The following is a 57,264-nucleotide window of genomic DNA, read 5'->3' as shown; positions in this document are numbered from 1 at the left end:
CGGTGCGGGACAGTGTTATCACCACCCGGCCATCCAGCGCAGCGCCGCGATCACATTGTCGATCCGTGGAGATTCCCTCGCTTTGTTGCGAGCGCGGGGAGGGGGGTGGTTAGCCGGCGTAAGACATCGCGGTCGGCACCCTCCCAAAGGCATCATCCCGGCTCGGCCTTGCGGCCGGCCGGGATGACAAAGGCATCATCCCGGCTCGGCCTTGCGGCCGGCCGGGATGACATTCCTGGGAAGTGAGGAAAGACCGGGCTGCTTCAGCCCGGCGTATCGCCGGGCAGGATCGGCTTCGGCGCGCGCCGCGGGAAATAGCGGTACACCGTCGCCGGCGAGACGCCGAGCGCGCGGGCGACATCCGACACCGTCATGGTGCTCTCGGCAAGCAGGCGGCGCGCCTTCGCCAGGTCCTTGGCGGAGAGTGCCTGCGGGCGGCCGCGCCGGCGCGCCCCGCCGGGTGCCGCGGTTTCCGCCTCCGGCGGCGGCTCGACCAGCCGGGCGAACTCCCGGCAGGTCATGTTGAAGGCGTCGCCGGTCGGCGTCTGCGGCACGATCATGTCGCCGATGCGCACCGACACGCCGGAACGACGCAGCCGCTCCACCAGCAGCACGATCGATTCAATGTCGCTGCCGAGATGGCGCAGCGCCGGTACAACCAGGACGTCGCCCGGACGCAGGAAATCCAGCGCGGCGCGGAAATTGGCCCGTTCGCCGCGCCGCGCGCCGTCCGAATCGGTGAACACCTTCTCGCAGCCGAGCGCTTCGAGCGCGGCGACATCGCCGGCCGCGGCCTGGGCGCTCTCGCGCTCGCCTGCGCCCGCTTCACCATACGCGTATGCAGGCCCTGAGCCGTCCCGGCCCAGCACCGTGTATCCGATCTGCATATGTTTTACAGCCGAGCCGAGCTTTCCCCGCAGAAAGTCCCTTGCCCGTGGAAGCGGCAGTCGCCCGCCGTTCCCGCCGCCCCTCTTCGTGTGACCCGTGGTAAAAATAACACAACCGCCGCCAATTGCTACGGGAAAAATACGATTTTCTCGCAATTTTCGTATTTGTGCGAATCATGGCTTATTTGTGAGAAAAATACAAGGCGGATTACCGACCGTAAGCGCATATGATTCCTCGTGTAATTCGAAATCCGGGCCGTTTTATGAAATTGACGGTCGTATGACACCTTTTTCTGAGAGCGGCAGCTATTAATTGGGGTTGGCGGTTGCGGGTACCCTCATAGCTTGTGGCGGAATCGGGTGCTGGGTAGTGTCGCCGTGGATCGTGACTGTCCCGATTCCTGCCCGATGTGTGGCGGGATTGTGGATTGGGTCACAGGCGGAGGCGGATCGGCGGGGGCCGGACGCAACGTCAGTTGGTTCAAGCGGGGGCTGACCTTTATGGCTAGGAAGTTTGTGAACAAGAACATCGCGAAGGGCGGGATTACCCGCCAGCGCCACACGCGAAATGCACCCGCATCCACGAAGGTGGATCACCGCAAGGGGGCGCTGTTCGGTTCGGCCTCCGCGCTGGTGCTGGGCGCCGCGCTGCTGACCAGCGGCGGTGTCAGCCCGGCGGCGGCGGCGTGCGCTCCAGGCCCAGTAAATTTCGTTAGTCCGTTTGTCTTCTGCACCGGCAACTCGGGGCCGACCAGCTCGCCGATCTTCAACTTCAATACCGACACGACGATCGTTGCCTACAATGCCAACGTGGGCGATCTGTTAGGCGTGTCGATGCTGACGGGTAATGGTGACGACAATATCTTCGTCATCAATTCGGACCTTAGCGGCGACATCATTACCTCGGGCGGTGATGATCTGATCGTGGTTGGTGCCCTCGGTTTCCTGCCCCAGGAAAACACCAATATCGAGAGCATCTTCGCCGGCGACGGCGATGACACCGTCATCCTGGGTTCGATCGGGCCGGGTGCGGACATCTTCGCGGACGAGATCAATGGCGGCGACGGCGACGACCGGATTTTTGCACTCGCTGGCTTCGGCGGCGAGATTCGGATCTTCGACGGCATCAACGGCGGCCGTGACGACGACACCATTGGCCTCGCGGCCTTTGCTGGCGGCGAGATCCACCTCTTTGACGATATCACCGGCGGCAGTGGCAACGATGATATCGGTGCGATCGCCACGACCGGCGGTCTGATCCGCGGCGAAGATATCTTCGGCGGCACGGGCAACGACGACATCACGCTCATTGCGACCCGCGGCGGCGTCGTCGATTTCGACGAGCTCGGCGGCGGCGATGGCAATGACGACATCACCGCGATCGCCACCCGTGGCGGCCGGGTCGAGATCGACCAGGGCATTTCCGGCGGCGACGGCTATGACGACATCCTGCTGCGCGCCAGCCGCGGCGGCGACATCATCCTTGGCGACGACATCCACGGCGGCCGCCAGAACGACGACATCTACGCCTTCGCTGATCGCGGCGGCCTGATCCGCGGCGAGGATATCTACGGCGACTCCGGCAATGACGACATCGTGCTCGGCGCTACCCGCGGCGGTGTGGTCGACTTTGACGAAGTCTCGGGCGGCACCGGCGATGACAACATCGTTGCGTTCGCCGACCGGCGCGGCCGGGTCGAGATCGACCAGGGCATCAACGGTGGCGACGGCGAGGATTTCATCCTGCTCGGCGCCAGCCGCGGCGGTCGCGTCATCCTCGGCGACGACATCAATGGCGGCAACCAGGACGATTTCATCGGCGCCTTCGCTGACCGCGGCGGTCTGATCCGCGGTGAAGACATCTACGGCGGCAACGGCGACGACGCGATCGTGCTCGGCGCCACCCGTGGCGGCACCGTCGACTTCGACGAACTCGGCGGCGGCGACGGCGACGACGCGATCGTCGCACTCGCTGATCGCGGTGGCCGGGTCGAGATCGACCAGGGCATCTCTGGCGGCAACGGCGAAGATTTCATCCTGCTCGCTGCGAGCCGCGGCGGTCGCATCATTCTCGATGACGATATTCGTGGCGGCGACGACAACGACTTCATCGGCGCCTTCGCCACCACTGGCGGTCTGATCCGCGGCGAGGACATCTATGGCGGCGATGGCGATGACACCATCGTGCTCGGCGCCACCCGCGGCGGCACCGTCGACTTCGACGAAGTGTCCGGCGGCAATGGCCAGGACAACATCTTCGCTTTCGCGGACCGTGGCGGCCGGGTCGAGATCGACCAGGGCATCAATGGCGGCGACGGCTATGACGATATCCTCCTGCGTGCGGACCGCGGCGGCGACATCGTGGTCGGCGACGACATCTCCGGCGGCAACCAGGGCGACAGTATCGGGCTGGTCGCCAGCCGTGGCGGCAACATCAATGTCGACGGCGACGTCGATGGTGACGATGGCCTCGACAACATCGCGCTGATCGCCTTCGACGGCGGCGACATCTATGTCGACGACAGCGTCCAGGGCGGCGACGACAACGACAACATCCTGCTGTTCGCCACCGGCCGTCGCAGCGACATCGAAGTCGACGAGGACGTCGAAGGCGGCAACGGCCAGGACAATATCGCTCTGATCGCGACGCGCGGCGCCGAGATCGACATCAATGACGACGTCGAGGGCAATGACGGCAGCGACCACATCCTGCTGGCAGCGGACCGCGGCGGCGATATCGATGTCGACGGCAATGTCGATGGCGGCAGCGGCAGCGACTACATCACGCTGGCGGCGAGCCGCGGCGGCAACGTCAATGTCGACGATAACGTCCGTGGCGGCAGCGGCATCGACAACATTGCGCTGATCGCGACCCGCGGTGGCGACGTCAATGTCGACGAAAACGTCGAGGGCGGCGACGACAACGACAACATCCTGCTCTTCGCCAGCGGTCGCCGCAGCGACATCGATGTCGGCGAGGACGTCGAAGGTGGTAACGGTCAGGACAATATCGCGCTGATCGCCACGCGCGGCGCTGAAATCCACGTCGATGACGATGTGCAGGGCAATGACGGCTACGACAGCATCCTGCTGGCAGCGGATCGCGGCGGCGAAGTCCACGTCCGCGATGACGTCCAGGGCGGCGATGACGGCGACGACATCACCCTGCTCGCCACCCGCGGCGGTGACGTTCGCGTCGACGGCAATGTCGAAGGCAATTCCGGCATCGACAACCTCGCTCTGATCGCGGATCGCGGCGGCAACATCTATGTCGACGGCGATGTGAGCGGCGGTTCGGGCGGCGACAGCATCTTCCTCTTCGCCAATCGTGGCGGCCTGGTTGATGTCGATGGCGACGTTTCCGGTGGCGATGGCGGCGACTTCATCGGCCTGCTCGCCACCAATGGCGGCGACATCGATATCCGCGGTGATGTCGAGGGTGGTGACGGCGACGACAACATTGTCATCGCTGCCTTCAACACCAACTCCATCACCATCGGTGAGGACATCGAAGGCAACGACGACGACGACTTCCTGCTCATGGTCAACCTCGACAACGTCGGCAACAACACCAACTTCCACTTCAACGGCGAAGTCGATGGCGGACGCGGTTACGACGTGATGGTCGTCGCCGCGGACAGCAACCTCGAGCTCGACGAAGTCGAGCGCTGGCAGCAGCTCTACGTGGTCGGCAATTCGCGCCTCGACCTGACCGGCGATAATTACCGCTTCCTCGCCAATGACGGCTCCGGCCTGGTGTACGTCAGCGGCACCTCGGTGCTGAAGCTCTCCGACCGGTTCGCTGATCTCGAGACCAATACTTTCGTGCTCGACGACGGCGTGGGCCGTAACGGCGCAGTGCTCGATGTCGGTGACCAGTATAACGGGCTTGCAAATCCGGGTGGCGTGCTCGACCTCACCTATACCGGCCAGGCTCGTGTCGAGATCGGCTCCAACAATAATTCGGTGGAGTTCATAAACTACGGCACCGTCAATATGCGCGACACCTATGCCGCGGACCGTCTGACGATCCACGGCACCTACGAGGGCGGTGGCAACCTTGCCATCGACACCGTGCTTGGTGACAGCAACTCCGACACCGACCTGCTGCGTGTGAACGGAGAGATCAAGGACAGCGGCTACGTCACCACCGTCTATGTGGCGAACGCTGCGCCTGGAAACGGCACCTTCACCGGCCTCGGCGACCAGGATGGTATCAAGATCGTCGACTCCAGCGGCTCGAACGTGTCGGCGGAAGATGCCTTCGCACTCGGCATCAACAAGAATACCGGCGCTCGGGAAGTGATCGACGGCGTCTTCGCTTACCGGCTGTTCCAGTCGGAGACCGACGGCGACTGGTACCTGCGCTCCGACCTCGTCGAGGGCACGGGCACCTTTGCCACGGCATCCTCGGCGGCCCAGCGGCACTTCTACGCTGGCATGGACACGCTCTATAAGCGCCTCGGTGAGCTGAAGCAGCAGGACTCGCTGGAAGGCCGCAACGCCGACCTCGCGACCAAGGCTCCGGCCTATATCCCGGCGCCGGCGCCGAAGTGGCAGGCCTGGATCCGCGGTGGCGGCGCCGACCTGTCCTACGAAGTCGACAAGGGCTGGGACTTCGACCAGACCACCTACGGCCTGCAGGGTGGTGCCGACTACACCTTCGACTACAACGCCTCGCGCATCAGCTTCGGCGCCTTCGGCGGCTATGGCTGGTCCAAGGCCGACGTTCACGACACCTTCTTCTACGGCAACGACAAGTCCAACCTTGATATCAACGGCTGGAACGCCGGTATCTACGCCACCTTCCGCCAGGTCGGCGGCCTTCCGGGCACCGGCTGGTATGTCGACCTCGTCGGCAAGGTGGACGTGCTCGACGTCGACATGAACGGCGACGTGGACGGCGACGGCAACGACTTCAAGGCCAGCACCAACGCCACCGCATGGGGTGGTTCGGGTGAAGTCGGCTACGGCTTCGACCTCGGCAATGGCTTCGTCGTCCAGCCGCAGGGCCAGTTGACTTACGTCAATGTCAGCCAGGACGCCTACACCGCCTCGAACGGCGTCGAAGTCAGGCCGGACGATGCGGACTCCCTGGTCGGCCGCCTCGGTCTGCAGTTGCAGACCACGGTCACCGCGGCGAACGGCATGGCGATCACCCCCTGGGCGATCTTCAACGTGCTGTCCGAGTTCGCGGGTGACAACAACACCAACGTCTCCGGCGTCATCCTCGCCAGCGACATCGGCGGCACCTGGTACAATGCGGGTGCGGGCTTCAATGCCGCGATCACCGAGAATGTCGCGGTGTACGGCAGCGGCGAGTACAACTTCGGCGACGTCGAAGGTTGGGCCGGTACCGCGGGCGTCAAGGTCCGCTGGTGAGGAAAAGGCAGGGAGCGCTTCGCGCTCCTTGCCGGAATCTCTTGGAGTGACTATCGATGGGCCGGTCCGCACAGGATCGGCCCAATTTCGTCGCGGCAGGCGCCAAACTGACCGCTGCCCGGCGCCCGACACGAGGCACCATAATGTTCAATATGCATAACGCGCCTGCCGGTCCCCGCGCGAAGCGGACGATCGCCACGCTGGCTTCCGCCACCGTGCTCGCTTTTCTTGTGCCGACTTTGGCCAGCGCCCAGACCGCACCGGTGCAGTCGGCGCCGCTGAAACCGGTCCAGGCCGCCCCGGCCCAGAAGCCGGTGGCGCAGACCGCGCCGAAGCCGGCGGCCGGCCAGGCCGCCGCACCAGCCCAGCCGGGCGCACCGGCGCAGCCTACGGCTCCGGTGCGCACCGAGACCATCGTCTACGACAATTGGGTGGTCACCTGTCGCGACACCGTCGGCAAGTCGAGCAAGCGCAACTGCTCCGCCGTCATGCAGATCTCCAGCAAGAAGACCAAGCAAAGCGTGTTCGTCTGGCAGATCGGCCAGGACAATGACGGCAAGCCGGTCTTCGCGGTACGCACGCCGCTCGGCGTCCGGGTGCAGGAAGGCGTCCAGCTGACGGTCGGCGCCGGCAAGCCGCGCAAGGTCGATTTCGTGCTGTGCGAACAGCGCGGCTGCGACGCCCGCGGGCCGTTCGACGACGCCTTCGCCAAGGAACTGGTCGCCGGCAGCGAGGCGACCGCGGCGTTCGTGCTCGCCGACGGCAAGACGGTGAACCTCAAGCTGCCGCTCACCGGCATCGACAAGGCGCTCCCCGCCCTCCGGCGCTGACCGGCGGGGGAGGGGAACCGCGGCTACCGCGCGTACGGACGTGGATCCCCGGGCCAAGCTCGGGGATGTAGCGTCGGGCTCCTCTCCAGAGCGAACTCATCCTGAAAGCCTGACCGAAAGCACAAAAGCGCCCTCATCCCCGGGCTTGACCCGGGGATCCAGCCGCGCCGCATGTCCCCGGTCGAAGTCTGGATCCCCGGGTCAAGCCCGGGGATGAGGGCGTAAGGGATGGTCCGAGTCGGATCGGGCGGAGTTTTGAGTCAGGCACTGAGGTGCCGCCGTCGACGGCCTCGAAGGATACTGCCGCAGGGCGGCGCACCAAGGCTCGCTTCGATGGCACAGGGCGGCCCGGCACGGGCAGGCCTGGAACGGTTGCCGCCCGTCTACACACGCGAAAACTGCCACCCTGCGTCCAATGCCAGCGCCGGCCATTGCGCCGTGCGCATGGACTGCTACATTTGAATACAAGATGTGGCGAACAGATCCGACCCCCGGGATGAGACGCCGCCTGCGCCGTGGCGCCCCATACCCGGATGTCCATAATGGTCGATGAGACCCATAGGCCGGCCCTCGGAGACGCCGGCCAACGCGTCGTGCGCGATGATGATGCGCGCGACGGCCGGAATCGTGTGCCGTGGTGGCGCCGCAACGGCAAGGGCGGCCATGGCAAGAATGCGCACGAGAAGAATATCCACGGCAATGCGCACGGCCCTTCCATGCACGGCAAGAGCGGCCCGCGCCGCGGCGAGGAGGCCGGCTCGGACCGCGCCGCCGAGGCGCCGTGCTATGCCGCGCTTGATCTCGGCACCAATAATTGCCGCCTGCTGATCGCCAAGCCCACCTCCAGCGGCTTCCGTGTGGTCGATGCCTTCTCGCGTATCGTGCGGCTCGGCGAAGGGCTGGTCGGCTCAGGCCGGCTGAGTGAGGCAGCGATGGCCCGCGCGCTCGATGCGCTTGGGGTCTGCGCCGCCAAGATCGGGGCGCGGCGCATCGCCCATGCCCGCCTCATCGCCACCGAAGCCTGCCGCGCCGCGGCCAATGGCGCCGATTTCATCGAGCGGGTGAAACAGCATACCGGGCTCGAGCTCGAGATCGTCGATCGCGAGACCGAGGCCCGCCTCGCTGCGGTCGGCTGCACCCCGCTGGTCGATCCGCGCTCGGATGGTGCGGTGCTGTTCGACATTGGCGGCGGCTCGACCGAGGTGGTCTGGCTCGACCGGGTCGAGACCGATGATGGCGGCCCGCCCGCCGCGATCATCCGTGCCTGGGTCTCGGTGCCGCTCGGCGTGGTGTCGGTGGCCGAGCGCCACGGCGGCGTGCAGGTCACGGCCGCCGATTTCGAAGCCATGGTCGCCGAGTTCCAGCCGCATCTCGAAGGCTTCGTCGCCGCCGTCGGCCCGCATGATTGCGGCCGGCTGCATCTGCTCGGCACCTCCGGCACCGTCACCACCATTGCCGGCGTGCATCTCGACCTGCCGCGCTACGACCGCGCCCAGGTCGACGGCACCTGGCTCGGCGCCGGGCAGGTCCAGGCGGTGGTCGACCGGCTGCTCGCCATGCCGTTCTCCGAGCGCGTCGCCAATCCCTGCATCGGCGCCGAGCGCGCGGATCTGGTATTGGCCGGCTGTGCCATATTGGAAGCGGTGCGCCGCGCCTTCCCCTGCGACCGGCTGCGCGTTGCCGATCGCGGCCTGCGCGAGGGCATATTGGTGGAATTGATGCGGGCCGATGCGGTATGGCGTGGCTTTGCCGAAGCGGCACGATGAGCGAGCGTATCGATGAGTGAGCGGATTCCCGGCAAGGCGGCACCGCGAGCAGCGGGCGGCGAGGCGCGCCCGCTGAAGGTGCGGCTGAAGAAGGCGCGCTCGCTCTCGCCGTCGTCGCAGAAATGGCTGCAACGCCAGCTCAATGATCCCTATGTCGCCCGCGCCCGCCGCGAGGGCTGGCGCTCGCGCGCCGCCTACAAGCTGATCGAGATCGACGACAAGGTGAAGCTGCTGAAGCCCGGCGGCCGGGTGATCGATCTCGGCGCCGCCCCCGGCGGCTGGAGCCAGGTCGCGGCCAAGCGCGTGAAGGCCGAGGAGGGCCATGGCCGCGTCGTCGCCATCGACCTCCTGGAGATGGAGCCGATGGCCGGCGTGACCATGGCGCAGCTCGATTTCCTTACTGACGAGGCGCCGGCGCGGCTCGTGGAGATGCTGGGCGGCGCGGCCGATGTCGTGCTGTCCGACATGGCGGCGAACACCACCGGCCACCGCGCCACCGACCATCTGCGCATCGTCGGGCTGGTCGAGGTCGCCGTCGCGTTCGCGCGCGAAGTGCTGGCGCCGGGCGGCGCCTTCGTCGCCAAGGTGTTCCAGGGCGGCACCGAGGGTGGGCTGCTCGCCGACCTGAAGCGCGACTTCGCCACCGTCCGCCACATCAAGCCGCAGGCCAGCCGGGCGGATTCGGCCGAGCTCTATGTGGTGGCGACGGGATTCAGGGGGCGGGCGGGCTGAGGAGCCCGTTCCTCTGCTTCAACATCCTTCGAGGCTCGCTGCGCGAGCACCTCAGGATGAGGTGGTTGTTAAAAGCGACCTCATCCTGAGGTGCGCGGCGAAGCCGGGCCTCGAAGGATGCTCAAGCCGAGCAACCTCACCTCACGCCGTGCTGCCCATCTCGCCGGGCGCGTCCCCTGCCGGCACCACCTTGGAAGGCCGCCGCGCCATTTCGGCGCCGGCATTTTCCGGCAGCCGGATGAAGAAGAATATCGAGCACACCGCGATCAGGCCGACCATGGTGAAGGCGACGCTGAAATCGCCGAGCTGGATGGTGCCATCGCCGCGCCAGGCGCGCATGCCGTCGAGGATCAGCGCCGCCACCGCGACGCCCATCGAGATCGACACCTGCTGGGCGACGCTGGCGAAGCTGGTGGCCCGGCTCAGTGCCTCGCTGGAGACGTCGGCATAGGTCAGCGCATTGGTGCTGGTGAATTGCAGCGAGCGGAAGAAGCCGCCGAACAGCAGGCAGCCGATCAGGACGAGATGCGGCATGTCGGGCCGGAACAGCGCACCCACCGCAATGAAGGCGGCGGCGATCACGCAATTCACGATCAGCACCCGCCGGAAGCCGAAGGTACGAATGATCGGCTGCGCGGTGAACTTCATCGTCATCGCTCCCGCCGCCGAGGCGAAGGTGATGAGGCCGGAAGCGAACGGCGTCATGCCGAAGCCGATCTGCAACAGCAGCGGCAGCAGGAAGGGCAGGGCGCCGATGCCGATGCGGAACAGCGAGGCGCCGACCACGCCGACATAGAAGGTCTCGATCTTCAGCAGCCCGAGGTCGAGGATCGGCCGGGTGGTGTGCCGGGCGTGGCGCACATAGAAGAACATGGCGATGATGCCGACGACGATGACGGCGAGCGCGATATAGGGCGAGACCGCCTGCTGGCCGAGCAGCGCGAAGCCGAACACGATGCCGGCGAGCCCGACGCCGGACAGCACCATGCCGCTGAGGTCGAACGGCGCCACATCCTCCTCGCGAATATCGGGGATGAAGCGGGTGGCGAGCAGGACACCGACTATGCCGATCGGGATGTTGAGGAAGAATATCCACCGCCAATCGAAATAGGTGGTGATGAAGCCGCCGAGCGGCGGGCCCATCACCGGGCCGAGCAGTGCCGGAACGGTGAGCCAGGCGAGCGCCGAGACGATCTCGCTCTTCGGCACGGTGCGCAGGATCACCAGCCGGCCGACCGGTACCATCATCGCCCCGCCCATGCCCTGCAGGATGCGGTACATCACGAAGTCCGGCAGCGAATGGGCGAGCCCGCACATCAGCGAGCCGATGGTGAACACCACGATGGCGGCGCGGAACACGGTGCGGGCGCCGAAACGGTCGGCGAACCAGCCGCTGGCCGGGATGAACACGGCGAGGCTGAGCAGATACGAGGTCAGTGCCAGCTTGAGCGAGATCGGGTCTTCGTGGAGATCTATGGCGATGGCCGGCAGCGAGGTCGCGATCACCGTCGAATCGAGCTGTTCCATAAACAGGGCGCAGGCAACGATGAGCGGGACGAGGCGTTCGGATCGCACGGCGAATATTCCGGCTGCTGGGAAATCGCTATTTATAACTCCATCGCCCTATAGCGCGCGTCGGGCGCCCGGGGGAACCGGCCAAACTCAAATATCCGTCATCGTGGCCGCTGCACGCATGGCTCGCGCCAAGGCGTTGCGAAACCCGCAATGCTCCCTACATCATGATGCGTCGATGGGAGGACGACCCGAGATGATCTACATCCTTGCCGCGCTCTTGCCGCCGCTGGCGCTGTTGCTGAACGGGCAGCCGTTCTCGGCCATCGGCAGCGTGGTGCTGATCGTGCTCTGCCTGATCTTCGGCTGGATTTTCCCGGTGCTGTTCTTCGTACCGTCGATCCACGGCATCGTCGCCGTGCACATGAAGCGGGAGAAGCGCCGGCACCAGGAGATCGTCGACGCCATCGAGAAGCACGGCGCCCCGCCGCCCGGCTGGCGGCCGTAAGGTCTCTCTGTTGGTCAGATGGGGCGCGGCGACACGCCGAGCTTGTCTGCCATCCTGATCAGGTCTGCGAACGTATCGGCGCGCATCTTGCGCATCACCTGACCACGGTGGACCTTGACCGTGACCTCGCTCAGGCTGAGCGCCGCGGCGACCTGCTTGTTGAGACGGCCACTCACGACGAGCGCCATGACTTCCCTCTCGCGCGCGGAGAGCGTAGCGAAACGCGACTTGAGCTCCGCCATGGCGGCATCCTCGTGGCGCCGGGTCCGATCCCGCTCGATGGCGGTCCGGATGGCGTCGAGGAGGTCCTGCTCGCGGAAAGGCTTCAGGAGGAACTCCACGGCTCCGGCCTTGATGGCACCGACCGACATCGGGACGTCGCCGTGCCCGGTGAGGAAAACGATGGGGATCGGGTCGTTGACCCTCGCGAGTTCCCCCTGGAAATCGAGACCGCTCGGCCCCGGCATCCTCACGTCGAGTACAAGACAGGCCGGACCGTCAGACCGATGATGCAGGGCGAAGTCCCGCGGCGAGGCGAAGCAATGGACGTCGTAGCCGACAGAGCGGAACAAGCTGTCCAGACCGTGCCGGACCGAGGGGTCGTCATCGATGACGTAGATGATCGGCCTCCCGTCCTGCACGCCGCTATTCCTTCGCTTCGGCGCGCACCGGCAATGTGAAGCCGAACACCATGCCGCGCGGGAGGTTGGGGGCGGCATAAACGGCTCCGCCATGCGCCTCGACGATGGAGCGGCTGATCGCGAGCCCCATGCCCATCCCGGTCGGCTTCGTCGTGTAGAAGGCGGCGAAGACCCGATCAAGGGCCTCGGGAGCGAGGCCCACCCCGGAGTCGCGTACGCTTACCGTGACCTTCTTGCCATCCGTGGCGGCGCTGACCAGCAACTCCCGCGGCCCGGCTTCGAGCCCGCTCATGGCTTCGACAGCGTTGACGACGAAGTTGAGGATCACCTGTTGCAGTTGAACCCGATCGCCGAAAATGGCGGGCAGTTCGTGCGCGAGCTCGGTGCGCAGCAGCACATGGTTCCGGCGGACTTCGCTACGGGTAAGCGCGAGAACTTCCTGGATCGCGTCGATCAGGTCGACCCTGTCTCTCAATGGCGGGGCCTTGGTGGCGAGACGGCGCACGCGACCGATCACGTCGCCGGCACGACCGGCGTCCTTGATGATCTGGTCGAGCGCTTGCCGCGCTTCATCCTGATCAGGCGGCGATGCGGCAAGCCACCGGATCGCGGCATTGCCGTTGGCAACAATGGCGGCAAGCGGCTGGCTCACCTCATGGGCGATCGAGGCCGTCAACTCGCCCATGGTCGTGACCCGCGACATGTGGGCGAGGTCGGCCTGGGCCTGTCTCACCCTTGCCTCGGCGGATTGGGTTTTGACAGCGAGGTAGGTTGTCGCCCCGATGGCAACGAGACTCAGGGCGCAGTTCACCAAGCCCGACTCCGGCGCTCCGCGAGGGGTCAGGAAATAGCTCAGGATCGTGAGAAGGCTGCATCCGGCGCCCACGAGCATGACGGCGCGAGGCCTGCCGAACCTCACCGAGATCAGAACCACCGCGACATACAGGACGCCGACGGCGATCTCCAGATCGGTGAGGGTGTCCGCTATGAAGATCGCCCCCGCAAGCGCGATGATGCCGGTCCACAGGAGAGGCATCTCGATCGGGAGCTCGACAAACTCGCGCCTCATTGCGCATCCTCCGCAGGTGCTTCGGTCTCACAGCCGTAATCTGTCATCGCTCCATATGCTACCGACTCCGATTGGCCGATTTTGCGCCTCTCGCATGTGCCGATCGAGGTTCCGGTTCCCGACCGGCCTTGTTCCAGTCTGGGTTCCGCGGCCGGAAAGTGACACCTCCTTGTTGTATACCCTGTTCAAGAAGAGCCGTGCCACGTAGCGGTTTTGCCGGAACACACGGCACCACCGGGGAAATGACGCTGCCATGATGACCGCGGCCTGGATGTACACGCTCATTCCGGCTGCGGCCGCCATCATTGGTGCGACGGTCGCGGTGAACACGCGACCCGGCCCCAACATCGTCAGCGCCATCCAGCATTTCGCGGCGGGTGTGGTGTTCGCGGCGGCAGCCGGTGAAATCCTGCCCGACGTGATGCATCGGGGCTCGCCCGTGGCAACGGTCATCGGCGGCGCGATCGGTGTCGCCGTGATGCTGCTGGTCAGCCAGCTCGAAACCCGGGCCAAGGGGCCGGTGGGGCTGATGACGGCGGTCGGCATCGATATCCTGATCGATGGCCTGGTGCTTGGAATCGGCTTTGCCGCGAGTCCAAGGGTCGGGCTGCTGTTGACCATCGCCCTGACCCTCGAAATCCTGTTCCTCGGGCTCACGGTTGCCAACGAACTCGGCGAAAGCGTCCGTTCCCGGCTCAAGATCGTCGGGATCACCGCCGCGCTGGTCCTGCTGCTGCCGATCGGCGCTCTCCTCGCGGCGCCTGTGGGCGCGCTGCCCGACCCGGTGGTGACCGGCTTCTTCGCCTTCGGGCTGATCGCGCTGCTCTATCTCGTGACCGAGGAACTCCTGGTCGAAGCGCACGAGACACCCGACCGTCCATGGGTGACGGCGATGTTCTTTGCAGGCTTCCTGCTGCTGCTGGTCTGCGAGGAGATCATCGGCTGACCGGTCGGTGATGAAAGTCGTGACGCAGGCCGCCCGATGGGTATGGGACGGCCTTTGGTCGGGGATGATCACGCGCGATCGTCTCAACTCGGGTTTTCGAGCGTGAACAGGTCCGCCTGCTCGTCATAGGCGAAATATTCGGCGTAGCGGGCCCAGCTGGTGACGGCCTTCAGCGTATCCGCGGCATAGTCGGCCGACATGTGATCCTCCAGCTCATCGCGAAAGCGCCGCGCCGGAGCCTGGTGGCTCGGCCGTTCGTCGAGCACCCGGCGGATATGGCCGGCGAGCGGCACATAGGTCGCAAGATGCTGGGCGAACAGGTGCTTGCGTTCATCCACCTCACTGTCGGCGAAGCGCAGCCCGGGCGCCGTCAGCTTGATGTCGCCGCCCTCGATATCGGCGAAGCGCAGGAGCTGGAGCGTCTCCGCCACCGGGAAGAGATCGTCGATATCGAGGCGGAGCTCCGCAGCCAGAGGCGGCAGGTCGGCCCGCCCGCGATAGGGCTCGGCTGCGACCGTCTCGATCAGGCCGGCCATCAGGTTGGTCGAGACATGCGGTAGCTCCATGGCGATCCCGGTGCCGGGAAAGAGCCCGTCCCGCGTCGGCACCCCGTTTTTCACCGTCATCCGGGCGTAGATGTCCTCCACCAGATTGCGGAAAACAGGGTCGAGCCGGTTGCGCGGCTGCGGCATGTCCACGCGGATCTCGGCGATGACCCGGCCCGGATTCGACCCGAAAATCAGGATGCGGTCGCACATCAGCACCGCTTCCTCGATATTGTGCGTCACCATCAGGATGGATTCGATCGGCATCCGGCCCTCGCACCACAGGTCGAGAAGGTCGGTGCGCAGGGTCTCCGCCGTGAGCACGTCGAGCGCGGAGAACGGCTCGTCCATCAGCAGCACCTTCGGGTGCACGACGAGGGCGCGCGCCAGCCCGACACGCTGGCGCATGCCGCCGGAGAGCTCCTTCGGATAGGCGCTCTCGAACCCGTCGAGACCGATCAGGTCGATGGCGGCGAGCGCGCGCTTGCGCCGCTCCGCGGGCATCACGCCCTGCGCTTCCAGCCCGAGTTCGACATTCTCCAGGACCGTCAGCCAGGGAAACAGGGCGAAGCTCTGGAACACGACGGCGACGCCCGAGGTGGGGCCGGTGACAGGTTTGCCCTGGAAGGTGATGGAGCCCCCGCTCGGGCGGATCAGGCCTGCAATGGCGCGAAGCAGGGTCGATTTGCCCGAGCCGGACCTGCCGAGCAGGCCGACGATCTCGGCCGGGCGCAGTTCCAGATCGACCTTCTCGAGAACAACCAGCGACCCCGAGGAGCCCTTGTCATAGGTCTGGCAGACCTGCTTCGCGGATATAATCGTCGCGCTGCTGGCGACCGCGGGCTGCCCGGTGATGACGATGGTATCCATGTTCGGTCCTCCAGCGGGAATGGTCAGTCGAGACGCAGGCGGCGTTCCGCGAAGACGTAGAGCGGACGCCAGAGGGTGCGGTTGAAGAGGGTGACGAAGAGCGACATCACCGCGATGCCGAGGACGACCCGCGGGAAATCGCCCGCGTCCGTCGCCTTGGCGATGTAGGAGCCAAGGCCGAAGGCCTCCAACCTGGTGTTACCCCAGCTCGCCACCTCGGCGACGATGCTGGCGTTCCAGGAGCCGCCGGAGGCCGTAAGAGCGCCGGTGACGTAATAGGGAAAGATCCCCGGCAGCATGACGCGCCGCCACCAGGTCCAGGAGCGCAGTTGGTAGACCGAGGACACCTCGCGCAGATCCGTCGGAAATGCGCTTGCCCCGGCGATGACGTTGAACAGGATGTACCACTGGGTGCCGAGCACCATCAGCGGCGACAGCCAGATATTCGGATTTGCCCCGGTCGCGACGATCGCGATGACGGCGAACGGGAAGAGCACATTGGCCGGGAACGCCGCGAGGAACTGGGCCAAGGGCTGGACACGCTCGGCGACAGCGGGTCGCAAGCCGATCCAGACGCCGATCGGCACCCAGATCAGGCTCGCCACGGCGATCAGCACGATCACGCGCACCAGCGTGACGAGGCCGCTGCTCAGGGCCTCCCATGCATCGCCCCACGACAGGGTCTGGCTCGCATAGGACGCGGCAGCCCAGACCCCCCATGCGCCGAGGGCGGTGATCAGGCCGAGCCAGGCATAGTCGAAAACCCTGGTCGTCGCGGTCCGATCGCGTCGCCTGATCGGCAGGACGTGCCGTGTGGTCGACAACCGGACAAGCAGCAGGCGGTCCCACACCGAGGTGATGGGCGCGGTCAGGCGCTTGAGGAGGCGCGTGCGCCGGATCAGCGCATAGACCCAGGAGCGGGGCTTTTCCTGGCCTGCCGTCTGCTCGAAGCGGAACTTGTCGGCCCAGGCGACGACCGGCCGGAACAGGAGCTGGTCGTAGAGGGCGATGACAATGGCCATGGCCAGCACCGCCCAGGCCACTGCGGCAAAATCCTGCTTGCTGATGGCAACCGCCAGCCAGGAGCCGAGGCCGGGGAGCTGGACCGTGGTATCGCCAACGGTGATCGCCTCGGAGGCGACGACGAAGAACCAGCCGCCGGACATCGACATCATCGTGTTCCAGACCAGTCCGGGGGCGGCGAAGGGAGCCTCGAGCCGCCAGAAGCGCTGCCAGGCCGAGAGGCCGAACCCGCGGCTGACCTCGTCCAGATCGCGCGGCACGGTCCGCAGCGACTGGTAGAAGGAAAAGGCCATGTTCCAGGCCTGGCTGGTGAAGATCGCGAAGATCGAGGCGCACTCGGCGCCGAGCTGGCTTCCCGGGAACAAGCCCATGAAGAAGGTCACGGTGAATGTGAGGAATCCGAGCACCGGGACGGATTGGAGGATGTCCAGCGCGGGGATGATGACCATCTCGGCGCGGCGGCTCTTCGCCGCCAGGGTCGCGACGACGAAGGTGAAGATCAACGACGCGATGATCGCCGCGAACATCCGCAGCGTCGTGCGTAGCGCGTATTCGGGCAGAAGTGCGGGATCGAGCGAGACCGGCGCGCTCGCCAGCCCGGCGAGCGGGGACCGCATGCCGGCGACCCCGTGAACCGCGAGAACGGCCAAGGCTACAATCAGCGCGAATGCGACGAGGTCGTAGCCGTTGGGAAGGATGCGGGCACGCACCAGCGCGGCGACGGCGCTGTGTTCCCGGCGGTCGTTGGCAAGAAACACCATGCTGGACCTCAGGGGGAAACGAGGGACAGGAACGGGGCACGCCCGAGCGAAACCGCTGCCGCGGCCGAATTATTCGGCCGGGTCGTCCACGGAATGACCGTCGAAGGAGCGAGGGATTGCGGAAGGGTCCTACGCGACCAGGCAATGACGGGCGCCACGACTGACGCCCTCGTCGGCATTGCTGCCGGGCTCGTAGGTCCAGCGGGATTCCAGCCGCCCATTCACAGGATTGGACCGCCAGATGGCGATGAGGACCGGGCGCGGCATTGCCCGCACCCGGACACTCTCCGGCGCCTGGATAGTGAGGGCGATGGCCCGCGCGGATACGGATGCCGCGACCCTGCCGCGGAAGGGAATGACGTTGTTCATGACTCACCTCCTCGACCCAAAGCGGGCCCGGGAGGCGAGCCGGACAGGCGAGAGCATGTTTCGCAAAAGTCGGAAGACTTTTGCGATCAGAACATGCTCCAGCTCATTGACCCTGGAGCACTATCTTGCCGCTCGGATGAAATCATCCGAGCGGCAAGATAGTGCTCCAGGCCCGACCGATGCTCGCCCGGCGGGTTCCGCCAGGAGCAGTCCAGGTTGACTGGGTGCCTGTCCGGCGGCGGCTTGACGCCACGGCCGGACAGCTACTCGGGTAGCTGTCCATTTGCCTTGTTCAGTCGGTTGCTCTGAATTGGCCAACGCGGCGCTGGCGCTGCCAAGCCATGGCCTTATCTGTCAGTGGTCGCTCTGGGGCGTCAATTGGACCATCAGATGCAGCATTTATACGATGGTGTCCCGACGATCGGGCTCGCCACCCGGCATCTGACCCGGTCGCTCGCGTGCCCCGTGCCCTCGCACCCCGGGAGCGGCGGATCGCGCGTCCATCCGAGCAGCTTCTTCGCTCGGGACCGCTGCGCAACGCATTGCTCACATGCGCAATATGGGTCGCTGAAGCCTAGGAATGCGCTGCAGCGCGTGGTATGAGCCCTCGCCAACTCGACCGAGCGTGGCAATCATTCCATAGCTGCCGCGCTCCGCTCATATCCACACATCGGGCGAGGCGGAATGTGCCGCCGCCCCTCAGAAGGGAGTTGGCGATGCCGGTATCCGACGGGCTCGCGCGTGAGGCGCTTACCTTCGACGACGTGCTGCTGAAGCCCGGCCTGTCCGACGTCATGCCCGGACAGGCGGATGTGCGTTCGCGCGTCACCCGCTCCATTTCCCTCAACATTCCGATCCTGTCCTCGGCCATGGATACGGTGACCGAATCGCGGCTCGCCATCGCCATGGCGCAGGCCGGCGGGCTCGGCGTGATCCACCGCAATCTCGAGCCTGAAACCCAGGCCGAGCATGTCCGGCAGGTGAAGAAATTCGAGTCCGGCATGGTGGTGAACCCGGTCACCATCTATCCGGACCAGACGCTGGCCGACGCGCTGGCGTTGATGAAGGGGCACTCCATCTCCGGCATTCCGGTCGTGGAGCGCGGGCCGAACGGGCGCGGCGGCCGGCTCGTCGGCATCCTCACCAATCGCGACGTCCGCTTCGCCACCAATCCCGGCCAGCCGGTGGCCGAGCTGATGACCAAGGACCGCCTCATCACCGTGCATGACGGTGTCGACCAGGCCGAGGCCAAGCGCCTGCTGCATCAATACCGCATCGAGAAGCTGCTGGTGGTGGACGAGGATTACCGCTGCGTCGGCCTCATCACCGTGAAGGACATCGAGAAGGCGGTCGCCAATCCTTACGCCGCCAAGGACGAGCAGGGCCGCCTGCGCGTCGGCGCCGCCACCACGGTCGGCGAGGATGGCTTCCGCCGCACCGAGCTGCTGGTGGAAGCCGGCGTCGACCTCGTGGTGGTCGATACCGCCCATGGCCATTCCCGCAAGGTGCTGGACCAGGTGAGCCGCATCAAGCAGCTCTCCAACAAGGTGCAGATCCTCGCCGGCAACATCGCCACCGGGGAGGGCGCCCGCGCCCTCATCGATGCCGGCGCAGACGCCATCAAGGTCGGCATCGGCCCGGGCTCGATCTGCACCACCCGCATCGTCGCCGGTGTCGGCGTGCCGCAGCTCACCGCCATCCTCGATGCCGTCGAGGTGGCGCACCGCAGCGATACCCCGGTGGTCGCCGATGGCGGCATCAAGTTCTCCGGCGATCTCGCCAAGGCGCTGGCGGCAGGCGCGGAATGCGCCATGATCGGCTCGCTGCTCGCCGGCACCGACGAGAGCCCTGGCGAGGTCTATCTCTATCAGGGCCGCTCCTATAAGTCGTACCGCGGCATGGGCTCGGTCGGCGCCATGGCGCGCGGTTCGGCGGACCGCTACTTCCAGGCCGAGGTGAAGGACACGCTGAAGCTGGTGCCGGAAGGCATTGAGGGGCAGGTGCCGTACAAGGGCCCGGTCTCCGGCGTGCTTCACCAGTTGGTCGGCGGCCTGCGCGCCGCCATGGGCTATGTCGGCGCCGCCAATATGGAGGAGATGCGGGAGAAGGCGCAGTTCGTGCGCATCTCCGGCGCCAGCTTGCGCGAAAGCCACGTCCACGACGTCACCATCACCCGCGAGAGCCCGAATTATCCCTCGCGGGCGTGAGGGCGCTCGCGCATGAGCCTCGTTCACAACGAGCGGACCAAGCTTTTCGCCAATGCGTTGGACCGGGCGTCGACGGCGTGTTTTGCCGTCGGCGTCTGTGGTCCTGCCCATCATGGTGATGGTGGGGGCTACTTTGCCCTGCGCCGCCTGCACGAGCGCTCATTCCCGCCGGGCCATCCCGGCGAGTGAGGCGACGCGTCAGGCTGCGGCTTTTGCCGTCCCGCCGGCCTTTCGCGCCTTCTCGGCCATCGCCTCGAACTCGGCGCGCAACTCCTCCAGCGCATCGTCGTCCAGCTCTTCCAGATCCAGCAATATCTCCCGCGGCCCCTCCAGCTTGGAGATCAGCTCGTCGAGCTTGATCTGCAGCGCGGCGGTGTCGCGGTTCTGGCTGTTCTGGATCACGAATACCATCAGGAAGGTGATGATGGTGGTCGAGGTGTTGATGACCAGCTGCCAGGTGTCGTTGAAGCCGAAGATCGGCCCGCTCAGCCCCCACACCACGATGATGCCGAGCGCCACGATGAAGGTGATCGGCTTGCCGGAATAGGCCGCGACTTTCTGCGAGAAGCGCGTGAACGCCGAGCGCCGTTGCTTGCCCGACTGGCGCGCCCCGCTCTGCTTCGCGGTGGTAACCGCCTGTTTCGCCATGGTCCCTCCGGCGTGCTGCCAGATAACGGCGAAGACGCCCATGCCGTTCCATGGCACCGATGCGGAAGGCTGTTCGAAAAGGCAGGAACACTTGACGTAACGCCGCGTTTGCTCCGGCGACGCGCACTCCGCGCGTCAAGAATTACGGGTGAGGCACGGTCATGAAAGACTTGAACGATCTTTTCGTCCATCTGCTGAAGGACGTCTATTACGCTGAGAAGCAGATCCTCAAGGCGCTGCCGAAAATGGCGAAGGCGGCGCAGACGCCGGAGCTGAAGAAGGCGTTCGAGACCCATCGCGAGGAGACCGAAGGCCAGGTGGAACGCCTGCAGCAGGTGTTCGAGATGATGAACAAGCCGGCCCGCGGCGTGAAATGCGACGCGATCGAAGGGCTGGTCGACGAGGCCAAGGAGGTGATGGAGGAGGCCGAGGCGCCCGAGGTGATGGATGCCGGCCTGCTCGCCTCCGCCCAGGCGGTCGAGCATTATGAGATGGCCCGCTACGGCACGCTGATCGCCTGGGCCGGCCAGCTGAAGATGCCGGAGGCCGCCAAGCTGTTCGAGGCCAATCTCGCGCAGGAGAAGAACGCCGACAAGGTATTGACCGAGCTCGCGCTGCGTTCGGTGAACCGCAAGGCGGCGTAAGTGATCTGCGTGAACATCCTTCGAGGCCGACCTGCGGTCGGCGCCTCAGGATGAGGTCGCACTAAATGACGAACCTCATCCTGAGGTGCGAGCAAAGCTCGCCCCGAAGGATGCTGAAGCAGAACGCCCTCGCTCCCGGAATCACATAGCCTCACAAGGCCCCGCGGCACATCCCACGGGGCCTTCGTCGTGCCGGCACCTCGCCCCAGCTTCCCAGGAGAAAAGACCCGATGTCCATTCCCGCCGTGCTGCTCCCGGTGTTCGTGCAGGTGGCGCTCACCTTTGCCCTGCTGATCTGGCTCGGCCCCGTGCGCTACCGCGCGGTGCGCAACGGCACGGTAGGCGAGGGGGCGAGGCTCGACGACCGCGCCTGGCCGCCCGAGGCACGCCAGGCCGGCAACGCCTTCCGCAACCAGTTCGAACTGCCGGTGCTGTTCTATGCCATCGTCGCCTTCGCCCTCATCACCCGCAAGGCGGACCTGCTGTTCGTGATACTGTCCTGGGTGTTCGTGCTCTCGCGCATCGTGCACGCCTTCGTCTACGTCACCTCGAACGAGATCCGCCTGCGCTTCCCGGCCTATCTGGTGGGCGTGATTGTACTTCTGGCGATGTGGGTGCTATTCGCCCTCGCTATCATCTTTGCCCCCATCATCCCGTGATCGCGTACCCGCCATGACGCCTGCCGCGCGGCTTGCCGCTGCCATTGAAGTCTTCGCCGCCGTTGACACCGCGCGCCGGCCGGCCGCCGACGTGCTGAAGGACTGGGGCCGCGACCACCGCTTCGCCGGTTCCGGCGATCGCGCAGCCATTGCCGGCCTGGTGCATGACGCGCTGCGCCGGCGTGCCTCGGCGGGCTTTGTGCTGGGCGGGGAGGATGCCCGCGCCGTGTTGCTCGGCACGCTTCGGCTCGCCCGCGGGCAGGACGCCGAGACGATTGCCGGCCTGTGCGACGGCAGCCGTTTCGCCCCGGCGCCGCTCACCGATGACGAGCGCGCCCGGCTGGAAGCTGCCAGCCTCGAAGGCGCACCCGCTCATATTGCCGGCGACTATCCGGAATGGCTGGACGCCCATCTCGCCGCGGTGTTCGGCGACGAGAGCGCGGCCGAGGGCGCCGCGCTCGCCGAGCGCGCCCCGCTCGATCTGCGCGTCAACACGCTCAAAGCCCTGCCGGAGAAGGCCGCGGCCGCGCTGGCGCATCTGGAGCCGAAGCCGGGCGAATGGTCGCCGCTGGCGCTGCGCGTGGTGCTCAGTGCCGACGGCAAGGCGCCGCCGCTCACCTCCGAGCCGGCTTATCTCAAGGGCCAGGTGGAAATCCAGGACGAGGGCTCCCAGCTCGCCAGCATCCTCGCCGCCCCGCCGCGCGGCGGGCAGGTGCTGGATCTGTGCGCCGGCGGCGGCGGCAAGACGCTGGCGCTGGCGGCCTTGATGGACAATGCCGGCCAGCTCTACGCCTATGATGACGACATGCGCCGCCTCGCGCCGATCCATGACCGGGTGAAGCGTGCCGGCGCCCACAATGTCCAGGTGCGCACCCCGCGCGGCAAGGCCGACGTGCTGGAGGACCTGGAAGGCCGCATGGACCTGGTGCTGATCGACGCGCCCTGCACCGGCACCGGCACCTGGCGTCGTAACCCGGACGCCAAATGGCGCATGCGCCCCGGCGCGCTGGCCGAGCGCATGCGCGACCAGACCACCGTGCTGGATGCCGCCGTGCGTCATGTAAAGCCGGGCGGGCGGCTCGCCTACATCACCTGCTCGCTGCTCGACGAGGAGAACGGCACCCAGATTCGCCGGCTGCTCGCCGCCAACCCGGATTTCCGCGTCATCCCGCCGGCCGAGGCTGTACTGGCGCTGGGCGCCCGTGGCCCGGCTCTCGCACAGGCGGCGCTGGTGAGCGATGAGGGCCTGCTGCTGACACCGCGGCGCACCGGCACGGATGGATTCTTCGTCGCCATGCTGCAACGAGCCTAAGTCAGTCTCGACGTCACCCCGACACCGCCCTAGATTCCGTGTCGGGTCGTTGAACCCGCATGCGGAGAGAGTGCCATGGGCCTGATTCGGCTGATCATTATCCTCATCATCATCGTCGGCGGCTATTGGGCCTACTATGTCTTCATGGCGAACGACCCCTATGACAATATCGGCGTTGCCATCAATTCGCATTTGCCCAAGCAGGCCCGTGCCTATGGCTGCGCCGAGCTGTTCAAGCGCCATTCCAGCGTGACCGCGGCCCCCGACGGCTGCGACGGCCTGTGGGGCGACAAGATCTGAGCATCGTTCTCCCTCTCCATTCGCCGTCATCCCGGCCGAAGCCCGAAGGGCGCAGAGCCGGGATCGCGTGAAATCCCGTACAACACCTTCCTGCGATCCCGGATATGGCCTCACGGCCATTCCGGGATGACGCCAATGGGGGCTTCCCGTGGATTTCCCGACCATCCGTAGGGACAAGCCCTGAGCCGCATGCAAGGCTGCTTGGCCATGAAGGCGCTGGACGCACGGCCCGGCGCTCATTAGAAGCCTGTCATGACAGCACTCGACGCACCCGCACAGCACGACACCATTCTCATCATCGACTTCGGTTCGCAGGTGACGCAGCTCATCGCGCGACGGGTCCGTGAGACCGGGGTCTATTGCGAGATCCACCCCTTCCAGCACGCGGCCGAGGCCTTCGAGCGGCTGAAACCCAAGGGCGTGATCTTCTCCGGCGGCCCGGCCTCGGTGATGGATGAGAACAGCCCGCGCGCGCCGCAGGCGGTGTTCGACAGCGGCGTGCCGATCCTCGCCATCTGCTATGGCCAGCAGACCGCCGCGCTTCAGCTCGGCGGTGTGGTGGAAGGCGGCCATGCCGCCGAGTTCGGCCGCGCCGATGTCGAAATCCGCGAGCCGAGCCCGCTTTATGCCGGCTTCTGGGAAGTGGGCCAGCGCTATCCGGTGTGGATGAGCCATGGCGACCGCGTCACCGTGCTGCCCGAGGGCTTCGTCGTCGCCGGCACCTCCGAGAACGCCCCCTTCGCCATTGCGGTGAACGAGGAGCGGCGCATCTACACCACCATGTTCCACCCCGAAGTGGTGCACACGCCGGACGGCGGCAAGCTGCTGGCTAACTTCGTGCACAATATCGTCGGGCTGAAGAGCGACTGGACCATGGCTGCCTTCCGCGAGGAGGCCATCCGCCGCATCCGCGAGCAAGTGGGCTCGGAGCGGGTGATCTGCGGCCTGTCCGGCGGCGTCGATTCCTCGGTCGCCGCGGTGCTGATCCATGAGGCGATCGGAGACCAGCTCACCTGCGTCTTCGTCGACCACGGCCTGTTGCGTCTCGGCGAGGCGCAGAAGGTGGTCACGCTGTTCCGCGATTCCTACAACATCCCGCTGGTGCATGTGGACGCCGGCGACATGTTCCTGAACGCGCTCGACGGCGTCACCGACCCGGAAGTGAAGCGCAAGACCATCGGCAAGCTGTTCATCGACGTGTTCGAGGAAGAGGCGCGCAAGATCGGCGGCGCCGCGTTCCTCGCCCAGGGCACGCTCTATCCCGACGTGATCGAGAGCGTGAGCTTCACCGGCGGTCCCTCTGTGACGATCAAGAGCCACCACAATGTCGGCGGCCTGCCGGCGCGCATGAACATGAAGCTGGTGGAGCCGCTGCGCGAACTTTTCAAGGACGAGGTGCGCGCGCTCGGCCGCGAACTCGGCCTGCCGGAGATCTTCGTCGGCCGCCACCCGTTCCCCGGCCCCGGCCTCGCCATCCGCTGCCCCGGCGAGATCACCCCGGAGAAGCTGGATATTCTGCGCCTCGCCGACGAGATCTATCTCGAAGAGATTCGCCGCCACGGCCTCTACGACGCCATCTGGCAGGCCTTCGCAGTGATCTTGCCGGTCAAGACAGTGGGCGTGATGGGCGACTACCGCACCTACGACTACGTCGTCGGCCTGCGTGCCGTCACCTCGGTCGACGGCATGACGGCGGACTTCTACCCCTTCGAGATGCCGTTCCTGGCCCGCGTGTCGACGCGGATCGTCAACGAGGTGAAGGGGGTGAACCGGGTCGTGTACGACGTGACGTCGAAGCCGCCGGGGACGATCGAGTGGGAGTGACGATACAAGCGGCGGCAATAGCGTAGTTTCGGCGGCGGTTTTCGCCGTAGCTTGTTGCCGCTTTCGTCCGTATTTGACTCCCGTCGGGCTGGCGCTCTCCATTCCTGCCTTCGCAGTCCGATTTGCGCGCATTTCAAGATGATGTAAGGCCGCTTCGAGGGGTGGGAGCACTCTAGCGTAGAAGGGCGCACACAAAAGCGGGTCTGCTTCGCGCCGCTTCACGTCATTGCCCTGGTAGCGGCCGCATCCCGAATGCGGACATTCGAGAGACAGCACGTCTTCATGGGTGGGCCGCATCCATCCGACAGTATTCGCCGGTGTCCAGGATTGTCACGAACCTTGCACGGGTTGCAGGCAGAGATACGTTGCGAACGGTCCATCTGCCCAGCGATACGATTGCCGGATTTTCGATCCCGACAAAGGAAGTGCCTTAGTGAAGGGAACGGACTTCGCCGAGTTCAGGAACGGATGGCGGCTGGTTCTGGCCGGCCTGCTTGGAACGACTTTGGGCATGCCCGCCATCCCGTTCTATACGATCGGCGTCTTTGCGCCGATCTTCGCGAAAGAATTCGGCTGGTCGTTCGCGACGATTTTTGGCGGTCTGTCGTTGTTGGCCGGTTCAGTTCTGATCGTCGGGCCATTTTTCGCGACATTGATCGACAGATTCGGCGCGCGCCTGGTGGCATCGGTCTCCCTGCCGTGCCTCGGCCTGAGCTACATGACGCTCGCGGCATCGAACGGTTCGGTCGGACAATATTATCTCTCTTGGCTGGCTATCGCGATCTTTGGGTTGGGAGCGACCCCAGTCGTCTTCACGCGAGTGATCAACAGCGCGTTCGAGGAGCGCCGCGGTCTTGCCCTTGGCATCGTGTTGTCCGGCGCGGGCCTGTTCGCCTTCGTCGTAAAACCACTGGCCCAGTTGTTGATCGAGACGGGCGGATGGCGCGTGGCGATACTCGTGGTGGGCGCAATGCCGGTGCTCATCGCGTGCCCGATGGTTCTCTGGGGCTTCGCTGGGCTGCGAAGCAGGAATGTCGGCGCGGGGCCGGCGGCGAGAAAAGCGTCGGAAGGCATGACCGCTCGCGAAGCTTTCCGCTCTCGCTCTTTCTGGCTCCTGGCCATCGTCTTCATCCCGATGTCGCTCGCCGTCGCGGCGCCGCTGCCCAACATCGAGAACATACTTCGCTCATTGCGCCTGTCGCCGACCGAAGTCGTCCAGCTCGCCTCGCTCGTCGGAATAGCTGCCGTGGCCGGCCGGCTGCTTGGTGGCGTTCTGGTCGATCGCTTCTGGGCGCCTGCGGTGGGCACGGTCATATTGACGTTGGGCGCGGGCGCCTGCCTCATCCTTTCGCTGGACCATGTGAGCTTCTCCATGGCCTGCATTGCCATTCTGCTGCTCGGCCTGACGTCCGGCATAGAATTCGACCTGATGGCCTATCTGGTCGCTCGCTATCTCGGAATGCGGAGCTATGCCACGACCTACGCCACCCTGTACGGCATCTTCGTGGTGGGCGCTTTCGTAGGGCCTAGCCTGTTCGGTTACGCGTTCGACAGCACGGGCACCTATTCGGCAATCCTCGAAGCCTGTGCACTGCTGCTCATCGGTGGCGCGGCAACGGTTCTTTTCCTGGGGCCTTATCCGATCCGGAAAACCGAGGCCTCCGCGTAACGTCGCCGGGCCGATGCCTGCCGCTACGACCCGCTTCGGCTTTTACCTCTTTTAACCAGCCGTCCTGCAGCCGCCGCGATATCGTCTCCGCAGTTCCCGGATGGCCGGCTTCGGTCCGCCACCACCGCGAAACATCAGGAGGCTTCCATGGGCAAGGGCAAAGTGGTGGTGCTGGGGTCGAACGCCACCCGGATCGAAATTCAGGGAGGCGGCACCGGTCCGACGGGACAATATCTCAACGAGACTGTAGTGCCGATGATGGCGCTTGTCGGAGCGGGTTATGAAGTTCTGCTCGCCACCCCTTCGGGCGCCAAGCCCTATATCGACCCGGCGTCCGATGCGGTCCAGCATTTCGGCGGCGACGAGGCGGCGTATCGGCGTGGCAAGGATTTCTTCGCCAACGATCCATCGACGAACCAGGGCCGCACCTTGCGATCGGTGATCGAGGAGGGGCTGGACAACTATGCAGGCGTGTTCGCCCCGGGAGGGCAAGGGCCTGTCGTCGACCTGATGCAGGATCCCGACGCGGGCGAGATACTTCGGCATTTCCATGCGGCCGGAAAGCCCACCGCGCTGCTCTGCCACGGCCCGATCATCTCGATCTCCGCCTTGCCTCGGGCGAAGGAATTTCGCGCGGCGCTGATTCAGGGCGACCGCGCCAAGGCAGCCGAACTTGCGAAGGGATGGCAGTACGCCGGCTACCGGATGACAGTCTATTCGGGCAGCGAGGAGAAGCCCATCGAGGACAACATCCTGCACGGCAAGCTCTATTTTCATATGCCCGAAACTCTGGACCTCGCAGGCGCCAAAACCACGGTGGGCCCGGATTTCGAACCCCATGTGATCGAGGACCGCGAGCTGATCACCGGGCAGAACCCCCGCTCGGACCACCCGATCGCCGCCGCCCTGATCGCGGCGCTGGATCGGAAGCGCTCTGGAGTTTGAAACGATGAAACGCTCAATCTGGGTATTGGTCGCCGCCATGATCGCTATTTCTCCAGTCGCCTCCGTTGCCGCCGACAAGCCCGTCTCAATCGTCCTGGTGCATGGCGCGTTCGTCGACGGCTCCGGCTGGCAGGCCGTGTTCGACACCCTGACCAACGACGGGTATGAGGTGCTGGTCGTCCAGAACCCGACCATCAGCCTCAGTGGCGACGTTGCGGCCACAGAGCGTGTTATCGCCGCGGCGAAACATCCGGTGATCCTCGTCGGCCATTCCTATGGCGGCATGGTTATTACCGAGGCGGGCAATAACCCCAAGGTGCAGAGCCTGGTCTATATCGCAGCCTTTGCGCCGGACTCCGGGGAGTCGGTGGCATCGCTTGCGGAACAGCCGGTTCCGGCTGGAGAATCGGCCGCACCGCTGTTGCCACCCAGTGACGGCTACCTGCTCGTCGACCCGGCGAAATTCCCGAAAGCATTTGCAGCCGATGTCGACACCTCGATTACAGGCTTCATGGCCGTGGCCCAGGTTCCGTGGGGTCTGGAGGCGGTGCAGACTCCGATCAACAAGGTCGCGTGGAAGGGCAGGCCCACGCATTTCATGGTCACCACGAAAGACATGATGATCCCTCCGACGTCCCAGCGGGGATTCGCCAAGCGGGCCGGTGCTGTAACCGTCGAGATCGACAGCAGCCATGCCGTGATGCTCTCGCATCCCAAAGAGGTCGCAGCCTTCATCGAGACTGCCGATAAATAGCGGAGTCTGATCATGCCGCACGTCAAGACCATAGCCACTTTGCTCGCCAAGCCGGGCAAGGCCGGAGAACTTGAGGCATTACTCTTCGGCATGGCGCCCCACTGCAGGACGGAGCCCGGCAATCTGCGGTGGGATGTCTGGCGGGATCAGGCGAAAGCCGACCGCTATATTCTCGATGAACTCTATGTCGACAATGCCTCGGTGGCGGCGCACCGCGAGACGCCGCACTACAAGAACTACCTGTCGAAAATACCCGACCTCGCCGAGCGGAGCGCCTTCGTCCTCGATCCGGCTCTGGTTGCGAACAAGAACGGCTAGAGCATTTCCCGATCAGATGGAATCATCTGATCGAAAGGGAATTGCTCCAGTCTATTGAATCTAGAGCCCTTATCGTTCGGATGTTCCATCCGAACGATAAGGGCTCTAGTTCAGGATGCGCCGGTGCGCAGGGCGGTGTCCCGCCGCCCGAGAGATTTGAGCAGTCGACGCGCCTTCGCCACGTTCACGCAAGGTAGTACGTCATCAAATTCCGCGCAGACGGGTGACAGCAGTTCGGCTGCCGCCACATGCCGGTCGGTTTCCACCCACAGTTCCGCCAGGGCCGTCGAGGCACGGAGCCGGAAGAAAAGTGCACCGCTTTCCCTGGCTGTCTCGGCGGCGAGCAGAAGCGTTTCAGAGGCGCCGGACAGGTCACCGTCCAGTCGCTGCAGAAGCGCGCGCACGCGCAGCAGTTCCGGCCTGGACCAATGCTCGTCCTGCCGGTCGGCACGGTCGAAGGCGGCGCTCAGGCTGTCGCGGGCGAGCGCGATGCGCCCGTGACGCAACGCGGCTTCCGCGAGGATGGTGAGATAGACTGGCACCCGAACGAGAAAGTTGCTGGCGACGAGTTGCTCGATCGCCAGGCGCATCGTGTCGACGCCTTCGGCGTCGCCGTCCATGCTTCCCACGGCGCCGTCATAGAAACGACAGACCGGCCGCCAGATCGCGATTTCGCGCAAGGCAAGATTGTGGGCGAGCGTCGCAACATGTCGGCGTGCAATCTCCGTCTCACCTGACCAGAAAGCGAGAGGAAGAGCCGCCTGAGCAAGGGCGTTGCAAAGCGAGACCATATGGTCGCGCGCAAGACTGTGGTCGAGCGCGTCCTGGAGCGCCGCCGTCGCTGCGCCGCGGTCTCCGGCTACCCAGGCCGTCATCGCCAGCGCCACCCGGATCGATACGAACCGGTCCATCTGGAAGCGGGCGACGCCCGAGCGCTTGGCGGTGGTCGCATGTTCTCGCACGAGCCGCTTCAGCTCATCGTGCGCTCGCCGGACCTCGCCGCAGTAGAAGACGGCCGTCAGCCTGACGCGCTCTCCCTCCGCGACCGCCGGTCGCTCGCTTTCCTGGCCGGCAAGTTGGGCGAACTGCCTGAGCGTGGCGATCGCCTGTCGGTGCCGCCCGGTGAAGCTTTGCAATATGCCAAGGCCCCACAAGGTGCGGAGCTGGTAATCGACATTGCCGATCTCGTGCGCCAGGCGGTTGCCCTCCATCCACGCCGCGTCGGCTTCCGGACCGAGATGGTCGGAGAAATTGAGACCCGAGGCATAGGACGCTATGAGCTTCATCCTGACGGCGGGGTCGCAGCGCGACAGGGCTTCGGCGGATTGCAGCGCCCGTTCGACACGTCGCCGGCTCTCGGCGACGGTCGACAGTTCGTCCCAGAGCGGTATAGCGGCGCCGGTGAGACGCACGCCGACCTCGGGGTTCGCGCCATCGCCGAAGGTCCAGTCGATTGCGTTGCGAAGATCGTTCGTTCGCGGCTCGTAGGAGGCGGTCCATTCGTTCCTCGGCCGCCACTGCCACTCCGACTCGGCGTGCTCGAACAGCCGGAGAAGATAGCGCGCGTGGCTGGATCGGGCGTCGGCGGCCTCTCCAGTCGCCGCCAGCCGTTCGGCCGCGAAGCTGCGGGTACTGTCGAGCAGCCGATAGCGCGGCCCGGCGGCATCGTGCGCGGTCGACAGGAGCGATTTCGCCGCCAGGCTTTCCGTGCACACCGCGATCTCCTCGATGCCTCGGCCGAGGTGCTCGGCCACGCCGATGACATCGGAGAGAGAGAAGCCCGCCGAGAAAACCGACAGGAGACGCAGAAGTCGGGCCTCATTCCTGGAAAGGAGCTGGTAGCTCCAGTCGAGCGTCGCGAGCAGGGTCTGGTGCCGCGGCGGAGTTCCATCGGAACCGGCGACAAGCGGCTCGAAACTGTGTTCGAGAAGACCGAGCAAGACCGACGGTCTTGAAACCGGCAGCCGCGATGCGGCGAGTTCGATTGCAAGCGGGATTCCGTCGAGGCGTCGGCATATGGCTGCAACGACGGGCGTGTCCGCGTCGTCGAGCCGGTAGCCGTACGCCTCGCTTGCCCGCCTCACAAAGAGCTGGACGGCCGGGAAGGTCAGGGCGTCAGTCGGGTTTTCGCCGCCGTGCTCATCCGGATACGGGAGCGGGGACAAGCGATAGACGCTCTCCGACCGCGATCGAAGCGGCTCCCGGCTCGTGGCGATGATGTGAAGACCCGGAAGCGCCAGCGTCAGATGTTCCGCGATCGCCGAAGCGGTGCTGAGGACATGCTCGCAATTGTCGAGCACGAGCAGCATTTCGTCATTGCGCAGTGCTTCGACGATACCGGCAAGCATGTTCGTCCATTTGCCGCCGATGCCGAGCGATGCCGCTATCGTCGCGTCCACGAGTTGAGGGTCGCCGATGACGGCGAGATCCACGAAACAAACGCTGTCCCGATGCCGGTTGAGAAGGCGTGTCGCCGCGGCGATGGCGACAGTCGTTTTGCCGACTCCCGCCGGGCCGACAACCGTCAGGAATCGGCACTCCGGAAGCCTGGCGACAAGGTCTGCGATGACGTCATCGCGACCAATGACTTCCCCGAGGCGGGGCAGTTCCCGGACAGGGGCCTTGGCCGCTTCGGAATGGAGTTGCGGCTGATCGTCTCCGTAGATGCGCAGCGGGGCGACGAAGCGGTAGCCGCGCCCGGTCACGGTGGCAATGCACGACAGGCCTGAAGCCGTTCGCGGAAGAGCACGGCGCAACGCGGCGATATTGACCTTCAGATTGCTCTCGTGGACGAAGGTGTCCGGCCAGACGAAACGCATCAGCTCATCCTTGCCGACGACTTCCCCCGCATGGCTGACCAGTAAGTTAAGCAGATCGAGAGCTCGGCTTCCTACGCGCAACGGCTTGTCGCCAAGCATCAACAATTGCCGGTCTGGAATGAACCGATAATCACCGAAGCAATATGTCTTGCCGCCTGGTCTGTCGGATCGTTGCATGTCTCTCGAATGACTCTGTCGTGAACGGCTGTTGTCGAACTGTGCCGAACCGAATCTGGCGGAACGCACCCAAGTCTCAGTGTGGTGAACTTTGGGGTGTTGGCGAATTTAAGCTCCTTTTACCCTGGCGCTACCCGCACGTGAGTTTAGCTCAGCAAGACGACACGTCCCAGACGACGATGGGAGGAGAGAACGTGAAAGCGGCACGCCTGCACGAATACGGGAAGGCTCCGGTCCCGAAGGACGTCCCGGTTCCCGACATCCTGGGCCGATGAGACCGGTCAAGGTCGAAGCATGCGGCATGTACCGATCCGATGTCCAACTCGTGGACGGCCGGCCTCAAGAACTTCGGCGGTTTTCCTGCCTATGGCGAGCTCGGCCGAGGCGAGCAATGCGCCAGTTTTGAATTTACATCTTTTAACCGAAGCTCCCGGCGCCCTGATGCTAACTGTTCTCCTGGGCAATACGGAACGGCGAATGCGGTTGTCCCGGATGAAAGTCGTCTGCTGCGCTAGTAATCGTTCGGTTGAGACCCGGTTGTCGATAGCTATTGGCGGCTGCCTCTCGTTGCGGTCGTGTCGGCCGGCGGACTGAACTCGGGTCGAGAGAAAGGGGATGCATGCCTCGCACGCTCGATACACTGACGCTGGCGGATGCAAAGCAGATGCTCTCGGCCGGCGAGGCCAAGGCAGCGAGCCTCGGCATTCCCTACAATATTGCGGTGGTTGATGCCGGTGGCGCCCTCATCGCCTTCGCACGCCAGGACGGCGCGCTTGCGGGAAGCATCGATCTCGCGATCGGCAAGGCGAAGACGGCGCGCATGTTCGACAAGACGACGGATTATCTCGCCGAGTTGGCTCAGCCCGGGGCGCCGCTGTTCGGGATAGAGCGGAGCAATGGCGGCAATGTCGTGATCTTTGGCGGCGGCCTGCCGGTGAAGGTTGGCGGCCAGATCGTCGGCGCGGTGGGTGCCAGCGCGGGTTCGGTCGAACAGGACATTGCGGTGGCCGGGGCGGCAGCCGCGGCCATCAGCCAGAGCACGGCCTCGTCGTAGGCCATGCTCGCGGCAACGAACAGCAACGTCTACTGAGGGAAGGCGTCGGTATGATCGAACTAACCGTCAATGGGATAAAACACCAAGTAAACGTCGTCACAGAGATGCCTTTGCTCTGGGTTTTACGCGATGAACTGGGTATCACGAGCCCCAAATATGGCTGCGGAATAGCTCAGTGCGGCGCCTGTACGGTGCAGATTGACGGAGCCGCCGTCCGCTCGTGCCAGGCGCGTATGGCTGATGTCGCAGGAAAGGCGATAGTCACCATCGAAGCGGTCGGCAACGGAAAGCTGCATCCTGTGCAGGAAGCCTGGATCGAGCATCAGGTACCGCAATGCGGCTACTGTCAGACCGGCCAGATCATTCAGGCGATTTCACTGCTCAAGGCGATTCCCAAGCCGACCGACGAAGACATCAACGAGGTCATGTCGGGAAATCTCTGCCGATGCGGCACCTATGAGCGCATTCGCGTTGCGATCCACGCGGCCGCCGAGAAGATGGGGGGGAAATGACATGGGCGAAATGCCAGGTCTTTCGCGCCGTACCTTCGTTTTCGGCTCCGTCTCGGTCGCTGGTGGCGTCGCCTTCGGTCAGTATGGTCAGGCGCAACAGGCACCGTCTTCCGCTGCCGCGACGAATCCGCTGATGGCGGATCTCGGTCCGAATTCGGTTACATTCAATCCGTGGGTCGAGATCAGTCCGGAAAAAATCACGCTGATTGCCCAGCATGCCGACAAAGGCCAAGGCGTCGGCTCCATCCAGCCTCTCATGATCGCCGAGGAGTTGGACGTCGAGCCGGGCCAATTCGAGATTCGCTTCGCCGGACCTAGTCCCGCCTATTTCAACACCGGCTTTGCCCACGAACTCGCGCCCTTCATGGCGCCGGACCAAAGCCCCGAAGCGGAGAAGGCTCGCGCGGCGGCGCTGGAATGGCTGAGGAAGGCTGGCCTGCAGATGACCGGTGGCTCCAGTACGATTCCCGACACTTACGAGAAGCTGCGCATGGCCGGCGCGATCGCGCGGGAAACGCTGAAGGCGGCCGCAGCCAGGCGCAGCGGAGTCGCGGCGGCCGACTTACGCACTGAGGCCGGAAACGTGATCCTGCCGAACGGGACAAAAATTCCCTATGTCGCGCTTTCGGCCGATGCGGCGAAGATCACGCCGGTCGTGGTCGCCAAGCTCCGCGAGCCATCACAATGGCGATTTATCGGCAAGCCGATGGAGCGGCTCGACATCCGTCCGAAAGTCACCGGCGAAATGAAGTTCGGTATCGATCGGAAGATGGACGGCATGGTGTACGCGGCCGTCAAGCTGAACCCCAACAAGGGTCAGCCGATCAAGTCCTACGACGCAAGCAAAGCTCAGTCGATGCCAGGGGTCCAGAAGATCCTCAAGGTATCGAATGGCATCGCGGTGATCGCGACGAACAGCTGGTACGCGATGCAGGCGGCCGAGCTTGTCGACTGCGTATGGGAGCCGAGCAGATATCCGGCCGAGCAGGCCGACCATTGGAAAACCGTGGCCTCATCCTTCACTCCACAGTTCCTCGCCAAGGAATGGCGCAACGACGGGAATATCGACGCTGGATTGAAAGACGGGACGCTGATCGAGGCGGAATATCGCGCACCCTATGTGGGCCATCAGCCGCTGGAGCCGCTCAACGGCATAGGCATCGTTACCGACAAGGGAATGGAAATCTGGGTTGGCCACCAAACGCCGCAATCCGTGCAGTACATCGCGGCCACGGCGATCGGCATGAAGCCGGAACAAGTGACCTTTCATAACGAATGGATGGGCGGCAGCTTCGGGCATCGGCTCGAATTCGAGAATATCAGAGTGCTTGCCGAGATCGCGAACCAGCTGCGCGGGACGCCGGTGAAGCTCATCTTCTCGCGGGAGGAGGACTTCCTGCAGGACATTCCCCGGCAGATCGCGATGGGCCGCTGCAGGGGAAGCGTCAAGGATGGAAGGATCGTCGCGGCTGATTTGCAGGTGGCCGCAACAGCGCCGTTCAAGGAGCTCTTGGCAAGGATGGGCTCACCCTCGAAAGACCCCGATGGCCAGCTGGGGGTCGGAATCTGGAACGTTTACTACGACATCCCGAATTACCGGGCGACAAGCTTCGAAGTGCAAGGACTGTCACCCTCCACGACCTGGCGGTCCGTAGGGGCATCCGCCAATGGATTCTTCACCGAGGGTTTCATCGACGAATTGATTCACGCCGCGGGGCTCGACCCGCTCACGGCGCGCATCGCGATGTGCAGGATTCCGATCTACCGGAAGCTGCTGGAAACCGTTGGCGAGATGGCGGACTGGAAGGGCCCGCTTGGAAGCGGAAAGGGCCGCGGCGTTGCGTTTGTCGAGTCGTTCGGAACGGCCGTCGCCGAGATCGTCGAAGTGACTATGACCGACGCGGGCATCAAGATCGACAAGGTCTGGGTGGCAGCCGATGTCGGCAAGGTGGTGGATCCTGTCAACTTCCAGAATCTCGTCCAGGGCGGCGTCGTCTGGGGTCTTGGCCACGCCATGAACTGCGAACTCACCTATGCCAAGGGGGCGGTACAGCAGACGAACTACAACCACCACGAATCCATGCGCATGTATCAATGCCCGGTGATCGAGGTGCGCGGTCTTGAGAACGACTACACGGTCAGGGGCATCGGGGAGCCACCCGTGCCACCTGCGGCGCCAGCGCTGGCCAATGCCATCTTCGCCGCGACGGGCAAACGCATCCGAGAAATGCCTTTCAACAAATTCGTCGATTTCGTGTGAGGGCGGGCCATGAGAAGGATATCTTTGATTGCGCTCGCATTTGCCAGTTCATCAATCTTCGCCTTTACGGGCTTTGTTTTGGCCAAGGAAGAGTCGAAAGATGCGTTGCCAATGGGCAGCGTCAGCCGGGGCGAGGGGCTGCAGGCCTGGAAGAGAATTGAGGCAGTGGTGACGCATCCGCGTTGCGCCAATTGCCATGTCGATGCGAAGGCTGTGCCGATCTGGACGCCGGCCGGCGAAAGCAAATCCCGAGTACACGGCATGAACATCCATGGCGGAAAAAGCCGCATTGGAGCGGAAACGGTTCCGTGCTCGACGTGCCATGTCACTTCATCATTGCCAAATCCCCCCGCACCGGCGCCCTTGCATGCCGGCATCGACTGGCAGCTTGCACCCGTAGAATTCATCTGGTTTGGCAAGAGTGGCGCCGAGATCTGTGCCCAACTTAAGGATTCCAAGCGGAATGGCGGTCGCGACGCTGTCGGCCTCGTTGAGCATTTGCGGCACGATGCATCGCTAAACGGATTCATCCCCAGGGGATGGGAGCCCGGCGCCGGCCGCACGACTCCACCGGGAACCTTCGAGGATCATGTCAAGGACATGGCTCTATGGGGAGCTGCCGGGCAGCCCTGTCCGGACTGAGAGCGCACACACGGTGGCGGTGACGCTTTGGGCGTCCCTTCCTCCGTGGGGCGCCAGCTAGTCACTCGTGGCGATAACCTGCTCGACCGATCTAGCGGTTTGGCATGGATCAGCCGGAAACCTCCAACGACCGCTTACCGGCAAGTCTGATCCAGGGATGAATGGCAAGATATCCCAAGTCTATCTTCCATAGTTGGAGGGCGTCTGATGCAGCCGGGATTCTGCGTGTTCGCGTCGGTGTCGAAGTGAGGACGGGGTGCTGACCATACTTCGCAGGCTCCGCGATGTGACGGCGATGTCGCCTAGGCAATAGCAGTCGATAGTTCGCGCAGGCCTCGAACCAAAGCGTCTACGAGAACTCTTATCTTGGCCGGCAGAGCCTTGGTGCGTGGCCAAAGGACGTTGATCGGCACCTCGCCGCCGGACATCCCATCCAGCACCGTCAGCAGCGTTCCATCGCGGATGTCGTCTTGAACCATCCATAATGGAAGCTGCGCAAGGCCGTGTCCTGCTCTCACCGCGCTCTGCACCGTCTCGAAATCCTGGATTTCATGTTTGACGGAAACAGCATGCCGCGCGATCGAGCCATCCGGTTGTTTCACCAACCAGGCAACGCGATGTCCTTGCCGTCGCCCTACGATGCAATCGTGAACTGCAAGATCGGCCAAGGACCGAGGAGTGCCCCGCTTTGCGATATAGCCAGGGGCTCCAACGATCACCACGTGCTGGACTCCAATCTGGCGGGCGATCAGCTCAGCCGAGTCATCAAGATTGCCAATTCTCACCGCGAGGTCGATGTTTTCGCCAAGAAGGTCGACCCGCCGGTCTGTGAAACTCACATTGAGATGTAGTGCCGGATAGCGTTCAGCCGCTTCGAGCAGCACTGGCATGACATGCAGCCGGCCGAAAGCTGTGGGCAGATCGATCCGCACTTCGCCACCTGGCGTGTCCCGGGCCAGTAAGAGTGCGCTCTCGCCGCGATCGAGTTCGGCAAGCGCGGCGACGCAATGCTCGAGCCAGGCCTCGCCAGCAGGCGTCAAGATCAGCCGACGTGTCGTCCGATGGAGCAACTTGGAGCCCAATCGGGCCTCAAGCCGCGAAACCGCCCGCCCGACTGCGGACTTGGTCACGCCAAGCTCCGCAGCCACCGCCGTGAAACTCCCCAATCGCGCCACCGCGACGAATTCCGCGATGCCATCGAAACGTGTGTCCATCTACTCGTTATAGCTCCAGGCGCAACAGTGAGTCGATTCGAGGTCAGCTAATAAGCAACCGCAAGATGGATTAGCTCGGTTGGAGCATCAATTCTCCAATGGAGCTGTCTTATGTCCTCCCTGTTCGACCCGTATGATCTGGGACCTGTCCACCTCAAGAACCGCATTGTCATGGCGCCGATGGAGCGATCGCGTGCGCGAAACTCCGACTGGGCACCGGAGGCCGACACGGCGCGCTATTTCTCGCAGCGCGCGGGCGCCGGGCTCATCGTTACCGGCAGCATCGCCATAAGCCCGTGGGCGCGCACCTGGGCGTTCGAGCCTGGCCTCTATACGCCGACCCAGATCGCAGCGTGGCGCCATGTGGCCAACGAGGTTCATGACCATGGCGGGGTGATCTTCGGCCAAATCCGGCATGGCGGTCGCGCAAGCCATTTCTCGCATCAACCGAACGGTCAGCCGACCGTCAGTTCCACCGACACGGGAGCGACCAAAGCAATCGCCATGGCCTTCGACGAGGACGGAAAACCGGCCTTCCTGGTACAGAGCAAGCCACGCGCCTTGCGGGCCGAGGAAGTGTCGCAGATCGTCGGCGAGTTCGCTCAGGCCGCGCGCAATGCTCGTGAGGCTGGGCTGGACGGTGTCGAGATCCATGCCGCCAACGGCTATCTCCATGATCAATTCATCAACGGAGCACTCAACACGCGTGACGACCGCTACGGTGGCTCGATTGAAAATCGTATTCGCTTCACGATGGAGACGGTCGACGCGGTGATAAACGCAATTGGCGGCGAGCGCACAGGTATCCGACTGTCGCCCTTCGGCCGATACAATGAGATGCCGGCATTCGAAGACGAGGGCGAGACCTATCTGACGCTCGCGGCCGAACTCTCGAAGCGTCATATTGCCTATGTGCACTTCAGCGACCAGACCCGATGGGCTGACGACGTCTCCATTCCTGAGAATTTCCTCCGGGCGTTTCGCAGCGCCTTTCAGGGACCTTTGATCCTCACGGGCGGCTACCTGAAGGAAAATGGGCAGGCCGCAATTGATGCGGGCGAGGCAGATCTCATCGGGATCGGGAAGCCCTTTCTGGCAAACCCCGACATAGTCGAGCGGCTACGCAATGACTGGCCGCTCAACGCATGGGATTCCAAGACTTTTTATACTGAGGGCCCTGCAGGGTACACCGACTATCCCTTGTATGTGGATGAACCCGCTCGGCGCGCGAGTCTCTGAAGCAACTGGCCTGACAGGAGCCGCTTTGGAAATGATCAGCTGTCGGTTCAGCCTCGAAGCCCGTCAGCTGAACCTGCGGATGACCGCGAAGAGCCGATCGCAGGATCGGGCGAGATTGCGCGTCGGCGCGGTCGCAACACCGAGCAGAAGCCCGGACTCGGCGCTGTCCGGCGACATATACCAGCCCGAAAGCGGTGCCGGCGACATGCCGAACGCATAGAGTTCGCGTGCCACCGCCAAGTCCGGCGTTCCCCTTGGCAATCGCAACAGGACCGCCAGGCCGGGGGTGGCAAGGCGATCGGCGGCACCGGATGCCCGAAGGCACTCAAGCAACGCCTGCCGCTTGGCGGCATAGGCGCGCTTGGTACGGCGGAGGTGGCGCATATAGTGGCCCTCGCTCATGAACTCGGCGGTCGCGAGTTGCACCGCGGGACCCGGTGCCGGCGCGAGACACGCCGCCATGTCGGCGAACCGGGAGGCGAGCCCGACCGGCGCGACCAGAAAGCCGAGCCGAATGGTCGGGCTGATCGTCTTGCTGAACGAGCCGATGTGAATGACCCGTCCGTTTCGGTCGAGCGAGGCGAGCGCAGGCGCAGCCCTGCCTGACAGCTGCAACTCGCTCAGATAGTCGTCCTCGATCACCCAAACCTGGTGTGCGGCCGCCCACTCAAGCAGGCGAAGGCGCCGTTCAAGCGACAAGGTGGAACCGAGAGGCGCCTGCTGGCCAGGGGTCACGAGGACGAGCCTGGCGTCAGGATGGTGGTGCAAGCCGTGATCGATATCGATACCGTCGGCATCAACCGGGATCGGGGCGAGGGACAGGCGGGCGAGCTCAAGCCCTTTCCTGGTCCAGGGGAAGCTGGGGTTTTCGATCCAGGCGGTTTGCCCGCCCAAGCCCAGAACGCTGAGCGCCAGCCCGAGCCCCGCGCCGAAGCCCCCCGTGATGATGACCTGCGACGGCAAGCAGGTGATGCCTCGAGCGATCGCGAGATAGCCTGCGATTTCCCGCCTCAGTTCAAGCTCGCCGCGCGGATCGGGATAGAGAGGTGGAACGCTTGCCTCGGCACGAACCGCGTGCGCCCGAATGCGCGCAAACAGCGTCGCCGGAAAGGTCTCAGTTGCCGGTATGCCCATCTGGAAGAGCGCAGGCCCCTGCGTCATCTCCCGATAGATCTCCATGAACGAGCCGGCATCCGGCGGCTGCTCGCTGCTGACGAGAGTCCGGGGACGCTGGGCGACGCGCGTGCCGGCGGCTCGCGAGGCCTCGATCAACTGGGCGGCGGCCAGCTTTTCGTATGCGGTCCGCACCGTACCGCGCGCGACACCGAGTTGGGCGGCGAGATCCTGCCATGACGGCAACCGGGCGCCGGCCTCCAGCACTCCGCCCTCGATGGCTGCGGCCAGGCCCCTGCGGATCTGCTCCGCCAGAGGTAGCTTTGCGGTGCGGTCGACTTTCAGCTGCAGCGTCTCGTTCATGGCCCCGTGGTACATGATTTCTTCGCGTTCTTGGTCCTTCATTCTAGCCCAAGAGGAGGCATCTTTGGGCCTGGAGAAGGAGAAAGCCCATGAGCATCCGCACCCTGATCGTTGCTGCCAGCACCGCCTTTGCCGTGACGATCGCCGGTTCCGCCCTGGCGCATGGCGGCAAGGCCGAAACGGTCACGCCCAAATTCGAACAGGCGATTCCGAATATTCCCGGCAAGTCGCTCGTCTCTCTGGAAGTCGAGTATGCACCCGGCGCGGCCTCCGTGCCGCACATGCATGCGAAGTCCGCCTTCATCTACGCCTATGTCATCTCCGGCGAGATCGAATCGAAGGTGAATGACGGCGAGACCCGCATCTACAAGGCCGGCGAAAGCTGGTCCGAACCGCCGAACTCAACCCATTCGATCAGCCGCAACGCAAGCAAGACCAGGCCGGCGAAGTTGCTCGCGGTCTTCGTCGTCGATTCCGACGACAAGGCGCTCACCACCCCTGTGAAGTAAGACCGTACGGACAAGAATGATGACCATGAGGCTCGACTACAACCAGATCGCTCCCAATGGCGCCAAGGCGCTCGGCGGCGTCTATGGCTACGTCATGCAGAGCGGACTGCCCGCCGAACTGGTGGACCTCGTCTATCTGCGGATCTCGCAGATCAACAATTGTGCCTATTGTCTCGACATGCACACCCGCGACCTCATCAAGAGGGGGGTGAGGCTCGAGAAGATTGCGCTGGTGCAGGCCTGGCAGGAAGCCGGCAGCCTCTTCAGCGAGACCGAGCGCGCAGCGCTTGCCTGGGCCGAGAGTGTGACGCGTGTCGCCGAGACCGGAGTGCCGGACAGCGCTTACAAGGCGGCGCGCGACGTTTTCGACGAGAAGCAACTCGTCGACCTCACATTCGCAATCGTGGCGATGAACGGTTACAATCGGTTGGCCATCGGCTTCCGGAACACGCCGCAGGCCGTCGTCGAAAACCAGGCCGGTGCTGTGCCGGCCTTGAGCGACATGTGATGGTCTACTGGCCACGGCCGCCCTTTACAGCCTGATCCGCAAAACGACGTGGGCTGCCGGCGGAGGGCAGGGGCTGCCTGGCGCAATTTTGCCGAACCGACCGCGGCGCTTCCTGATCACTACCTGAACCGGGTGGCGGTCAGGTCTCGCGAGTCCCGGACAGCGGTAAATGACCATGGGGAATATCATGGTGCTCAAGGACATACTGGAAGTGCGTATTCCGGACAGCGCGCTCGCGCGCGAAGTGACGGAGTTCATCCGCGATACCGAGAGTGATTTGCTCTTCAACCACTCGGTCCGGGTGTATTGCTGGGGAGCCTTGACCGGAGTCCGGAAGGGTATGACCTTCGACCCCGAGCTGCTTTACACGGCCTCCATGTTCGCCGTCGCCGCCGTGTCACGGAACATCGCGTGCCGCTCATCCCCCGAGAACCCTCGGGCGCGGCTATCGCAGCATTGAACGCACCTACGTCCACATTAGTTGAATTCGCAGCTGCGAAGCCTTATCCGTGGGCGCCATGGAAACCCAAGCCTATGCCGTAAAACCCCTGATGTCGGGGCCCAGCCACCACCGCGCGCATTCCGGTGAGGCGGCGCCCTTCCTGCCGATGAGCCGCGCCGAGATGACGGCGCTCGGCTGGGACGCCTGCGACATCGTGCTGGTGACGGGCGATGCCTATGTCGATCATCCGAGTTTCGGCATGGCGATCATCGGCCGGCTGCTCGAAGCCCAGGGCTTCAGGGTCGGCATCATCGCGCAGCCCGACTGGCAGTCGGCAGAGCCGTTCAAGGCGCTGGGCAAGCCGAAACTGTTCTTCGGCGTCACCGGCGGCAACATGGACTCGATGGTCAACCGCTACACGGCGGATCGCCGGCTGCGCCACGACGACGCCTACACGCCCGGCGGGGAGGGCGGCCGGCGGCCGGATCGCTGCACCATCGTCTACGCCCAGCGCTGCCGCGAGGCTTTCAAGGACGTGCCGGTCGTGCTCGGGGGCATCGAGGCCTCGCTGCGCCGCATCGCGCATTACGACTACTGGTCCGAGAAGGTGCGCCGTTCCATACTGGCCGACGCCAAGGCGGACCTGCTGGTCTATGGCAATGCCGAGCGGGCCGTCGTCGAGGTGGCGAACCGGCTGGCCGAGGGCGAGGCGCCGTCCGATCTCGAATCCATCCGGGGCGTCGCGCTGTTCCGCCGCGTGCCGGAGCACTATACGGAACTGCGCGCCGACGATCTCGATTCCGCCGATGAGGGCGCGACCCGCCAGCCCGGCGACACCGTGATCCGGCTGCCGGCCTATGACGAGGTCGAGCTGGACCGCGAGGCCTATGCCAGAGCCTCGCGCGTGCTGCACCGGGAGGCCAACCCCGGCAATGCGCGCCCGCTCGTCCAGCGCCATGGCGACCGCGACCTTTGGCTGAACCCGCCGCCGATCCCGCTGACATCGGACGAGATGGACGCCGTCTACGATCTGCCCTACGCCCGCGCGCCGCATCCCTCCTATGGCGATGCGAAGATCCCGGCGTGGGACATGATCAAGTTCTCGGTGACGATCATGCGCGGCTGCTTCGGCGGCTGCACCTTCTGCTCGATCACCGAGCACGAGGGCCGCATCATCCAGAACCGCTCGGAGGGCTCGATCCTGCGCGAGATCGAGCGGATCCGCGACCGGACGCCGGGGTTCACCGGCGTGATCTCGGACATTGGCGGGCCGACCGCCAACATGTACCGGATGGCGTGCAAGGATCCGAAGATCGAGAAGGCGTGCCGGCTGCCCTCCTGCGTGTTCCCCGACATCTGCCCGAACCTGAACACCTCGCATGACGAGCTGATCCGGCTCTATCGCAAGGTGCGCGAGGTGAAGGGCGTCAAGAAGGTGATGGTCGCCTCCGGCGTGCGCTACGATCTCGCCGTGACCAGCCCCGAATATGTCAAGGAACTGGTGACGCATCATGTCGGCGGCTATCTGAAGGTCGCACCCGAGCACACCGAGCGCGGCCCGCTCGACAAGATGATGAAGCCGGGAATCGGCTCCTACGACCGTTTCAGGGAGATGTTCGAGGCCGCCGCGAAGGAGGCCGGCAAGAAGTATTTCCTGATCCCGTATTTCATCGCCGCGCATCCGGGCACGACCGACGAGGACATGGTGAACCTCGCGCTTTGGCTCAAGAAGAACCGCTACCGCGCCGATCAGGTGCAGACCTTCCTGCCGGCGCCGATGGCGACTGCCACGGCGATGTACCACAGCGGCGTCAATCCGCTGCGCGGCGTGCGGCGCGGGGCGAGCGAGAAGGTCGAGGCGGTCAAGGGGCTGCGGCAGCGCCGGCTGCACAAGGCGTTCCTGCGCTACCACGATCCCGACAACTGGCCTTTGCTGCGCGAGGCGCTGAAACTGATGGGCCGCGCCGACCTGATCGGCTCGCGCCCGGAGCAGCTCGTGCCGGCCCACCAGCCGCCGGGCACCGGCAAGGCCGCCGGCACGCCGCGGCCCGTGAGCCGCACGAAGGCCGCACAGCGCTTCACCACCAAGGGCGTTCCGTTCCCGCGGAAAAAGTGAACGGTCCGCGGGCGGATCGTCTCGCTACTCGTCCGACGACGGCGTGGGGTCGCGCTGCATGACGGCGGCAAAGAAGCCATCGGTGTCGTGGCGCGCGGGCGTCAGCGACAGGAAGTCCGGATGGGCTGAATCGGTCAGCTGTGGTGCCGCCTCGCGCAGTGGCACCACACGAAAGCCGGGGCTGGCCGCGAGGAAGGCGGCGACCTGCTCCTCGTTTTCCTCGGCCAGCAGGGAACACGTGGCGTAGACCAGCCGGCCACCGGGCTTCACCAGCCGCGCGGCACTGGCGAGTATGCTCGCCTGAAGCGGCAGCAGATTATCAAGCCCCGGTCCCAACGGGCGCCAGCGTGCATCGGGATTGCGCCGCCAGGTGCCGGTGCCGCTGCACGGCGCATCGACCAGCACGCGATCGAAAGAGGCCCGGTGACGCTTTACCCAGCGATCGGTTTCGCCGGCCAGGGGCCGGGTCTCGATATTGTGCAGTCCCGCCCGCCGGAAACGCTCGGCGGCGCGCTTCAGGCGCCTGTCCAGGACGTCGCAGGCGACGACGTGGCCCTTGTTTGCCATCTGCGCGGCGATCGCCAGCGTCTTGCCGCCGGCACCGGCGCAGAAATCGACCACGCGTTCGCCCGGTCGCGCATCGACCAGCATGGCGACGAGCTGCGAGCCCTCGTCCTGGATCTCGACCTCGCCGTTTCTCAGCATCGGCAGGCTGGCGAGCGAAGGCCGCTCGTTCACGCGAATGCCGAAAGGCGCCATGCGCGACGGCTCGGCCGGAAGGCCGATATCCCGGAGCGCGCGCAGCGCATCCTCGCGCGTGGATTTCAGCGGATTGACCCGCAGATCGAGCGGAGCGGCCGTCAGCAGAGCCGCCATCTCGCCTTGGAACGAGCCATCGAACCGGCGCCGCAAGGCGGCGAGCGCCCATGATGGACATTCGCCACGCACCTCGTCCGGCATGGCGGGATGGTCGATCGGGCTGCCCTGCAATTTCACCAGCAAGTTGCGCTCATGGTCCGTCAGGACGGCAGGCGCCAATTCCCCACCATTGAACAGGCTCTGGACCTGATCGCGCGTCTTGCCCTCGCCGATGGCGAGCCAGGCCAGCAGCCGGTTGCGCAGAGTGGCTTCGCGGCCGTGCTTCGCCAGCCACCAGCCCAGCCGTGCGTGATGTCGCAGCAGGGCGTAGAGCAATTCGGAAATCTGGCCACGATCCGTGTCGCCGATAGAGCGGCGAGCGCGAAACCATGCGGAGACGACAGCATCGGCGGGACGCGCGACGCTGTCGACTTCATGCAGCAGGTCGAGGGTGGCTTGCAGACGGGCGGGGTGCTTCACGGAGGACAGACAATCAGGCTGGAAAGGCGCGGCACCATAGGCGAACGCGACGGCGTTGACCATCGATCGCCGGTGTTAGCGGCTGATCCTGCTCGTCTCCGCAAACCGAACCATCGTGCCGGCGGTATGGTGTTATGACCACTGCGCGGCAGTCTTGCCCCGCCTTGCCAGATAGATGATCTGGGCCGTCAGGCCGATCACGAGAATAGCCAGGAGCCCCGCCTGAGCGCCGAGCAGCAGCGGCGATTTGAGGTCGGTGACCAAGGGGTGGCCGTCCGGAACGCGGCGCAGGGTCTCGCTGACGGTCGGCACCATCAAGAGAAACGCACTGAGGCTGAGGCAGATGGTTTCAATGTATCTGGCGACGCGCGTGGAACCCAGAATGCGTTCGACCCCGTAACCTGCCAGCAGGACCAGAATGGTCACGGTGCCGATGACGTAGCTGACCGGCTGATGTGCCACGAGGAAGACCGTCGCGGCGCCGATAAGCATGGAGACGAAATAGACCACGCCCGGTGTGGATCGAGGAACGATCCGGCCATGGCGGGCAAACATGTAAAGGGCCACGGGAATGGCCGGCAGGCTACCGAGTGTGTGGATCCAGCCAAGCGGAGAAATTCCGAACATGGGAAAATGCCTTTCTCATCTGAAGGGAAGGGGTGTTCGAGCAAGCAGTTTGCCGCCGGCAAAACTCCAGGCACGGTAAGTTCTATCTACTAGTCGGAAGGGAATCGGATCGTGCGTCCACCTTCCTCGATAACTCCGATTCAAGCGGTGATGCGCTCCAGCAAGGGGCGGGTTATTGCGCCAAAAGTCGTGGCGTCGCCGTAGGCGCGCGCCGAAAGCATCGCGCCATGGACGGTGGCCATCAATGTTTCAGCTTCGGCCCTGGCGGTCCCGGTCAGCGCGAGGCGGCCTTGCGCGGCGCCTCGCTCCAGGACCGAGGTGAGCCAGTCCGAAAGTCGTCGAAAATGCGCCCGCACTTCAAGAACGACGGCTTCGGGAAGCACCGGGATCTCGGCAGCGAGCAAGGCGCAGACGCAGAACGGGTGGGTCGCGTCCGTGATGCACTTCTCCCAATAGCCGACATAAGCGCGAAGTTGCTCAAGCGGATCAGGGACATGCCGTTCCAGTTCGGCGATCCCGGCTTCACCCTCTTCGCGGTATTTTGCGACCAGGGTACGGACCAGATCCGATTTGCTGGGGAAATGGTGGTGAATGCTCGCCTTGCGGATGCCGACCACACTGGAAATATCGGCGTAGCTGAAACTGTCATAGCCGCCCCTGATGATGAGGGAGCGCGTGCAGCGCAGAATGTCATCAGCCCTGGTCGGTGAGTTTGTCATGTTTCTACCTACCAACTAGTAGGAAGAATGTCAAATCGAAGAGGAGCGGGCTTGCCGTTACCCTGCATGTCATGAGTGTCGAGACGCCCGCTGCAAGTGCTGTGCGCACGCTGAAATGGGCGCAGACGGTGCTTTCGGTCACCAAGGAACGGTGCGGCCAAGGTAGTCGAGATACTGGAGCCCGGGAGCGCCTTGCACGGAGAGGAGCACCTTTACCAAATTCGGAATGCTCTCCTCGATGCTCAGCCGGCTCTCCGGCACACATTCATCGGTGTTGCGCGCGCGGGACATCCGCTCCTGGCAGGCCGAAAAATCACGCCCCAAGGCTACGCGGCTTGTGGCCATGTGGTGGCTTCGCGCAGAGGCGTGAGCACGGGGCCGGTCGATGATGCCCTGGAGACACTCGGGCTGAAGCGCGCCGTGGTCGCGGTCGTGCCAGGATTCCCGGATGCAGTACGAATTGCGCGATGTTCGGACCTGATCGCGCTTGTGACGCACACATTCCTCAGCAGCCTTGCCGGAGCGGACGCCGGCGAGGCAGCCGAAAGCGTGAAGGGCTTCACGCTCCCGGTTCCGACGCCCGAGATCACCGTGTCGGCAACGTGGCATCCCCGCATGGATGCTGATCCGGTCCATCGCTGGTTGCGCAACACCGTGATAGCGGTCTGCAAGAATGACAGCCGCTTGCGCGCGAAGTCCGCATTGCAATAGCGGACACTGATCTCCTAGAGCCCTTTCCGTTCGGATGGAAACATCCGAACGACAGATGAGTGCTCTAGATTCAAAAGACTGGAGCAATTCCTCTTCGATCAGATGATTCCATCTGATCGGGAAATGCTCTAGCGACGCGGTGCCGTTCGAGGCTTCGGCGTTCGATTGGGGCCTTGGCAAACAATCATGGCTGCCAGTGCCTTGCGATCGGTCTTGCCCAGAGCGTTACGCGGAATTGAGGGCACCACGTGCAGGCGCTCCGGCACCTTGTAGTCCGCCAGCTCTGCCCTGAGCCGGTCGAGCACGTCATTCAGGATCTGCCGCGGCGCGTCCTCCCGCAACTGGACAAAGCCGGTCACGCGTTGCCCGAGCACGTCGTCGGGTATCCCGACGACGGCCGCATCCGCGACAGCGGGATGGGCGAGCAGGACACGCTCGACCTCCACGGGAGAAATGTTTGATCCGCCGGAGACGATGAGGTCCTTCTTGCGGGACACGAACCACAGATCACCCTTGTCGTCCTGACGCATGAGATCGCCCGTGTGGTACCAGCCGCGCTCCGGCATATCTTCGATCAGGCCGGGGCCGGCCCAGTAACCGGTGCTGACATTGGGCCCACGAACAACCAGCTCGCCGACCTCGCCCGGCGGCACCGACGTGCCGGCGTGATCGACAAGGCGCACCTGCGTGACCGGCGAAATGCGGCTGACCGGTCCAGGCTCCAGGCCGTAGGCGAGGGAGCCCGGTGCCTCGGTCGCGCCCCAGACGGAGCGAAGCGGGACGCCGGACACCAGCGTGAACTCTTGCTGAAGTCGCGATGGACAGACATCTCCAGCGGACAGGCAGAATTGCAGCGTTTCGACGTTCCGTGGCCGAGCCCGCTGACATTCCAGCAGGGCGGCGAACATGTATGGCAGGCCGAGCAGCCAGTTGCATCGGTGAAGCTCGATCGCATCGAGAACACGATCTGCATCGAAGCGTTCAAGCAGAACCATGGGTGCGCCAAACCGGATGCACGCCAGGAAAGTAAACAGCCCACTCGCATGTACCATGGGACAGAAGAGAGCCGCCGTTTGACCCTCTTCAAGTCCCAGGTGCTTCCAGAGATCGGCCGCCGCGGCCAGCGTTGCATCCGTGTGGACGACGAATTTTGGCGCGCCTGTTGTTCCGGCCGTTGCAAGCAGCACGGCCGGCGAACGGGCATCCGATATAGATGGCGCGTCGGGAGCGGCATCCCTCAGCAAGCTGGTCCATGGCTGCAGGTGAGTGTCGCGGCCGGTGCTGCCGACCATGAAGCGGCAATCTTGCCGGAGGATTGAGGAATCGATCGGCTCCATCTGGCTGTAGAGATCGGCGTCACCGATATAGAGCGCCGGCTGTAGTCGCTGCAGAAGCGGCGCCAGCTCCGCCGTTTTCAATCTGATGTTCACAGGGACGGCGATAGCCCCGGTGCGGAAGCAGGCATAGAGCGCAACAGCCAGCTCGGGCCGGTTCGGCATATGCAGGGCGATGCGATCGCCCTTTTGAATGCCGCGCGCGACCAGCCCACCCGCAAGGCGCGCGGCCTGCGTCGCCAATTGTCGGTAGCTCCATTTGTGATTGCCTGCGATGAAAGCCACCCCATCGGGGTCGCTGTCGGCGCGATGTTGCAATACTCCCAGGGGTGTCATTGAGACCTCCGCCGCGGTTGCGATCGTCCTTGCAGACGGTCCGTGTGCGCATGCCGCCAGCGCCGCCCTGGTCGCCTTCGCCAGGTCGGCGGCGAGGCAGCGGAAATGATCAGCTGCCCGCCAGTTGCGAGGTCGTCACGTAGTGGCCGTCCTGATAGACGAGAGGGGCCGTGTCCTCTGCCAACCGCACGTGCTCGATGCAGCCGATGAAGATGCCGTGGGTTCCGAAGTGCACCACTGACGCCGTCTTGCAGAACAGATTGGCCTGGGCATCGACGAGATAAGGCAAGCGGCGCGCGAGCCGCCAATTGCCCCGCTCGAACCGTTCAATGCCTTTGAGGTCGCCGGCGAAGCCCTGCGAGACCTGCACGTGAGAGGACTTCAACAGATTGATGCAGAAAGTCCCCGAGGCGGACAGCCGTGCGTGGAACGCCGTGGCGGTGTTGACGCAGACCAGCACGGCCGGTGGCTGCGTGCAGACTGACGTGACGGCCGTCGCCGTCATGCCATGCCAGCTGTCCTCGTCGGCACAGGTCACGACGCAGACCGTGGCGGCCAGGCGCCGCATGGCTTGCCGAAAGCAGGACGACGGATCCGGGATTTGCAAAGCAGTCATTTGCTCACCCCTTCATGCCGTTCTGCGAAGGTTCTCGGCCTGTTGTGGCACGAGAACGAAGTCGTAGCGGACCTCGAAATAGGGCTTGTGCAGCCCACGGGACGCCAGATCCTTCGGATTGTCGCAGCGGATCAGTTGCGCGACGAGGTCGTCACGCACGGCGCTCGCGACGTCGCTATTGAGGTATTCACCGCCGTCGAAATAGAGCTGGGAGGTCAAGTCGCCATATTGCGGATGCCTGACCTTCACATGCAGGTGCGCCGGGCGAAAGAAAAGCCGGCCGAGTATATCGAGCACCACTCCGGTCGGACCGTTCTTCGGGATTTCATAAGGCGGCGGAACGATCGTGCGCACCTCGAAGGTGCCGTCGGCCGCGGTATGGAAGCGGCCGCGCAGATTCCATGCGGGCAGGCCGGGATGGATGTTCGAGTAGAGGCCCTCGGCGTCCGCCTGCCACATGTCCAGTTCGGCGCCAGCCAGCGGCCGGCCATCGGTCGAGGTGACACGGCCACGAAAAAACAATACGTCTCCGACTTCCTCGGAACGCTGCGGCAGGACATAGGGCCGTTCCAGCCTGGGAGCGTCCGGCAGATAGAACGGACCTTCGATGGCTTCGATGCTGCCTTGCGTGCCGATATTGCCGATATCCGTCGCTTCCGCTTCGAAGAAGACATCGTAAAGCAGCGATTCCTCGCCGGCCTTGACGGTGCTTATGAGGATGTCGGTCGCGCGGCGATATTCATCGTGGGTGATCTTATGCTTGCGCATGAATTGCAGGAGGGTTTGCTCAAGATCCTCGAGGATGAGCCTTGTGCGTTCGACGGTCATTGTCGTTCTCTCCGCTCGATAAACGGCTCATCTGCCGCGTTGAGGCTGTGGGTTGAACTTCCCGATCATGTTGACGTCGTCGGGATTGACGAGATCGGGAACAGTCCAGCCATCGAGGTCGTACTCGGCGAGACATTGGTCCGCGAACTGGCGATAGGCTTCGGTGAGGCCCATGGCGTCCTGCGCGGCAAGGATCTCGGTGCGGATGGACTCGTGATTGCCGCCATAGTTGCGCTCATAGAGCTCGTGGCGACCGCCGAATTCGGAGCCGATGGCATCCCAAATCAGTTTCATTACTTTGACCCGATTGACCGCGTCGTAGCCGTTGGAGCCTCGAAGATACTTGTCGAGGTAGGGGCGGACGTTGGGGTTCTTGAAGTCCGCGGCGTGGGAGTTCAAGTAGATGAGCGCGCTGCCGAGATCCTGCTCGATGATCTCCTTGACCCGCGGATACCCGACCGTCATGAACCATCGATAGGCAAGACCAGCGTTCGTATTGGGAAGGACCGTATCGCCGACCCACGGGTCCGGATTGTGGGCCATCGAATCCGTCAGCGCCCACATCATGTTGCGCCAGGCGAACACTTCCCCCAGCCGGCTCTGGACACCCCGGAATTCCTTGGTACCGGTGATGTCCACGGCCTTGAGAAGTAATCCGGCGAGAAAATCGAGCTTTACCGCAAGCCGCGTGCAGCCCTGGAAGGTGAGACGCGGCAGGAAGCCTGATCGCGGGAAGAAGGTGCTGGCCTTCTCGATATCGCCATAGACGAACACGTTCTCCCAGGGGACCAGGACACGGTCGAGGATGAAGATGGTGTCGTTTTCATCCAGCCGGCTCGACAGAGGATAGTCGAACGGGCTGCCCATGACGGCGGACGTCATCGCATAGGACGGGCGGCAGATGAGCTTCATCCCTGGCGCGCCCGTCGGGATCGTGCAGATAAGTGCGTATTCCCGCTTCTTGAGCATGATCCCGTAATGGGCGATGAAGTTCATATGAGTAATCGCCGAGCCGGTAGCGATAACCTTCGCTCCGCTGATGATCAGGCCGTTGTCCCGTTCTTCCTCGACATGGACATAGACGTCGGCGACCTCATCCGGAGGGCGATTGCGGTCAACGGGCGGATGGATGATCGCGTGATTCCAGTACAGGACCTTTTCCTGCGACACGCGATACCAGCGACGGGCATTGTCCTGAAAGGGCGCGTAGAAATCGGCATTGGCGCCGAGCGTTCCCAGGAAGGACGCCTTGTAGTCGGGGCTGCGCCCCATCCAGCCATAGGTAAGCCGGGCCCAGGCGGCGATTGCGTTGCGGTCGCCGACCAGGTCCTTTGCCGAGCGGGCGGCCCGGAAGAAGCGCATCGTATAGCCGCCATTGCCGGTATCGGTTGGACAGGTCAGGACGTCACGGGTCCTGGGGTCGTGCAATGCATCGTAAAGCCGCGCCGTCATCCGTACCGAGTTGCGGAAGGCGGGGTGCGTGGTCACATCCGCAACACGATCGCCGTAGAGATAGACTTCCCGTCCGTCGCGGATACTCTCGATATACTCATCCCCGGTCAGGGGGCGCGCCGTTGTGGAGAGCGGATCCGCAGCTGTCTTTGTCATTTCGCTCAAAGTCGCTATCGGTGTCATTGATGTCTCCGCTTGATCCGTGAACGCATCTCGATCGATGCCACTCATGAATCTAGGTTTGCGAATGTCGAGTGTCGTGAGACGATCGCGCCCCATCAATCGTACTGGCGCGCATTGCGCGTCGCGCTGCTTGGTTTAACTGCTGCGGAACTTGACTCGCGATGCCAGATTCTCGCCATGACCGCCTGGGGGGCGTGGCCATGCTCAGGCGGTGCCCTGAGGACCTAACTCATAATTCAGCGGTGGCAGGTTAAGCGGGCCATTTCCCACGTCATGGCCGGCCTTGTGCAGGCCATCTCGATTCCCGATGCGCCATGATGAATCGAGATCCCTGGCACAAGGCCAGGGATGACGGTCCATTCCGGGATATCGGTCAGGCTCTGGACGCGCGTTTCATGTACCGTGCTCGCAAGGGCGATCTGCACGCAGTGATAAGAACTGTAGAGAATCTACTTTAGGGCGTACTTTGTCGTTGGGGTTAAATAGGAAAATCAAGATAAATTCTAGTTCTTACGTGACGTCATCTTCGGCGTCGCCCGCGCCATCAACGCCTCGCCGAGTTCGATCTGCTGCTGGCGCGGGATGGAAAAGCAGACGCTGAAGCCATCCTCCGTCCGCAGTGTGAGAAGAGCTTGCGCCTTGTCGGACGATTGCTCGACGGCCCACGACGCGAGTGGGTATGTATAGCGCAGGCTCTGGTCCGCGAAGCGCGCCTGCAACGCCTTGTCGATCAGCCCGGGCAGCGTCATTGCCAGCGCGCCGACCTGATCCAGAGAAAGTCGGATGGTCACCGGGTCGCCGCCCGCGTCGACGAAACCAAGCAAGATCGCGTCCCCCTGCTGGACGACCTGGCAGGTGGTGAGCTCTTCTATGACGATTTCCATCAAGCAACTCCGGAAACTTCGGCCTCTGCGGTGGAGCGGAGCAGCGATCGCGAGCGTGGGGCCGATACGTGTGTGACGAACCTAGGTGCGCCGGCACGGCGTGTCGCGGGGCGATCGCGCCCCGTCACTTGTACTGGCGCGCACACGCTGCGCCCGGCGCGGCGCGCCGGGGCCACCAACTACGGTACGAAGCCGCCACATGCAGGAATCCCGGGCAAGTACGGAACCGCGATGGTGCGTAGAGCTTGATGATGTCGGCATCAACAAGCGGCATGGGTTGGAAGTGTAGCTGCCGCTGGGGCAGGCCGATGCGCAGTTCGACGCAAGACCTAGCGAACACGAGAGCGGTATTCCATCTAGATGATCTCGTCGATCGCGAGAGGACAGATCAGGCGTCTTTCCTCACGATCGTCCAGATCTTGCCGTCGAAGTGCCTGCCGCCTAGCACGTATTGGAGGCAATGATGCATCCGGGTGACGAACTTCCTGGCGAGCCGCAACTGGACTACGAGGCATGGAGAGATCGGCTGCTCTCGATGTGCGGGCGGTACAACCCGGAAGGCTTCGAACCAGACGTCTTTGCCGGCTGGGTACGTCCCCTCGACGTATGCGGCTTCGCAGCCCTGGATATCGGCTCCAATGCGCACCGGGTAGAGCGGACGCGCCGTGACATTCGCCTTGATGGCGTCGACGATTATTTCGCGGTCTTTCAGGTCGCCGGGCATTCCGCGATGAGCCACAATGATCAGGCCGTGCGGCTGTCGGCAGGGGACGTCGTGCTCGTCGATGCGACCCGGCCGGTAACCTATCTCGCCGACGATGAACGCGCGCTGTGGAACTGCGTGACGCTCAATCTGCCGCGCCAGTCACTCGCCTCACACCTTGGATTTGACCCTCAGGGCGGAATTTGCCGGCGTCGTGGAACGTCGGCCGGACGCCTGCTGTTCGAGCTTGTGCGGGACGCGGAGCAAGCTGAAGGAGGGGCAGCCTCGCCGGCCGATTCCTATATGCGCCTTGCGGTTTACGATCTGGTGGGTGCGCTGTTCGCGCCTTCCGATCCGTGGCCGGTGTCGCTCCATTCCGACAAGCTCTTCATCCGTGTCCGCGGCATCATAAAGGATCATTTTGCCGATCCGGACTTCGGCCCGTGCCAGGCGGCGTCCGAAGCCGGGATCTCGCTACGCTATTTGCAGAAGCTGTTCACGGTGCGCGGCTTGAGCTGCAGTCACTGCATCCATGCGCTCCGGCTGGATCACGCCGCATGTCTTCTGCGGCGGCGGGCGCTGACGAATACACGCCAGCCCCTCAGCGAGATTGCCTATGCGTGCGGCTTTCGCGACTACACCTATTTCTCGCGGGCATTTCGCCACCGGTTCGGCTACCCGCCGGGTGCGACCGCAAATCATGTTCCGGGCCTTGGCGGCAACATCGCGCATGCCGACCCCGACGAGAGTGCGTGACGGTCGCAGCAGGTGGCCGGGTGCCCCCGAGAGAGGGCGCGATCCTACAAATGATAGGGCGCTTTAGAACCCGGCGGGCATTTTCGTAATGGCCTATGTTCGCTCCATGACCCTCGAGGTCTGGTCGTCGACGAGCGAAAGATGAGCCTCTCGTTCGAGCGATCGTCTTCCTTCGAATGCTCTCGACGAGGAATGTCAAAATGCCAGGAAATCTTGCCGGAAAGGTCGCCATCGTCACCGGTGGTTCGCGCGGTCTCGGGGCTGCTATTGTTCGACTGTTGGTGAGCGAGGGTGCAGACGTCATCTTCACCTATGCCAACTCGGAAACGCGCGCCAAGGAACTCGTGAAGGACCTTCAATCCCGCGGGAGTAATGCGCTTGCGCTGAGAATCGACCACGGCAAGGCTGCGCAGGCAAACACGCTGATCGATACCGTGATGGGTCGGTTTGGAAGGCTGGACATCCTCGTTGCCAATGCCGGCCAGCTCTTGCCGGGTATCATTGGCGGCCCCCTTGAAGCCGAGGGCAGCATTGACGAGCAATATGCGGTCAATGTCACGGGAGCGATTGCGATCATCCGCGCGGCGTCGCGCGTCATGGGCGAGGGCGGCCGCATCGTCGCGATCGGGTCGGCCCTGGCGAGTCATGTCGGGTTCCCGGCTGTCGCCGACTATGTGGCGACGAAGACGGCTCTCGCCGGCTACTGCAAGGGCGCAGCACGCGACCTGGCGGGGCGCGGCATCACCGTCAATGTTCTCCAGCCCGGATTTATCGACACCGACATGCTGGCCCCTTTCGCGTCGCTGAAGGAGACGTTCGACGCCGCCATACCGCTCGGGCGTTACGCAACGCCCGAGGAAATAGCTCTTGGGGTGGGCTTCCTGGTCCGCAACGACGCCACTTATGTAACCGGCGCCGTACTGAACATCGACGGTGGCCTGTCGGCGTAGGCTGCCGCTGGGCTGACGGCTCAGGCCATGCGCAGCTCGCGTTCGAGCTGCCTGAGGCTGGTGGTGCAGCGCTCGGCGATCTCGTCCAACTCCGCCTCATTGACGATCAGTGGTGGCGAGAAGCCGGGCACATCGCCCATGCAGCGCGCGATCAGGCCGTTCTCGCAAGCGAGGCGGTCGAACGGCATGCCGACCCGTAGATGCGGGTCGAAGGCGGCTTTCGTCGCCTTGTCCGCCACCTGCTCGATGCCGAACATCAGGCCGGCGCCCGCTTGCGACGGGGCGGCGGGGCGGGCGCTCGCGATGGCCAGCTTGATCTGGCCGGTACCCGCGTTGCCACAATCTGACTGGTACTCCGCCAGATGCCGGGCATCGCTATTAACTTTGCAGAGCCAAATACCTTGGGTGATGCCGCAGGGTTTCAAGAAATTACCTTTGGACAGTTCGCATTTTCCTCTATTCTGCACCCTAAGTTGAGCAGACGGTGCTAGGCTGGGGATTGCTGCGCCCAAGTATTTTGAATTTCGTACAATCTATTTGACTTCCGTGGGGCCGCCGGTGGCGATCACGGGGTGAATAATGGTTGCGCGAAGCGGGGGGCAGCGGCGAGGAAAGATGCCATGAAGACTTTTGCTGCGGCCGCTGCCGGGGCTACACTGTTGTTCTCGGCCATAGGCAGTGCGAACGCTGCGCCACTCGAAGTATTCGCCTGCGTGCCCGAATGGGCCTCGCTGGCCAAGGCGATCGGCGGCGACCGCCTCGCCAACGTGACGCTGGCGACTTCGGCGCTCGACAATCCCGAAAGCATGAAGCCCACGCCCGGCATGATCGCCGCGCTCAGCAAGGCGGACATCATCGTCTGCACCGGCTCGGGGCTCGAGGACAGCTGGCTGCCTGCCATGCTCGAGCGCGCCGGCAATGCCAAGGTCGGCAAGGGCAAGCCCGGTTACTTCATGGCCAGCGAGTTCGTGAAGCTGATCGAAGACGACCAGGACGAGCACGACCATAGCCACGGCGAGAAGAAGACCGCCGGCGCCCATATGCACGAAGCCGGCAATCCGCACATTCAGGGCGACCCGAACAATGTGCGCCTTGTCGCCGGCCAGCTCGCCAAGCGCCTCATCGCGCTCGATCCCGAAGGCAAGGATGTCTATGGCGAGCGCGTCAAGGCGTTCATCGGCCAGCTCACCACGCTGACCAAGGAATTGCAGGCCAAGGCCGCGCCACTGAAGGGCATCAACATTGCCGTGCAGCACGGCCATTCGATCTATCTGCTCAAGTGGCTCGGCGTGAAGACCGCTGCCACCGTCGAGCCCGAACCCGGCGTGGCGCCCGGCCCGGCGCACCTCACCGAGATCATCGACGAGGTGCCGAAAGACAAGATTCGCTTCGTGATCTACGCCGCCTATGAGGACCCGGGCGCGTCCAAGTACGTGACCGAGAAGGCGAAGATCCCTCTTGTGAAAGTGCCCTTCACGGTCGGCGGTTCGCCGGAAGCCGGCGATCTCTTCGGTCTCTACAAGGACTCCGTTGATCGGCTTCTGGATGGGCTGGCTGGTCGCGAACGCAACTAGTCGCGGCCTTCTCCGGCGTCGCCTCGGGCGAGGCGCAGCCTGACGGCCGCCTCGTAGAGACTGGCCGAGTACCGACATTGCGACTTCCGCAAAGTTGGCGACGCCGTTCTCGGTCGAGAAGCCGTGCTTTCCTGGCGTGCTGCGTGTGTGTTCAAGTCTAATTG

49 protein-coding genes and 1 pseudogene are annotated in these 57,264 nt (G+C 64.2%); 29 read left to right on the top strand and 21 right to left on the bottom strand.

Annotation, left to right across the window (positions count from 1 at the left end; genetic code table 11):
• Positions 1–263: 263 nt before the first annotated feature.
• Positions 264–887 carry a recombinase family protein gene (locus tag G3545_RS07410; protein WP_170011282.1) on the bottom strand — a complete coding sequence of 208 codons (624 nt, stop codon included), beginning with the start codon at positions 885–887 and terminating at the stop codon, positions 264–266.
• Between the two features lie 501 nt (positions 888–1,388).
• On the opposite strand from G3545_RS07410, the gene G3545_RS07405 reads away from it, so the two are divergent.
• The 4 genes from G3545_RS07405 to G3545_RS07390 all read left to right on the top strand — a co-directional run bounded on the left by G3545_RS07405 (position 1,389) and on the right by G3545_RS07390 (position 9,597).
• The gene (locus G3545_RS07405) at positions 1,389–6,269 is read left to right on the top strand and encodes an autotransporter outer membrane beta-barrel domain-containing protein (protein WP_170011281.1); all 4,881 of its coding nucleotides are present in this window, start codon (positions 1,389–1,391) and stop codon (positions 6,267–6,269) included.
• A gap of 143 nt (positions 6,270–6,412) precedes the next feature.
• Positions 6,413–7,099, top strand: a complete 687-nt coding sequence (locus tag G3545_RS07400; protein WP_246702732.1) for an invasion associated locus B family protein — start codon at positions 6,413–6,415, stop codon at positions 7,097–7,099.
• Positions 7,100–7,641: 542 nt separating this feature from the next.
• Positions 7,642–8,865 carry a Ppx/GppA phosphatase family protein gene (locus tag G3545_RS07395; RefSeq protein ID WP_246702731.1) on the top strand — a complete coding sequence of 408 codons (1,224 nt, stop codon included), beginning with the start codon at positions 7,642–7,644 and terminating at the stop codon, positions 8,863–8,865.
• A gap of 12 nt (positions 8,866–8,877) precedes the next feature.
• Positions 8,878–9,597 carry an RlmE family RNA methyltransferase gene (locus G3545_RS07390; protein ID WP_170011280.1) on the top strand — a complete coding sequence of 240 codons (720 nt, stop codon included), beginning with the start codon at positions 8,878–8,880 and terminating at the stop codon, positions 9,595–9,597.
• Positions 9,598–9,738: 141 nt separating this feature from the next.
• Here the strand turns inward: G3545_RS07390 and G3545_RS07385 are convergent, their stop codons facing one another.
• The gene (locus G3545_RS07385) at positions 9,739–11,172 is read right to left on the bottom strand and encodes an MFS transporter (protein ID WP_170011279.1); all 1,434 of its coding nucleotides are present in this window, start codon (positions 11,170–11,172) and stop codon (positions 9,739–9,741) included.
• A 193-nt stretch (positions 11,173–11,365) separates the two neighbouring features.
• Here G3545_RS07385 and G3545_RS07380 point away from each other — a divergent pair, with 193 nt between their 5' ends.
• The gene (locus G3545_RS07380; RefSeq protein WP_170011278.1) at positions 11,366–11,617 is read left to right on the top strand and encodes a hypothetical protein; all 252 of its coding nucleotides are present in this window, start codon (positions 11,366–11,368) and stop codon (positions 11,615–11,617) included.
• Between the two features lie 14 nt (positions 11,618–11,631).
• Here the strand turns inward: G3545_RS07380 and G3545_RS07375 are convergent, their stop codons facing one another.
• Both G3545_RS07375 and G3545_RS07370 read right to left on the bottom strand, forming a co-directional pair.
• On the bottom strand, positions 11,632–12,258 hold the full coding sequence (locus G3545_RS07375) for a response regulator (RefSeq protein WP_246702730.1): 627 nt from the start codon (positions 12,256–12,258) through the stop codon (positions 11,632–11,634).
• A gap of 4 nt (positions 12,259–12,262) precedes the next feature.
• Complete coding sequence (locus tag G3545_RS07370) at positions 12,263–13,327, bottom strand: ATP-binding protein (protein WP_170011276.1); 1,065 nt, start codon at positions 13,325–13,327, stop codon at positions 12,263–12,265.
• 253 nt (positions 13,328–13,580) lie between these two features.
• Here G3545_RS07370 and G3545_RS07365 point away from each other — a divergent pair, with 253 nt between their 5' ends.
• Positions 13,581–14,273 carry a transporter gene (locus tag G3545_RS07365; protein ID WP_170011275.1) on the top strand — a complete coding sequence of 231 codons (693 nt, stop codon included), beginning with the start codon at positions 13,581–13,583 and terminating at the stop codon, positions 14,271–14,273.
• 83 nt (positions 14,274–14,356) lie between these two features.
• Here the strand turns inward: G3545_RS07365 and G3545_RS07360 are convergent, their stop codons facing one another.
• The 3 genes from G3545_RS07360 to G3545_RS07350 all read right to left on the bottom strand — a co-directional run bounded on the left by G3545_RS07360 (position 14,357) and on the right by G3545_RS07350 (position 17,841).
• Complete coding sequence (locus G3545_RS07360) at positions 14,357–15,688, bottom strand: nitrate/sulfonate/bicarbonate ABC transporter ATP-binding protein (protein ID WP_170011274.1); 1,332 nt, start codon at positions 15,686–15,688, stop codon at positions 14,357–14,359.
• A gap of 23 nt (positions 15,689–15,711) precedes the next feature.
• A complete protein-coding gene (locus G3545_RS07355; RefSeq protein WP_170011272.1) occupies positions 15,712–17,472 on the bottom strand; it encodes an ABC transporter permease subunit in 1,761 nt (586 codons plus the stop codon).
• 129 nt (positions 17,473–17,601) lie between these two features.
• Positions 17,602–17,841, bottom strand: coding sequence for a hypothetical protein (locus tag G3545_RS07350; protein WP_170011270.1), 240 nt, complete (start codon positions 17,839–17,841; stop codon positions 17,602–17,604).
• A 716-nt stretch (positions 17,842–18,557) separates the two neighbouring features.
• Between G3545_RS07350 and guaB the strand changes: the two genes are divergently transcribed.
• Positions 18,558–20,048 carry an IMP dehydrogenase gene (guaB, locus tag G3545_RS07345; RefSeq protein WP_170011268.1) on the top strand — a complete coding sequence of 497 codons (1,491 nt, stop codon included), beginning with the start codon at positions 18,558–18,560 and terminating at the stop codon, positions 20,046–20,048.
• 198 nt (positions 20,049–20,246) lie between these two features.
• On the opposite strand, the gene G3545_RS07340 is transcribed toward guaB, so the two are convergent.
• Entirely contained in the window at positions 20,247–20,696 is a 450-nt protein-coding gene (locus G3545_RS07340) for a low affinity iron permease family protein (protein WP_170011266.1), read from the bottom strand.
• 161 nt (positions 20,697–20,857) lie between these two features.
• Here G3545_RS07340 and G3545_RS07335 point away from each other — a divergent pair, with 161 nt between their 5' ends.
• The 9 genes from G3545_RS07335 (at position 20,858) to G3545_RS07295 (ending at position 29,121) form a co-directional block, all read left to right on the top strand.
• The gene (locus G3545_RS07335) at positions 20,858–21,340 is read left to right on the top strand and encodes a ferritin-like domain-containing protein (protein WP_170011264.1); all 483 of its coding nucleotides are present in this window, start codon (positions 20,858–20,860) and stop codon (positions 21,338–21,340) included.
• A 230-nt stretch (positions 21,341–21,570) separates the two neighbouring features.
• Complete coding sequence (locus tag G3545_RS07330) at positions 21,571–21,999, top strand: MAPEG family protein (protein ID WP_170011262.1); 429 nt, start codon at positions 21,571–21,573, stop codon at positions 21,997–21,999.
• 13 nt (positions 22,000–22,012) lie between these two features.
• Positions 22,013–23,311, top strand: a complete 1,299-nt coding sequence (locus G3545_RS07325) for an RsmB/NOP family class I SAM-dependent RNA methyltransferase (protein WP_170011260.1) — start codon at positions 22,013–22,015, stop codon at positions 23,309–23,311.
• Positions 23,312–23,386: 75 nt separating this feature from the next.
• Positions 23,387–23,611 carry a hypothetical protein gene (locus G3545_RS07320; protein WP_170011258.1) on the top strand — a complete coding sequence of 75 codons (225 nt, stop codon included), beginning with the start codon at positions 23,387–23,389 and terminating at the stop codon, positions 23,609–23,611.
• Between the two features lie 252 nt (positions 23,612–23,863).
• Positions 23,864–25,435 carry a glutamine-hydrolyzing GMP synthase gene (gene guaA / locus G3545_RS07315; RefSeq protein WP_170011255.1) on the top strand — a complete coding sequence of 524 codons (1,572 nt, stop codon included), beginning with the start codon at positions 23,864–23,866 and terminating at the stop codon, positions 25,433–25,435.
• A gap of 433 nt (positions 25,436–25,868) precedes the next feature.
• Positions 25,869–27,104, top strand: coding sequence for an MFS transporter (locus G3545_RS07310; RefSeq protein ID WP_170011253.1), 1,236 nt, complete (start codon positions 25,869–25,871; stop codon positions 27,102–27,104).
• A gap of 147 nt (positions 27,105–27,251) precedes the next feature.
• Positions 27,252–28,049 carry a DJ-1/PfpI family protein gene (locus G3545_RS07305; protein ID WP_170011251.1) on the top strand — a complete coding sequence of 266 codons (798 nt, stop codon included), beginning with the start codon at positions 27,252–27,254 and terminating at the stop codon, positions 28,047–28,049.
• 4 nt (positions 28,050–28,053) lie between these two features.
• The gene (locus G3545_RS07300; protein ID WP_170011249.1) at positions 28,054–28,803 is read left to right on the top strand and encodes an alpha/beta hydrolase; all 750 of its coding nucleotides are present in this window, start codon (positions 28,054–28,056) and stop codon (positions 28,801–28,803) included.
• Between the two features lie 12 nt (positions 28,804–28,815).
• Positions 28,816–29,121 (top strand): putative quinol monooxygenase, encoded by a 306-nt coding sequence (locus G3545_RS07295; protein ID WP_170011247.1) that lies wholly within the window; start codon positions 28,816–28,818, stop codon positions 29,119–29,121.
• A 110-nt stretch (positions 29,122–29,231) separates the two neighbouring features.
• On the opposite strand, the gene G3545_RS07290 is transcribed toward G3545_RS07295, so the two are convergent.
• The gene (locus G3545_RS07290; RefSeq protein WP_170011246.1) at positions 29,232–32,117 is read right to left on the bottom strand and encodes a winged helix-turn-helix domain-containing protein; all 2,886 of its coding nucleotides are present in this window, start codon (positions 32,115–32,117) and stop codon (positions 29,232–29,234) included.
• Positions 32,118–32,736: 619 nt separating this feature from the next.
• Here G3545_RS07290 and G3545_RS07285 point away from each other — a divergent pair.
• Genes G3545_RS07285 through G3545_RS07270 form a run of 4 tightly spaced genes read left to right on the top strand, consistent with a single transcriptional unit; the run spans position 32,737 to position 36,585 of the window.
• Complete coding sequence (locus G3545_RS07285) at positions 32,737–33,171, top strand: heme-binding protein (protein WP_170011245.1); 435 nt, start codon at positions 32,737–32,739, stop codon at positions 33,169–33,171.
• A 50-nt stretch (positions 33,172–33,221) separates the two neighbouring features.
• Entirely contained in the window at positions 33,222–33,683 is a 462-nt protein-coding gene (locus G3545_RS07280) for a (2Fe-2S)-binding protein (protein WP_170011244.1), read from the top strand.
• A 1-nt stretch (position 33,684) separates the two neighbouring features.
• Positions 33,685–35,943, top strand: coding sequence for a molybdopterin cofactor-binding domain-containing protein (locus G3545_RS07275; protein WP_170011243.1), 2,259 nt, complete (start codon positions 33,685–33,687; stop codon positions 35,941–35,943).
• 9 nt (positions 35,944–35,952) lie between these two features.
• On the top strand, positions 35,953–36,585 hold the full coding sequence (locus tag G3545_RS07270) for a hypothetical protein (protein WP_170011242.1): 633 nt from the start codon (positions 35,953–35,955) through the stop codon (positions 36,583–36,585).
• A 302-nt stretch (positions 36,586–36,887) separates the two neighbouring features.
• On the opposite strand, the gene G3545_RS07265 is transcribed toward G3545_RS07270, so the two are convergent.
• Positions 36,888–37,799, bottom strand: coding sequence for a LysR family transcriptional regulator (locus G3545_RS07265; protein ID WP_170011241.1), 912 nt, complete (start codon positions 37,797–37,799; stop codon positions 36,888–36,890).
• A 111-nt stretch (positions 37,800–37,910) separates the two neighbouring features.
• Between G3545_RS07265 and G3545_RS07260 the strand changes: the two genes are divergently transcribed.
• The gene (locus G3545_RS07260; protein ID WP_170011240.1) at positions 37,911–39,038 is read left to right on the top strand and encodes an alkene reductase; all 1,128 of its coding nucleotides are present in this window, start codon (positions 37,911–37,913) and stop codon (positions 39,036–39,038) included.
• Between the two features lie 63 nt (positions 39,039–39,101).
• Here the strand turns inward: G3545_RS07260 and G3545_RS07255 are convergent, their stop codons facing one another.
• A complete protein-coding gene (locus tag G3545_RS07255) occupies positions 39,102–40,514 on the bottom strand; it encodes a PLP-dependent aminotransferase family protein (RefSeq protein ID WP_170017949.1) in 1,413 nt (470 codons plus the stop codon).
• Positions 40,515–40,603: 89 nt separating this feature from the next.
• On the opposite strand from G3545_RS07255, the gene G3545_RS07250 reads away from it, so the two are divergent.
• The 4 genes and pseudogenes from G3545_RS07250 (at position 40,604) to G3545_RS07235 (ending at position 44,089) form a co-directional block, all read left to right on the top strand.
• Positions 40,604–41,023, top strand: a complete 420-nt coding sequence (locus tag G3545_RS07250) for a cupin domain-containing protein (protein WP_170011239.1) — start codon at positions 40,604–40,606, stop codon at positions 41,021–41,023.
• A 19-nt stretch (positions 41,024–41,042) separates the two neighbouring features.
• A complete protein-coding gene (locus G3545_RS07245) occupies positions 41,043–41,531 on the top strand; it encodes a carboxymuconolactone decarboxylase family protein (RefSeq protein ID WP_170011238.1) in 489 nt (162 codons plus the stop codon).
• A 187-nt stretch (positions 41,532–41,718) separates the two neighbouring features.
• Positions 41,719–41,913: pseudogene (locus tag G3545_RS07240) on the top strand (phosphohydrolase); the annotation flags it as partial.
• Between the two features lie 136 nt (positions 41,914–42,049).
• Positions 42,050–44,089, top strand: coding sequence for a YgiQ family radical SAM protein (locus G3545_RS07235; protein WP_170011237.1), 2,040 nt, complete (start codon positions 42,050–42,052; stop codon positions 44,087–44,089).
• 24 nt (positions 44,090–44,113) lie between these two features.
• Here G3545_RS07235 and G3545_RS07230 read toward each other — a convergent pair whose 3' ends face one another.
• From G3545_RS07230 to G3545_RS29630, 4 genes are all read right to left on the bottom strand, one after another.
• Positions 44,114–45,490 (bottom strand): RsmB/NOP family class I SAM-dependent RNA methyltransferase, encoded by a 1,377-nt coding sequence (locus G3545_RS07230; protein ID WP_206151393.1) that lies wholly within the window; start codon positions 45,488–45,490, stop codon positions 44,114–44,116.
• Positions 45,491–45,559: 69 nt separating this feature from the next.
• The gene (locus G3545_RS07225) at positions 45,560–46,054 is read right to left on the bottom strand and encodes a hypothetical protein (protein ID WP_170011236.1); all 495 of its coding nucleotides are present in this window, start codon (positions 46,052–46,054) and stop codon (positions 45,560–45,562) included.
• A gap of 140 nt (positions 46,055–46,194) precedes the next feature.
• Positions 46,195–46,773: a TetR/AcrR family transcriptional regulator gene (locus G3545_RS07220; protein ID WP_170011235.1), complete on the bottom strand. Its 579-nt coding sequence runs from the start codon at positions 46,771–46,773 to the stop codon at positions 46,195–46,197.
• A gap of 138 nt (positions 46,774–46,911) precedes the next feature.
• Positions 46,912–47,118, bottom strand: coding sequence for a hypothetical protein (locus G3545_RS29630; RefSeq protein WP_246702960.1), 207 nt, complete (start codon positions 47,116–47,118; stop codon positions 46,912–46,914).
• On the opposite strand from G3545_RS29630, the gene G3545_RS07215 reads away from it, so the two are divergent.
• Positions 47,041–47,484, top strand: a complete 444-nt coding sequence (locus tag G3545_RS07215) for a LysR substrate-binding domain-containing protein (protein WP_246702871.1) — start codon at positions 47,041–47,043, stop codon at positions 47,482–47,484. The genes G3545_RS29630 and G3545_RS07215 overlap by 78 nt on opposite strands.
• Positions 47,485–47,612: 128 nt before the next feature.
• Here G3545_RS07215 and G3545_RS07210 read toward each other — a convergent pair whose 3' ends face one another.
• The 5 genes from G3545_RS07210 to G3545_RS07190 all read right to left on the bottom strand — a co-directional run bounded on the left by G3545_RS07210 (position 47,613) and on the right by G3545_RS07190 (position 53,117).
• Complete coding sequence (locus G3545_RS07210) at positions 47,613–49,154, bottom strand: class I adenylate-forming enzyme family protein (RefSeq protein ID WP_170011234.1); 1,542 nt, start codon at positions 49,152–49,154, stop codon at positions 47,613–47,615.
• Positions 49,155–49,263: 109 nt separating this feature from the next.
• Positions 49,264–49,770: a flavin reductase family protein gene (locus tag G3545_RS07205; protein ID WP_246702729.1), complete on the bottom strand. Its 507-nt coding sequence runs from the start codon at positions 49,768–49,770 to the stop codon at positions 49,264–49,266.
• A 12-nt stretch (positions 49,771–49,782) separates the two neighbouring features.
• Entirely contained in the window at positions 49,783–50,598 is an 816-nt protein-coding gene (locus G3545_RS07200; RefSeq protein WP_170011233.1) for a dioxygenase, read from the bottom strand.
• A gap of 27 nt (positions 50,599–50,625) precedes the next feature.
• The gene (locus G3545_RS07195) at positions 50,626–52,206 is read right to left on the bottom strand and encodes a 4-hydroxyphenylacetate 3-hydroxylase N-terminal domain-containing protein (RefSeq protein ID WP_206151447.1); all 1,581 of its coding nucleotides are present in this window, start codon (positions 52,204–52,206) and stop codon (positions 50,626–50,628) included.
• A 530-nt stretch (positions 52,207–52,736) separates the two neighbouring features.
• On the bottom strand, positions 52,737–53,117 hold the full coding sequence (locus G3545_RS07190) for a hypothetical protein (protein WP_170011231.1): 381 nt from the start codon (positions 53,115–53,117) through the stop codon (positions 52,737–52,739).
• Between the two features lie 463 nt (positions 53,118–53,580).
• Here G3545_RS07190 and G3545_RS07185 point away from each other — a divergent pair, with 463 nt between their 5' ends.
• Positions 53,581–54,576 (top strand): helix-turn-helix domain-containing protein, encoded by a 996-nt coding sequence (locus G3545_RS07185; protein ID WP_170011230.1) that lies wholly within the window; start codon positions 53,581–53,583, stop codon positions 54,574–54,576.
• A gap of 200 nt (positions 54,577–54,776) precedes the next feature.
• Entirely contained in the window at positions 54,777–55,526 is a 750-nt protein-coding gene (locus tag G3545_RS07180) for an SDR family oxidoreductase (protein WP_170011228.1), read from the top strand.
• 20 nt (positions 55,527–55,546) lie between these two features.
• Here G3545_RS07180 and G3545_RS07175 read toward each other — a convergent pair whose 3' ends face one another.
• Complete coding sequence (locus tag G3545_RS07175; RefSeq protein ID WP_170011226.1) at positions 55,547–55,783, bottom strand: hypothetical protein; 237 nt, start codon at positions 55,781–55,783, stop codon at positions 55,547–55,549.
• A gap of 363 nt (positions 55,784–56,146) precedes the next feature.
• Between G3545_RS07175 and G3545_RS07170 the strand changes: the two genes are divergently transcribed.
• Complete coding sequence (locus G3545_RS07170; RefSeq protein WP_170011224.1) at positions 56,147–57,100, top strand: metal ABC transporter substrate-binding protein; 954 nt, start codon at positions 56,147–56,149, stop codon at positions 57,098–57,100.
• The last annotated feature ends 164 nt before the right edge of the window (positions 57,101–57,264 follow it).

This window comes from Starkeya sp. ORNL1 (genome assembly GCF_012971745.1).
Classification (GTDB): domain Bacteria; phylum Pseudomonadota; class Alphaproteobacteria; order Rhizobiales; family Xanthobacteraceae; genus Ancylobacter.
Note: the sequence above shows the minus strand (reverse complement) of the source record. Positions and strands in the feature narration are given on the sequence as shown.

What these genes read in the sequence shown, in the direction of transcription:
- G3545_RS07410 (WP_170011282.1), bottom strand. Translation starts at nt 887, where the DNA reads ATGCAGATCGGATACACGGTGCTGGGCCGGGACGGCTCAGGGCCTGCA.
- G3545_RS07405 (WP_170011281.1), top strand. Translation starts at nt 1,389, where the DNA reads ATGGCTAGGAAGTTTGTGAACAAGAACATCGCGAAGGGCGGGATTACC.
- G3545_RS07400 (WP_246702732.1), top strand. Translation starts at nt 6,413, where the DNA reads ATGTTCAATATGCATAACGCGCCTGCCGGTCCCCGCGCGAAGCGGACG.
- G3545_RS07395 (WP_246702731.1), top strand. Translation starts at nt 7,642, where the DNA reads ATGGTCGATGAGACCCATAGGCCGGCCCTCGGAGACGCCGGCCAACGC.
- G3545_RS07390 (WP_170011280.1), top strand. Translation starts at nt 8,878, where the DNA reads ATGAGTGAGCGGATTCCCGGCAAGGCGGCACCGCGAGCAGCGGGCGGC.
- G3545_RS07380 (WP_170011278.1), top strand. Translation starts at nt 11,366, where the DNA reads ATGATCTACATCCTTGCCGCGCTCTTGCCGCCGCTGGCGCTGTTGCTG.
- G3545_RS07370 (WP_170011276.1), bottom strand. Translation starts at nt 13,327, where the DNA reads ATGAGGCGCGAGTTTGTCGAGCTCCCGATCGAGATGCCTCTCCTGTGG.
- G3545_RS07365 (WP_170011275.1), top strand. Translation starts at nt 13,581, where the DNA reads ATGATGACCGCGGCCTGGATGTACACGCTCATTCCGGCTGCGGCCGCC.
- G3545_RS07360 (WP_170011274.1), bottom strand. Translation starts at nt 15,688, where the DNA reads ATGGATACCATCGTCATCACCGGGCAGCCCGCGGTCGCCAGCAGCGCG.
- G3545_RS07355 (WP_170011272.1), bottom strand. Translation starts at nt 17,472, where the DNA reads ATGGTGTTTCTTGCCAACGACCGCCGGGAACACAGCGCCGTCGCCGCG.
- G3545_RS07350 (WP_170011270.1), bottom strand. Translation starts at nt 17,841, where the DNA reads ATGAACAACGTCATTCCCTTCCGCGGCAGGGTCGCGGCATCCGTATCC.
- guaB (WP_170011268.1), top strand. Translation starts at nt 18,558, where the DNA reads ATGCCGGTATCCGACGGGCTCGCGCGTGAGGCGCTTACCTTCGACGAC.
- G3545_RS07340 (WP_170011266.1), bottom strand. Translation starts at nt 20,696, where the DNA reads ATGGCGAAACAGGCGGTTACCACCGCGAAGCAGAGCGGGGCGCGCCAG.
- G3545_RS07335 (WP_170011264.1), top strand. Translation starts at nt 20,858, where the DNA reads ATGAAAGACTTGAACGATCTTTTCGTCCATCTGCTGAAGGACGTCTAT.
- G3545_RS07330 (WP_170011262.1), top strand. Translation starts at nt 21,571, where the DNA reads ATGTCCATTCCCGCCGTGCTGCTCCCGGTGTTCGTGCAGGTGGCGCTC.
- G3545_RS07325 (WP_170011260.1), top strand. Translation starts at nt 22,013, where the DNA reads ATGACGCCTGCCGCGCGGCTTGCCGCTGCCATTGAAGTCTTCGCCGCC.
- G3545_RS07320 (WP_170011258.1), top strand. Translation starts at nt 23,387, where the DNA reads ATGGGCCTGATTCGGCTGATCATTATCCTCATCATCATCGTCGGCGGC.
- guaA (WP_170011255.1), top strand. Translation starts at nt 23,864, where the DNA reads ATGACAGCACTCGACGCACCCGCACAGCACGACACCATTCTCATCATC.
- G3545_RS07305 (WP_170011251.1), top strand. Translation starts at nt 27,252, where the DNA reads ATGGGCAAGGGCAAAGTGGTGGTGCTGGGGTCGAACGCCACCCGGATC.
- G3545_RS07300 (WP_170011249.1), top strand. Translation starts at nt 28,054, where the DNA reads ATGAAACGCTCAATCTGGGTATTGGTCGCCGCCATGATCGCTATTTCT.
- G3545_RS07295 (WP_170011247.1), top strand. Translation starts at nt 28,816, where the DNA reads ATGCCGCACGTCAAGACCATAGCCACTTTGCTCGCCAAGCCGGGCAAG.
- G3545_RS07290 (WP_170011246.1), bottom strand. Translation starts at nt 32,117, where the DNA reads ATGCAACGATCCGACAGACCAGGCGGCAAGACATATTGCTTCGGTGAT.
- G3545_RS07285 (WP_170011245.1), top strand. Translation starts at nt 32,737, where the DNA reads ATGCCTCGCACGCTCGATACACTGACGCTGGCGGATGCAAAGCAGATG.
- G3545_RS07280 (WP_170011244.1), top strand. Translation starts at nt 33,222, where the DNA reads ATGATCGAACTAACCGTCAATGGGATAAAACACCAAGTAAACGTCGTC.
- G3545_RS07275 (WP_170011243.1), top strand. Translation starts at nt 33,685, where the DNA reads ATGGGCGAAATGCCAGGTCTTTCGCGCCGTACCTTCGTTTTCGGCTCC.
- G3545_RS07270 (WP_170011242.1), top strand. Translation starts at nt 35,953, where the DNA reads ATGAGAAGGATATCTTTGATTGCGCTCGCATTTGCCAGTTCATCAATC.
- G3545_RS07265 (WP_170011241.1), bottom strand. Translation starts at nt 37,799, where the DNA reads ATGGACACACGTTTCGATGGCATCGCGGAATTCGTCGCGGTGGCGCGA.
- G3545_RS07260 (WP_170011240.1), top strand. Translation starts at nt 37,911, where the DNA reads ATGTCCTCCCTGTTCGACCCGTATGATCTGGGACCTGTCCACCTCAAG.
- G3545_RS07255 (WP_170017949.1), bottom strand. Translation starts at nt 40,514, where the DNA reads ATGAACGAGACGCTGCAGCTGAAAGTCGACCGCACCGCAAAGCTACCT.
- G3545_RS07250 (WP_170011239.1), top strand. Translation starts at nt 40,604, where the DNA reads ATGAGCATCCGCACCCTGATCGTTGCTGCCAGCACCGCCTTTGCCGTG.
- G3545_RS07245 (WP_170011238.1), top strand. Translation starts at nt 41,043, where the DNA reads ATGACCATGAGGCTCGACTACAACCAGATCGCTCCCAATGGCGCCAAG.
- G3545_RS07235 (WP_170011237.1), top strand. Translation starts at nt 42,050, where the DNA reads ATGGAAACCCAAGCCTATGCCGTAAAACCCCTGATGTCGGGGCCCAGC.
- G3545_RS07230 (WP_206151393.1), bottom strand. Translation starts at nt 45,490, where the DNA reads ATGGTCAACGCCGTCGCGTTCGCCTATGGTGCCGCGCCTTTCCAGCCT.
- G3545_RS07225 (WP_170011236.1), bottom strand. Translation starts at nt 46,054, where the DNA reads ATGTTCGGAATTTCTCCGCTTGGCTGGATCCACACACTCGGTAGCCTG.
- G3545_RS07220 (WP_170011235.1), bottom strand. Translation starts at nt 46,773, where the DNA reads ATGACAAACTCACCGACCAGGGCTGATGACATTCTGCGCTGCACGCGC.
- G3545_RS29630 (WP_246702960.1), bottom strand. Translation starts at nt 47,118, where the DNA reads ATGGCCACAAGCCGCGTAGCCTTGGGGCGTGATTTTTCGGCCTGCCAG.
- G3545_RS07210 (WP_170011234.1), bottom strand. Translation starts at nt 49,154, where the DNA reads ATGACACCCCTGGGAGTATTGCAACATCGCGCCGACAGCGACCCCGAT.
- G3545_RS07205 (WP_246702729.1), bottom strand. Translation starts at nt 49,770, where the DNA reads ATGACTGCTTTGCAAATCCCGGATCCGTCGTCCTGCTTTCGGCAAGCC.
- G3545_RS07200 (WP_170011233.1), bottom strand. Translation starts at nt 50,598, where the DNA reads ATGACCGTCGAACGCACAAGGCTCATCCTCGAGGATCTTGAGCAAACC.
- G3545_RS07195 (WP_206151447.1), bottom strand. Translation starts at nt 52,206, where the DNA reads ATGACAAAGACAGCTGCGGATCCGCTCTCCACAACGGCGCGCCCCCTG.
- G3545_RS07190 (WP_170011231.1), bottom strand. Translation starts at nt 53,117, where the DNA reads ATGGAAATCGTCATAGAAGAGCTCACCACCTGCCAGGTCGTCCAGCAG.
- G3545_RS07185 (WP_170011230.1), top strand. Translation starts at nt 53,581, where the DNA reads ATGCATCCGGGTGACGAACTTCCTGGCGAGCCGCAACTGGACTACGAG.
- G3545_RS07180 (WP_170011228.1), top strand. Translation starts at nt 54,777, where the DNA reads ATGCCAGGAAATCTTGCCGGAAAGGTCGCCATCGTCACCGGTGGTTCG.
- G3545_RS07175 (WP_170011226.1), bottom strand. Translation starts at nt 55,783, where the DNA reads ATGTTCGGCATCGAGCAGGTGGCGGACAAGGCGACGAAAGCCGCCTTC.
- G3545_RS07170 (WP_170011224.1), top strand. Translation starts at nt 56,147, where the DNA reads ATGAAGACTTTTGCTGCGGCCGCTGCCGGGGCTACACTGTTGTTCTCG.